At 55.1% G+C, this 56409-nt stretch carries 59 protein-coding genes and 3 pseudogenes (1 of these 62 only partly in view); 25 read left to right on the top strand and 37 right to left on the bottom strand.

Features of this window, described 5'->3' with window-relative positions:
- The 19 genes and pseudogenes from ABJF76_RS11485 to ABJF76_RS11395 form a co-directional block, all read right to left on the bottom strand.
- On the bottom strand, positions 1–199 hold the start of the coding sequence (locus ABJF76_RS11485; protein ID WP_413820169.1) for a carbohydrate ABC transporter permease. 632 nt of this gene lie to the left of the window's left edge; 199 of the gene's 831 nt are visible here — the first part of the coding sequence; its start codon is at positions 197–199; its stop codon lies beyond the left edge, outside the window.
- Positions 196–1092 carry a carbohydrate ABC transporter permease gene (locus tag ABJF76_RS11480; RefSeq protein WP_413820168.1) on the bottom strand — a complete coding sequence of 299 codons (897 nt, stop codon included), beginning with the start codon at positions 1090–1092 and terminating at the stop codon, positions 196–198. Before ABJF76_RS11480 ends, ABJF76_RS11485 begins: the two co-directional genes overlap by 4 nt.
- Positions 1093–1150: 58 nt before the next feature.
- The gene (locus tag ABJF76_RS11475; RefSeq protein WP_413820167.1) at positions 1151–2422 is read right to left on the bottom strand and encodes an ABC transporter substrate-binding protein; all 1272 of its coding nucleotides are present in this window, start codon (positions 2420–2422) and stop codon (positions 1151–1153) included.
- Between the two features lie 33 nt (positions 2423–2455).
- The gene (locus ABJF76_RS11470) at positions 2456–3265 is read right to left on the bottom strand and encodes a helix-turn-helix domain-containing protein (RefSeq protein ID WP_413820166.1); all 810 of its coding nucleotides are present in this window, start codon (positions 3263–3265) and stop codon (positions 2456–2458) included.
- Between the two features lie 166 nt (positions 3266–3431).
- Positions 3432–5090: a Y-family DNA polymerase gene (locus ABJF76_RS11465; protein WP_413820165.1), complete on the bottom strand. Its 1659-nt coding sequence runs from the start codon at positions 5088–5090 to the stop codon at positions 3432–3434.
- A gap of 98 nt (positions 5091–5188) precedes the next feature.
- The gene (locus ABJF76_RS11460; protein WP_413820164.1) at positions 5189–5806 is read right to left on the bottom strand and encodes a TetR/AcrR family transcriptional regulator; all 618 of its coding nucleotides are present in this window, start codon (positions 5804–5806) and stop codon (positions 5189–5191) included.
- Positions 5807–5928: 122 nt separating this feature from the next.
- Positions 5929–6460: pseudogene (locus tag ABJF76_RS11455) on the bottom strand (IS6 family transposase).
- On the bottom strand, positions 6426–6728 hold the full coding sequence (locus tag ABJF76_RS11450; RefSeq protein WP_413820163.1) for an aldehyde dehydrogenase family protein: 303 nt from the start codon (positions 6726–6728) through the stop codon (positions 6426–6428). The pseudogene ABJF76_RS11455 and the gene ABJF76_RS11450 overlap by 35 nt, the downstream one beginning before the upstream one ends.
- A 76-nt stretch (positions 6729–6804) precedes the next feature.
- On the bottom strand, positions 6805–6942 hold the full coding sequence (locus ABJF76_RS11445) for a hypothetical protein (RefSeq protein ID WP_413820162.1): 138 nt from the start codon (positions 6940–6942) through the stop codon (positions 6805–6807).
- A gap of 26 nt (positions 6943–6968) precedes the next feature.
- Positions 6969–8342, bottom strand: a complete 1374-nt coding sequence (locus ABJF76_RS11440; RefSeq protein ID WP_413820481.1) for an aspartate aminotransferase family protein — start codon at positions 8340–8342, stop codon at positions 6969–6971.
- 26 nt (positions 8343–8368) lie between these two features.
- Positions 8369–8770, bottom strand: a complete 402-nt coding sequence (locus ABJF76_RS11435) for an SDR family oxidoreductase (RefSeq protein WP_413820161.1) — start codon at positions 8768–8770, stop codon at positions 8369–8371.
- The gene (locus ABJF76_RS11430; RefSeq protein WP_413820480.1) at positions 8722–9084 is read right to left on the bottom strand and encodes an SDR family NAD(P)-dependent oxidoreductase; all 363 of its coding nucleotides are present in this window, start codon (positions 9082–9084) and stop codon (positions 8722–8724) included. The genes ABJF76_RS11435 and ABJF76_RS11430 overlap by 49 nt, the downstream gene beginning before the upstream one ends.
- Positions 9085–9110: 26 nt before the next feature.
- Positions 9111–9647 (bottom strand): TOBE domain-containing protein, encoded by a 537-nt coding sequence (locus tag ABJF76_RS11425; RefSeq protein WP_413820160.1) that lies wholly within the window; start codon positions 9645–9647, stop codon positions 9111–9113.
- Positions 9635–9892 (bottom strand): ATP-binding cassette domain-containing protein, encoded by a 258-nt coding sequence (locus tag ABJF76_RS11420; RefSeq protein WP_413820159.1) that lies wholly within the window; start codon positions 9890–9892, stop codon positions 9635–9637. The genes ABJF76_RS11425 and ABJF76_RS11420 overlap by 13 nt, the downstream gene beginning before the upstream one ends.
- Positions 9795–10208, bottom strand: a complete 414-nt coding sequence (locus ABJF76_RS11415) for an ATP-binding cassette domain-containing protein (protein WP_413820158.1) — start codon at positions 10206–10208, stop codon at positions 9795–9797. Before ABJF76_RS11415 ends, ABJF76_RS11420 begins: the two co-directional genes overlap by 98 nt.
- A 4-nt stretch (positions 10209–10212) precedes the next feature.
- Complete coding sequence (locus ABJF76_RS11410) at positions 10213–10512, bottom strand: ABC transporter permease (protein WP_413820157.1); 300 nt, start codon at positions 10510–10512, stop codon at positions 10213–10215.
- A 430-nt stretch (positions 10513–10942) separates the two neighbouring features.
- Positions 10943–12280 carry a TRAP transporter large permease gene (locus tag ABJF76_RS11405; RefSeq protein WP_413820156.1) on the bottom strand — a complete coding sequence of 446 codons (1338 nt, stop codon included), beginning with the start codon at positions 12278–12280 and terminating at the stop codon, positions 10943–10945.
- A complete protein-coding gene (locus ABJF76_RS11400) occupies positions 12281–12916 on the bottom strand; it encodes a TRAP transporter small permease subunit (protein WP_413820155.1) in 636 nt (211 codons plus the stop codon).
- Positions 12917–12974: 58 nt separating this feature from the next.
- The gene (locus ABJF76_RS11395; RefSeq protein WP_413820154.1) at positions 12975–13994 is read right to left on the bottom strand and encodes a TRAP transporter substrate-binding protein; all 1020 of its coding nucleotides are present in this window, start codon (positions 13992–13994) and stop codon (positions 12975–12977) included.
- A gap of 189 nt (positions 13995–14183) precedes the next feature.
- On the opposite strand from ABJF76_RS11395, the gene ABJF76_RS11390 reads away from it, so the two are divergent.
- Positions 14184–14903 (top strand): FadR/GntR family transcriptional regulator, encoded by a 720-nt coding sequence (locus ABJF76_RS11390; protein WP_413820153.1) that lies wholly within the window; start codon positions 14184–14186, stop codon positions 14901–14903.
- Between the two features lie 123 nt (positions 14904–15026).
- Here ABJF76_RS11390 and ABJF76_RS11385 read toward each other — a convergent pair.
- Positions 15027–15779: pseudogene (locus ABJF76_RS11385) on the bottom strand (IS6 family transposase).
- 49 nt (positions 15780–15828) lie between these two features.
- Here ABJF76_RS11385 and ABJF76_RS11380 point away from each other — a divergent pair.
- The 7 genes and pseudogenes from ABJF76_RS11380 to ABJF76_RS11350 all read left to right on the top strand — a co-directional run.
- Positions 15829–16017, top strand: a pseudogene (locus ABJF76_RS11380) (rubrerythrin family protein); the annotation flags it as partial.
- Between the two features lie 28 nt (positions 16018–16045).
- Positions 16046–16969 (top strand): AEC family transporter, encoded by a 924-nt coding sequence (locus ABJF76_RS11375; protein WP_413820152.1) that lies wholly within the window; start codon positions 16046–16048, stop codon positions 16967–16969.
- 102 nt (positions 16970–17071) lie between these two features.
- Positions 17072–17902: an S-formylglutathione hydrolase gene (gene fghA / locus ABJF76_RS11370; RefSeq protein WP_413820151.1), complete on the top strand. Its 831-nt coding sequence runs from the start codon at positions 17072–17074 to the stop codon at positions 17900–17902.
- A 54-nt stretch (positions 17903–17956) separates the two neighbouring features.
- Entirely contained in the window at positions 17957–18406 is a 450-nt protein-coding gene (locus ABJF76_RS11365) for a YaiI/YqxD family protein (RefSeq protein WP_413820150.1), read from the top strand.
- The gene (locus ABJF76_RS11360) at positions 18403–19023 is read left to right on the top strand and encodes an HAD family hydrolase (protein WP_413820149.1); all 621 of its coding nucleotides are present in this window, start codon (positions 18403–18405) and stop codon (positions 19021–19023) included. The genes ABJF76_RS11365 and ABJF76_RS11360 overlap by 4 nt, the downstream gene beginning before the upstream one ends.
- Positions 19020–19931 carry an ornithine cyclodeaminase family protein gene (locus ABJF76_RS11355; RefSeq protein ID WP_413820148.1) on the top strand — a complete coding sequence of 304 codons (912 nt, stop codon included), beginning with the start codon at positions 19020–19022 and terminating at the stop codon, positions 19929–19931. Before ABJF76_RS11360 ends, ABJF76_RS11355 begins: the two co-directional genes overlap by 4 nt.
- Positions 19928–20842 (top strand): alpha/beta fold hydrolase, encoded by a 915-nt coding sequence (locus ABJF76_RS11350; protein WP_413820147.1) that lies wholly within the window; start codon positions 19928–19930, stop codon positions 20840–20842. Before ABJF76_RS11355 ends, ABJF76_RS11350 begins: the two co-directional genes overlap by 4 nt.
- Here the strand turns inward: ABJF76_RS11350 and ABJF76_RS11345 are convergent.
- Positions 20839–22080 (bottom strand): MFS transporter, encoded by a 1242-nt coding sequence (locus ABJF76_RS11345; protein WP_413820146.1) that lies wholly within the window; start codon positions 22078–22080, stop codon positions 20839–20841. The two genes, ABJF76_RS11350 and ABJF76_RS11345, sit on opposite strands and share 4 nt — an antisense overlap.
- A 138-nt stretch (positions 22081–22218) precedes the next feature.
- Between ABJF76_RS11345 and zapE the strand changes: the two genes are divergently transcribed.
- Positions 22219–23280, top strand: a complete 1062-nt coding sequence (zapE, locus tag ABJF76_RS11340; protein ID WP_413820145.1) for a cell division protein ZapE — start codon at positions 22219–22221, stop codon at positions 23278–23280.
- 12 nt (positions 23281–23292) lie between these two features.
- Here zapE and ABJF76_RS11335 read toward each other — a convergent pair whose 3' ends face one another.
- The 5 genes from ABJF76_RS11335 to ABJF76_RS11315 form a co-directional block, all read right to left on the bottom strand.
- Positions 23293–23859: a hypothetical protein gene (locus tag ABJF76_RS11335; protein ID WP_413820144.1), complete on the bottom strand. Its 567-nt coding sequence runs from the start codon at positions 23857–23859 to the stop codon at positions 23293–23295.
- 136 nt (positions 23860–23995) lie between these two features.
- Positions 23996–25276: a bifunctional folylpolyglutamate synthase/dihydrofolate synthase gene (locus ABJF76_RS11330; RefSeq protein ID WP_413820143.1), complete on the bottom strand. Its 1281-nt coding sequence runs from the start codon at positions 25274–25276 to the stop codon at positions 23996–23998.
- Positions 25273–26208, bottom strand: a complete 936-nt coding sequence (gene accD / locus ABJF76_RS11325; protein WP_413820142.1) for an acetyl-CoA carboxylase, carboxyltransferase subunit beta — start codon at positions 26206–26208, stop codon at positions 25273–25275. The genes ABJF76_RS11330 and accD overlap by 4 nt, the downstream gene beginning before the upstream one ends.
- 57 nt (positions 26209–26265) lie before the next feature.
- On the bottom strand, positions 26266–27171 hold the full coding sequence (locus ABJF76_RS11320; RefSeq protein ID WP_413820141.1) for a lysostaphin resistance A-like protein: 906 nt from the start codon (positions 27169–27171) through the stop codon (positions 26266–26268).
- Positions 27168–30251 (bottom strand): ABC transporter transmembrane domain-containing protein, encoded by a 3084-nt coding sequence (locus tag ABJF76_RS11315; RefSeq protein ID WP_413820140.1) that lies wholly within the window; start codon positions 30249–30251, stop codon positions 27168–27170. Before ABJF76_RS11315 ends, ABJF76_RS11320 begins: the two co-directional genes overlap by 4 nt.
- A 167-nt stretch (positions 30252–30418) precedes the next feature.
- Between ABJF76_RS11315 and ilvD the strand changes: the two genes are divergently transcribed.
- The 4 genes from ilvD to ABJF76_RS11295 all read left to right on the top strand — a co-directional run bounded on the left by ilvD (position 30419) and on the right by ABJF76_RS11295 (position 34022).
- On the top strand, positions 30419–32182 hold the full coding sequence (gene ilvD / locus ABJF76_RS11310) for a dihydroxy-acid dehydratase (RefSeq protein WP_413820139.1): 1764 nt from the start codon (positions 30419–30421) through the stop codon (positions 32180–32182).
- Complete coding sequence (locus ABJF76_RS11305) at positions 32163–32735, top strand: hypothetical protein (RefSeq protein ID WP_413820138.1); 573 nt, start codon at positions 32163–32165, stop codon at positions 32733–32735. Before ilvD ends, ABJF76_RS11305 begins: the two co-directional genes overlap by 20 nt.
- A gap of 128 nt (positions 32736–32863) precedes the next feature.
- Entirely contained in the window at positions 32864–33637 is a 774-nt protein-coding gene (locus ABJF76_RS11300; protein WP_413820137.1) for a DUF6478 family protein, read from the top strand.
- A 13-nt stretch (positions 33638–33650) separates the two neighbouring features.
- Positions 33651–34022, top strand: coding sequence for a hypothetical protein (locus ABJF76_RS11295; protein WP_413820136.1), 372 nt, complete (start codon positions 33651–33653; stop codon positions 34020–34022).
- On the opposite strand, the gene ABJF76_RS11290 is transcribed toward ABJF76_RS11295, so the two are convergent.
- From ABJF76_RS11290 to ABJF76_RS11275, 4 genes are read right to left on the bottom strand one after another with little or no spacing between them, the layout of a single operon-like run.
- Complete coding sequence (locus tag ABJF76_RS11290; RefSeq protein ID WP_413820135.1) at positions 34019–34861, bottom strand: amidohydrolase family protein; 843 nt, start codon at positions 34859–34861, stop codon at positions 34019–34021. The genes ABJF76_RS11295 and ABJF76_RS11290 overlap by 4 nt on opposite strands.
- Positions 34858–35289, bottom strand: coding sequence for an RbsD/FucU family protein (locus tag ABJF76_RS11285; protein WP_413820134.1), 432 nt, complete (start codon positions 35287–35289; stop codon positions 34858–34860). The genes ABJF76_RS11290 and ABJF76_RS11285 overlap by 4 nt, the downstream gene beginning before the upstream one ends.
- A 2-nt stretch (positions 35290–35291) precedes the next feature.
- Positions 35292–36323, bottom strand: a complete 1032-nt coding sequence (locus ABJF76_RS11280) for an aldo/keto reductase (RefSeq protein WP_413820133.1) — start codon at positions 36321–36323, stop codon at positions 35292–35294.
- Positions 36324–36337: 14 nt separating this feature from the next.
- Positions 36338–37036 carry a GntR family transcriptional regulator gene (locus ABJF76_RS11275; protein ID WP_413820132.1) on the bottom strand — a complete coding sequence of 233 codons (699 nt, stop codon included), beginning with the start codon at positions 37034–37036 and terminating at the stop codon, positions 36338–36340.
- Between the two features lie 96 nt (positions 37037–37132).
- On the opposite strand from ABJF76_RS11275, the gene ABJF76_RS11270 reads away from it, so the two are divergent.
- The 4 genes from ABJF76_RS11270 (at position 37133) to ABJF76_RS11255 (ending at position 42249) form a co-directional block, all read left to right on the top strand.
- Positions 37133–38650, top strand: a complete 1518-nt coding sequence (locus ABJF76_RS11270) for a UxaA family hydrolase (RefSeq protein WP_413820131.1) — start codon at positions 37133–37135, stop codon at positions 38648–38650.
- Positions 38651–38716: 66 nt separating this feature from the next.
- Complete coding sequence (locus ABJF76_RS11265) at positions 38717–40234, top strand: sugar ABC transporter ATP-binding protein (protein WP_413820130.1); 1518 nt, start codon at positions 38717–38719, stop codon at positions 40232–40234.
- Positions 40231–41238 carry an ABC transporter permease gene (locus ABJF76_RS11260; RefSeq protein WP_413820129.1) on the top strand — a complete coding sequence of 336 codons (1008 nt, stop codon included), beginning with the start codon at positions 40231–40233 and terminating at the stop codon, positions 41236–41238. The genes ABJF76_RS11265 and ABJF76_RS11260 overlap by 4 nt, the downstream gene beginning before the upstream one ends.
- A 66-nt stretch (positions 41239–41304) precedes the next feature.
- The gene (locus ABJF76_RS11255; RefSeq protein WP_413820128.1) at positions 41305–42249 is read left to right on the top strand and encodes an ABC transporter substrate-binding protein; all 945 of its coding nucleotides are present in this window, start codon (positions 41305–41307) and stop codon (positions 42247–42249) included.
- Positions 42250–42399: 150 nt separating this feature from the next.
- On the opposite strand, the gene ABJF76_RS11250 is transcribed toward ABJF76_RS11255, so the two are convergent.
- Both ABJF76_RS11250 and ABJF76_RS11245 read right to left on the bottom strand, forming a co-directional pair.
- Positions 42400–43368 carry a hypothetical protein gene (locus ABJF76_RS11250; RefSeq protein ID WP_413820127.1) on the bottom strand — a complete coding sequence of 323 codons (969 nt, stop codon included), beginning with the start codon at positions 43366–43368 and terminating at the stop codon, positions 42400–42402.
- A gap of 210 nt (positions 43369–43578) precedes the next feature.
- The gene (locus ABJF76_RS11245) at positions 43579–44367 is read right to left on the bottom strand and encodes a 3-keto-5-aminohexanoate cleavage protein (RefSeq protein ID WP_413820126.1); all 789 of its coding nucleotides are present in this window, start codon (positions 44365–44367) and stop codon (positions 43579–43581) included.
- Positions 44368–44520: 153 nt separating this feature from the next.
- Here ABJF76_RS11245 and ABJF76_RS11240 point away from each other — a divergent pair, with 153 nt between their 5' ends.
- Both ABJF76_RS11240 and ABJF76_RS11235 read left to right on the top strand, forming a co-directional pair.
- Entirely contained in the window at positions 44521–45450 is a 930-nt protein-coding gene (locus ABJF76_RS11240; RefSeq protein ID WP_413820125.1) for a LysR family transcriptional regulator, read from the top strand.
- A 164-nt stretch (positions 45451–45614) separates the two neighbouring features.
- A complete protein-coding gene (locus tag ABJF76_RS11235; RefSeq protein WP_413820124.1) occupies positions 45615–46382 on the top strand; it encodes a hypothetical protein in 768 nt (255 codons plus the stop codon).
- Positions 46383–46386: 4 nt separating this feature from the next.
- Here the strand turns inward: ABJF76_RS11235 and ABJF76_RS11230 are convergent, their stop codons facing one another.
- On the bottom strand, positions 46387–47025 hold the full coding sequence (locus ABJF76_RS11230) for a glutathione S-transferase family protein (RefSeq protein ID WP_413820123.1): 639 nt from the start codon (positions 47023–47025) through the stop codon (positions 46387–46389).
- Positions 47026–47092: 67 nt separating this feature from the next.
- Here ABJF76_RS11230 and ABJF76_RS11225 point away from each other — a divergent pair, with 67 nt between their 5' ends.
- Entirely contained in the window at positions 47093–47809 is a 717-nt protein-coding gene (locus ABJF76_RS11225) for a TetR/AcrR family transcriptional regulator (RefSeq protein WP_413820122.1), read from the top strand.
- Positions 47810–47860: 51 nt separating this feature from the next.
- On the opposite strand, the gene ABJF76_RS11220 is transcribed toward ABJF76_RS11225, so the two are convergent.
- From ABJF76_RS11220 to ABJF76_RS11205, 4 genes are all read right to left on the bottom strand, one after another.
- Positions 47861–48802: a p-hydroxyphenylacetate 3-hydroxylase reductase component gene (locus ABJF76_RS11220; RefSeq protein WP_413820121.1), complete on the bottom strand. Its 942-nt coding sequence runs from the start codon at positions 48800–48802 to the stop codon at positions 47861–47863.
- A gap of 71 nt (positions 48803–48873) precedes the next feature.
- Positions 48874–49983 carry an LLM class flavin-dependent oxidoreductase gene (locus ABJF76_RS11215; RefSeq protein WP_413820120.1) on the bottom strand — a complete coding sequence of 370 codons (1110 nt, stop codon included), beginning with the start codon at positions 49981–49983 and terminating at the stop codon, positions 48874–48876.
- Between the two features lie 99 nt (positions 49984–50082).
- The gene (locus ABJF76_RS11210; RefSeq protein WP_413820119.1) at positions 50083–51399 is read right to left on the bottom strand and encodes a TRAP transporter large permease; all 1317 of its coding nucleotides are present in this window, start codon (positions 51397–51399) and stop codon (positions 50083–50085) included.
- 20 nt (positions 51400–51419) lie between these two features.
- Entirely contained in the window at positions 51420–51905 is a 486-nt protein-coding gene (locus ABJF76_RS11205; RefSeq protein ID WP_413820118.1) for a TRAP transporter small permease, read from the bottom strand.
- Between the two features lie 201 nt (positions 51906–52106).
- On the opposite strand from ABJF76_RS11205, the gene ABJF76_RS11200 reads away from it, so the two are divergent.
- From ABJF76_RS11200 to ABJF76_RS11180, 5 genes are all read left to right on the top strand, one after another.
- On the top strand, positions 52107–53177 hold the full coding sequence (locus tag ABJF76_RS11200) for a C4-dicarboxylate TRAP transporter substrate-binding protein (RefSeq protein ID WP_413820117.1): 1071 nt from the start codon (positions 52107–52109) through the stop codon (positions 53175–53177).
- Between the two features lie 104 nt (positions 53178–53281).
- Positions 53282–54064, top strand: coding sequence for an alpha/beta fold hydrolase (locus ABJF76_RS11195; protein WP_413820116.1), 783 nt, complete (start codon positions 53282–53284; stop codon positions 54062–54064).
- 176 nt (positions 54065–54240) lie between these two features.
- Entirely contained in the window at positions 54241–54765 is a 525-nt protein-coding gene (locus tag ABJF76_RS11190) for a redoxin domain-containing protein (protein WP_413820115.1), read from the top strand.
- Between the two features lie 368 nt (positions 54766–55133).
- The gene (locus tag ABJF76_RS11185; protein WP_413820114.1) at positions 55134–55964 is read left to right on the top strand and encodes an FAD binding domain-containing protein; all 831 of its coding nucleotides are present in this window, start codon (positions 55134–55136) and stop codon (positions 55962–55964) included.
- Positions 55961–56409 (top strand): (2Fe-2S)-binding protein (locus ABJF76_RS11180; protein WP_413822569.1); only part of this gene is annotated, 449 nt, incomplete at its 3' end. The genes ABJF76_RS11185 and ABJF76_RS11180, both read left to right, overlap by 4 nt.

Here is a 56409-nt window from a genome sequence, read left to right as displayed (position 1 = left end):
CAGAGCGCGTGATTTTGAAAAAGTTGTCCAGTGTCAGCGCCAGCGGGCTTTCCCAAATCGGCTGAAAGATGGCGATGGGCGAACGAAACGACAGGATCAGCACCCACACGGTTGGAATTGCCGCAAAGGTCAAAAGCACCAGCATCATGGTGATGCCGATACCGCGTTTGACGCGGAATTCTGGGCTATTGTCGATCATGTGGTCACCCGTTGGTTCAGTTTGGCCACGTAGTAGCTGATCAATGCCGCCATCAAGAACAGCATCACCGCAACGGCAGCACCGTAAGCCACGTTAGAGTTTTGAAACGTCTGCACGTAGGCGTAAAAATTCGTGGCTTGGGTCGAACGCCCCGGCCCGCCCTTAGTCATCACAAAGATCATCGGAAAATGTTTCAGCGAGTCGATAAAGCGGAACAGCGTGACCATCAGCAACGCAGGGGCGAGCAGCGGCAGCGTGATAAAGATAAAGGTCTTGATCCGTGTCGCCCCATCGATGGCTGCGGCCTCTTCCAGATCGGGGGAAATGCCTTGCAAGGCGGCCATGATGATCAACATCGCAAAGGGAAAGTTTGTCCAAGTATCGGCAATCACAATGGCAGCGATTGCGCCCCATCGGCTGGTCAAAAAGGCAGGCACCGTGATCCCGAACAGATCAAAGAATGCGTTGATCGGCGACAAGGTCGGCGTAAATAGCGATAACCATATCAACGCCACAGCAACATGCGGCACAGCGTAGGGCAGCAGGAACAAAACCCGGCCCACCCGCCAACGCCCGGTGATCTTTTGCAAGCCCACAGCGACAGCGCTGCCAATGATGACTTGCAGCGCGACCCCAAAGAACGACAATGCCGCCATGACATAGATCGAGTTCATCAACCGTTTGTCAGACAGCATTTTGGCGAAGTTCTTGAACCCGAAATCCCAGTTGGTCCCGCGGATCAAGTGATAGTCGCTAAAGGCCAACCCAAACATGCCAGCAAGCGGCACAATGGCAAAGATGCCAACCGCAAGAATGGCAGGCACCATCATCATGCGATAGCCGCGTTGCAGCTCGTATGTGGCACCCCGACGGGGTGTTGCGTGGGATGTCATGATGCCCTCAATCAAAAAGCCCGGCGGGTCGGCCCCGCCGGGTGTGGTCAGCTGCGGTTTACAACCCGAGAAGGTCGCGCATGTCCGCTTCGGCTTGTTCCAGCGCCTCTTCGGGGCTCATCAAACCGTTGATGGCCGCATTCACGCTTTCACCGATGGCTTGACCCAAAGCAGGCCATTCAGGGATCAAAGGACGATAGTGACCAATGGCCAAGTCCAACGCGGCAACCCGTGTCGACAAAAAGTCGGGGTGGATCGCTGCGTATTTCGCGACCACGTCAGGGTTGTCTGCCACGGATGCGGTGGTGAAATCCGGGAAGGATTCAGACATCGCAATCTTGGCCACCGTTTCGGCGCTGACGGCCCATTCGATGAACTTTGCAGAGGCCTCTGCATTCGGAGCACTTGCAGGGATGCCCATGCCGTGTACACCAATGGCAGGTGAGCGGCCCGCAGGACCACCCGGTGGCAAAGCAATTCCGGTTACATCGGCGAACTGGCTTTGCGCCGGGTCAACGATTTGGCTAATGATCCCTGTGCCTTCAACGGCAAAGGCGATTTGCCCGTTCTTTGCAGCGGCGTTCACTTCGGCAAAGTTGAAGTTACCAGCACCGGCTGGACCGTAATCGTTGATCAGCTTGATATAGACGTTCAACGCCTCGACGTTCTCAGGCGAGTTGATGGCAGGTGTCAAATCACCGCCTTCGTAGTCGGCAAAGAACGTACCACCATAGGCGCGCATGACCATCGGAAAGATGAACATGTTAAAGCCCTGACCGGGCACGGCACGCAAAGCAATCGCCGCCTGGTCGTCAGTTTTGATTTTGCCTGCGACCTCGATCATTTCTTCCCATGTTTGTGGCACTTCAGCACCTGCCGCTTCCAGCAGATCCTCGCGGTAGCTCATCAGGCCAACCCCGGCAAAGAATGGCAAAGCCCATTGGTCGCCATTGACGTTATAAGCGCCAAGCGGACCCGCAAGAATGTCGGATGTTGTTGCTTCGGACACTTTGTCGGTCATTGGCTGCAACCATCCGGCTTGAATCCAGCGCTGGACCTGAATGACTGGTGTGTGAACCACGTCGATGTCGCCGGTGCCGCCTGTAAAGGACAGCGTGATCCGGTTTTCGAACACGTCTTGCCCGATCACATCGATATTGGCTTTGATACCGGTTTCGGCCTCAAAGTCGTCGGCAAGTTTCGCCAGACCATTGGTGTAGGGCATGCCGAACATGACCACGTTGATTTCTTCTGCCTGCGCCGCACTGGGCGCAAAAGGCGCGGCCAGCGCAAAGCTGGACACAAGGGCCGCTGATAATAGATGTTTCATAGTTTCCTCCCGGTTTGATTATGCCTGCCGTGCTTATCCTCCGCGCATCGGCATGACGTGGTATTTCGGCTGCAAACGCGCAGCCGCACTTTCTTGATAGACAAGCTCTGAAAGCTCGGTGCGCGCCTTGAGTAGCGCATCTTGGTATTCTTCGATCGGCGCACAGGTCTTTTCGGCGGGTTCCGCCAGCGCCAAAAGGTGCAAAAACTTGCCATCCGGATCTTGGATGACAGTCGCAAAACGGCGGATGCCAACGTGGTTGCCTTGCAGGTCCGCGGCAAAGACATCGCGACGCCGTTCTGACAGCAGCGCCTTTACGCGCGTCGCGGTAAACGAAGTGCTGGTTTGCCCCCGTTTGCGCGGCGTTTCAAAAAACCCATCAGTGAAAAACCGCGCCTCAACCTCGTCCCACTCAAATCGGCTCAGATAAAGTTGCGACAGCACGTCAAGTTCATAAAGCGAACGGCGAAAGCCGACACTTGCACGGATCACAACGTTAGGGTCGGGATATTCTGTCTTGGAATGCCAAAGCAGTTCGTGCCCTGCCACCACAACCACCTCGGCAGAGACATTCAAACGCTTGGATAGGGCGCGCATCGTTTCGTCCAGCTTGGCCAGATAGACGTCAGACATGGGCACGTTGCGATCCAGTCGGAAGTTTCGAACGACGTATTTTTCACTGGTGCGAAAAAGGTAACCCCAGTCCGACAACGTCCGGATAATACGGTTAAGCGTTGCAGGCGGCAGACCACAATCGCGCGCGATATCTACCTGCTTCAACGGTCCGGGACCGGCAGCCATGATATACTCTAAAACTTGCAGCGTGCGCTCCGTCGGGTTCATCTTAATATTTCACATTGTGAATCATTAATTCCATATATGGAATTATCGGAAGACTGCTGTGTTTATGCTGATCTGTCAATTTTTAAATTTAGTTTAATGTTTGGCACATCTTGTAGGGCGCCATTTTAGGCCAAACACACCTTCGCACCCTCATTGCCGCCGGACCTCAGACAAAGCTACCCTGACAGAACCATCCTGGCGACATTGCTCCGCCATGCCCAAAGAACAGCCACAGCCGCTGCCCACAGCTTGTATCCGTCACCCAATAATCCCGCGTGCCGCTGCGCCAGTTCGGGTCGTCTAACCACCATTCCGGAGCCAACCTTTCTGGCCCAAGGGCGCGCAATCGGGTCAGTTCTTGCCCACGCCAGCGGAATGCCTCGGGCAGACGCGGCACCGCAGGGGCATGCACGGGTTCAGGGGGCCACAATAACATCGGACGCGGATTATTGGGCGCAGGCCAAGGCCCTTCATGCGGTTCAGACCACGCAGCGGCCATAATTGTATGTGACTTTTCAGGGATATGGCTGTCCGCCGGATGCAAGCGCCGGATCGCATCCAGCCCCACCCGCGCACCCAACCGACCCACCAGATCATCCAGAGTATTGGTTTTGTTCAAACGAGCTTGTACCGCCTCTCCGGCTTGCAAATGCCCGACCACGACAGCCTCGTGCAACGGTTCGACCTGCACGGCCACAAGGCGCAACATATCGATGCCAAAGCCCGCGTCGATCCCGTCGACCTTCAACTGCAACAGCGGGCGGATGCGTTCCGGGTCAAAGCTTGGGCGGGCCAGCCCCACTTCGATCACCTCAATATCCTGATCACTGCGATGGGCCTGCAAAGCCACCCGCCGCGCACCTTTCCCCTTGGCTTTCAACACCTCGCACAGACGCGGCAGTAGCCGATCAATTCCTGCCATCACATCCCCGGCCAACCCAATGGGGTCGGGCAAAGTCATACGTACGGCAAAGTGGTCCGGTGGTTTGGCCGGCGATACAGGTTCGGGCGCGCTGCCCATGGCCTGATCCATGCGCATCACCAACCCCCGCCCAAAGCGGCGCGCCAGCCCTGCACGCGGTTGCCCCAACAGATCACCCACACGGCGCAACCCCAAACGACCCAGCTGCGCCGTCACCTCTGGTTCCAGACGCAATGCGGCAATGGGCAAAGGACTGAGCGCGCCATAGGTCTGCCCCGGCAACGCGATGCGGTCAGTATTGCCTGCTTTGGTACGCACCACAGGAGCTGCGCCGCCCTTTGTCCAATGCCGCCGTTTACCTGCGCGCGACCGTGTGGCACGCGCTTCTTGGTCGATGGCATCGCCCGTCCGATCCGACCCGGCCGCCCGCCCCGCATAGCGCGCCAAGGCCCACGCCGCCCCACGCGTATCCGCCAATCCCATCAAAACGGTTAAGCCCAGATCAATGCAGTCATCCTCAACCACTTGCATGAGCGCCACTTCGCCTCCGAACAGATGCGCACAGCCAGTTAGGTCCACGACCAAAGCATCGTCCCCTTCAGGTGCAACCCAAGGGCTAAATTTACCCGCCCAGCGTTGCAATGTTTCCAGAAACCGCGCCTCGCCCACCAAACTGCGCGGATAGGTTAGCAAACCGGGGCACATCGCATGCGCATCACGCACAGGCTGAGACACCTGCAAACCCTGCCCCTGCGCAACAGCGTTCAAGGCTGTGATAATCTGCGCATTGCTTTGTTCGTGCACCACGGCAAGCGGCTGGTCACCCAGCACCGGTTGACGGCGGATCAGACGTTCGGCCCCCAATCGAGGAAACCATAAAGACAGAATGCGGCGGTCGGACATGGCAAAATGTTCACACTTTGTTCCAAACCTAATTACCCCGAGTCGCAACCTCGAGTCGACCCACCTTCATTGTTCTAAAAATACTCAATGCCCAAAGTTCAGACCCCGTAGCGCGCCAAGAATGTGTCAACTGCACCATCCACAACGCGGTCAATGTCCGCCTCGCTCACAATATCGATGACACCAAACATCAGCCGCGGCCAGATATCGGCCTTGCACAGTTCACCAAACTGATCAGCGGCCAATGCCACATCATCGATGCGCAATTCGTCCCGCGCCATCGCCTCTGTAAAATAGCCCGCCATCTCGGCCCGCATCCGCGCCGGGCCGGATTGGTAGAACGCACGGCCAATCTCGGGAAACCGATCCGATTCTGCGACGCAAATGCGAAACACCTGCTGTCCGAATTGCGAAGTAATAAAACGCAGAAAATGCCGCCCCGCTTGCCCCAATACGTCACGCGGTCGGGCTGCCATGTCGATGGTATCAATCGCCGCCTGGCTTTGACGCGCGCATTCCTGGTTGGCCACTTCCATGAATAGCAACCGCTTATCGGGGAAATAGCTGTACAAGGTTGCTTTGCTGACTTCGGCCTGCTTGGCGATGTCGTCCACGCTCGCGCCTTCAAATCCGTCAGCCATGAACACAACCCGCGCGCCCTCAAGCACTTGATCGAATTTACGGCCCTTGCGGACGATGGGTGAGGCGTCGTTCATGCGTGTTCCGGGATTCCAAAGGACAGGCCAATATAAACCGATCTGTTCAATTCGGATAGAAAAAAACGCGAGGCATTGCCAAGTTGTTGGCTATAGGCAGTGGAGCACTGTCGAATGATAGATCATGCCGTCATTTCGGCAATGTAATCGGCCCAACGGCTAAATGCATCGAAGCGGGCGGGCGGTATGAGGGGCCTGTGAGTTGGTAGCGACGCGGGCGGAAGGTCGGGTGGATTTGGTCGTGCGCAAGCAGAAACCTCTCAGCCTGCCGATGGGATTTGAATCCACATATAATTTTCTCTCGTTTGCGGGTTGACCAATGCGGCACTTCGATCGCGTTTGCACAGGGTTATCAAGAACGTCTCCCCCGTCGCGGCGATCACGCTCCAGCGAGTGTTTCTTGCCACGGATCGCGATCACGACTTCGTCCATGTGCCACTTATCACTCGGGACAGGCCTGTCGCGCCAAATGCAGCTTGCGAAGTGACGCCCAAATCGATTGACCCACAACCGGGCCATTTCTCGGCCGACAGGCACACCCCGCGCAGCCAACACGTCCTCAATATCAGCCGTGCTCTGGGTTAGCCGGTGGTACGCCCACACTGCATAGGCAATGACCTCACGAGGACAACAAAAGCCCTTCAGACATGACATAAGCCAGCGCTGGCGCGATTTTCCATGCGGGTATGGCAATGGGATAATTCCAAGGTGTGATAAGGCCAACGACACCGACGGGCCAATGGCGCGCCTCCACGCGTACGTTCGGGCGGATGGAGGCGATAGAAAGCCCTTCAACCCGCAGCGCTTCTTGCGCGAAAAACTTGAATACATGCGCGGCGCGGGTGACCCCATCGATACCTTCCGACAGGATTTTACCTTCTTCGCGCGAAAGCAATTCACCGAGCTCGTCTTTGCGAGCCAAAAGCTCGCCCTCCTACCGCCTCAAGCGCTTCAGCACGAGCCTGCGGTGTTGCAACCGCCCAACCCGGTGCAGCGGCCTAGGCCGCAGCAATTGCGTCTTTGGTCTGCGCGGCATCTGCGCGGGCATATTGACCAATCACATCATCTGTATCTGAGGGATTGATGTTTGCAGCCCATTCGGTACCGGCACACCACGTGCCCGCAATAAAGTTCATCTTTTCCGTGGTGCTTACGCCTTTCTTTAGCTTGCGTTTACCGCTTGGGTCACATCGTTAAGTGCGAGTTTGATGATAGCGAAGAGATCATCAGCCTGCTGAGGTGTGGTGATCATGGGTGGGCAAAAAGCTATCGCATCGCCCAAATTGCGTGAAATCACACCGTGCTTTTGCAACGCCGCATTCATTATGCCACCCAAATGGCCAATCGGGCCTGTAACGGATTTCGATGCCTTATCGTTGACCAGTTCCACAGCGGCGATCATACCCACGCCGCGGACTTCGCCGACAAGTGGATGATCCAGCAAAGTGGCCAGATGCCCGCGAAAATAGCTGCCGGTGTCACTGGCGTTTTGAACCAATCCACGCTCTTCAATGATGGAGAGGTTTTCCAATGCGATAACCGAACCCAATGGATGGCTGCCGCCCGTAAATCCGTGCCCTAATACGCCGATCTGGCCACTTTCTTGCGCCACAGGCGCATAGAAACGTTCGTTCACCAAAAAGGCTGAAAACGGCACATAGCCCGAGGTCAGCTGTTTCGACATCACCATCACATCGGGGCGCATTCCATAGGTCTCAGATCCGAACATATGACCAGTGCGACCAAATCCGCAGATGACCTCATCGGCGACCAAAAGGATGTCGTGTTTATTCAGAACCTCTTGGATCTTTTTCCAATAGGTTTTGGGCGGCACGACGACACCGCCAGCCCCCATGACGGGTTCAGCAAAGAAGGCCGCAATGGTGTCGGGGCCTTCTGCTTGGATTAGGGTTTCCAGATCGTTGGCACAGCGGCTTGCGAACTCTTCTTCTGTTTCACCGTCATGCCCGTCTTTCCAGTAATGCGGACAAGTCGTGTGCAGCACCCGGTCAATGGGAAGATCAAACGATCGGTGGTTGTTGGGCAAACCAGTCAAGCTACCGCTGGCGATCGTCACTCCGTGATAACCGCGTTGCCGTGCAATGACCTTTTTCTTGTTCGGCTGACCCAAGGCATTTGACCGATACCAGATCATTTTCAGCACAGTGTCGTTGGCCTCTGAACCGGAGTTTGTATAAAAAACCTTACTCATCTCGACGGGTGCCATTGAGATGAGCTTTTCCGCTAGATCGATGGCTGGTTCGTGGGATTTGTGGCCGAAATTGTGATAAAATGGCAGCTTAGCCATTTGGGCAGCTGCAACCTTAGCGAGGCGTGGCTCGTTAAAACCGACAGCACAGCACCATAGGCCTGACAGGGCCTCAATGTATCGCTTACCTGAAGTGTCATAGACATAGATGCCCTCGCCACGATCAATAATCATGGGTCCCTTGTCTTCGTGGGCGGCGGCATTGGTATAGCCGTGGAAATGGTAGGCAACATCACGCGCTTCGGGCGAATTGGGCAAGACGTTCATTTTGGTCATGTGCGGGATCTTTCGTGTTAGGCGTCAATATGTTGACCGCCATTAATGTGAATTTCTGTGCCGTAGACGTAAGATGACTGGCTACTGGAAAGCAAATGTACGACTTCCGCCACTTCTTCGGGGCGACCTAAACGCTTCATTGGCACCTCATTTCCAACGACTTTTTCGGTGCCAGGTGACAGGATTGCCGCCTTGAGCTCGCCCGGAGCAACAACATTGACGCGCACGTCAACTTTGCCGAGTTCGCGGGTAAAGCTCGATGACCCTGCCTTGGAAACCGCGCAAACTGACCCTGCAAAGGAGTGCACCTGATGCGCGGCGATAAAAGAGAGGTCGACGACCGCGCCGCGTGCTTGTTTCAAGGGCGCGATCAATTCTTTGCACAGCAGCAATGGGGCGACGAGGTTAACATATTGCACATCAAGGAACGTTTGATCGAAGTTTGCATGGCGCCCATGCGCTGCCCTTCTGGCCCTTTAGGTGAAATGCCCGCGTTGTTGACCAGCGCGTTCAAACCCCGCCCACTCAGAATTTCCCGCAGCTCAGCGGCTGCTGTGATGACAGACGCACTTTGTGACAGGTCGACTTTTATGTGCTGCACGATGCCATCTGCCCTAGGGCAGATTTCTGGAAATGGGGTTCGGGCCAGCGTAACAACATCCCATCCATTGTTATGAAAATGTCGGACAATAACGTGGCCGATATCGCGGCTGGCCCCGGTAACGGCGACCACTGGTTTGTTGGTGTTCTCTTCTTGCACTAGCCCGTCTCCTGCGTATTGCTTTCTACTCCAAAGACCAACGCACCTTTGGCATTGAATGCGATTTGTGCATTTGTACCTGCGGTCATTGCGACCATTGGATTGCCAGCGCCCAATTGCGCCGTAAGACGATGGCCTTTTTCCAGCTCGAAAATCATTTTTGCGCTGGCACCATGATAGATCGTTTCGACCAATTTGGCGTTCATCGAGTTTGAGTGGCTTTCCGTGGCATTAATCGTCAGGCGCTCGGGTCGTACCGATAGCACTGCATGGCTGCCTTGGATGAGGGGGCCTGTCACAGTGGCTTGAACGACCGCGCCAGTGTCCATCTCCAATTGTGCTGAATCGCCTTCTCGTCCGATGACACGTGCAGGAAGCATGTTGGTTTCCCCGATGAAATTTGCCACAAATTGGTTCGCGGGCCGTTCATAAAGGGTTGCTGGTTTGTCGATCTGTTGGATACGCCCGTCATCAAACACAGCAACACGATCTGACATTGTCAGGGCTTCGTCCTGATCGTGGGTTACAAAGACCATAGTGATGCCGAGGTTTTCGTGGATATGCTTAATTTCACCTGCATTTCTTCGCCTAGTTTTTTATCAAGCGCGCCAAGCGGTTCGTCCATCAACACCAACACTGGATCAAAGACCAACGCGCGCGTGACGGCTACGCGTTGTTGTTGTTCACCTGATAGCTGGCGGGGATAACGATTGCCAAAACCACCGAGCTGCACCAAATCCAACGTCCGCCGTGTTTGAACTTCGATGCCAGAACGGGACATTTTGCGCACTTTCAGCGGATAAGCGACATTCTCTGCCACCGCCATAGGGGAACAACGCATAGTTCTGAAAGACCATGCCGATGTTGCGATCAAAGGGCGCGACCGAGTTTAACATTTCGCCATTCAATTCGATCGTGCCTCGTGTCGGTGGTTCAAATCCGGCCAACAACATCAACGCGGTGCTTTTCCCTGATCCAAATGGACCGAGAAGGGTTACAAAGTCGCCACGGGCAATGCTTAGATTTAGGTCTTTGACGACAAGCGTTTCGCCATCGTACGATTTCTGAACGCCCTTAAATTCGACAAAATTATCCATAGGTTTATCCATTTTTCTGGCCCCGTGCGGCGGCGAATTGAGCCAATGTAAGTATCGCGAGCGATACGACGATCATCACGGTTGCCACGGCTGCGATGGTCGGATCCAAATTTTCGCGGATCCCTGAAAACACTTGATGCGGCAACGTGTATTGTTCCGTTCCGGCGATGAATAACGCTACGATCACTTCATCAAACGATGTGATAAAAGCAAACAAATCGCCCAAAATGATACCCGTTGCGATCTGCGGCATCCGGCCATACGCAACAAGCCACAGGCCCTGAAAGACGACGGTCCGTTTCATCTGGAGAAATTGGATCTGAAAAGTAGGCAGCAAGCTGGAGCATCTGTTCTTTGGTCAAACCATATCCAAGATCGGATCTTCAGCCGAATTCTACAACGCCTTGCTCCGCCTCGCTCACTGTGTCGGCAGACACAACAACAATGCCAAATCCAGCGACGTCCCATTCGACCGTTCGGGTTTGCAACCCGTTCAAGAATTTCTTACTGCGCGGCCAATGTTTGCCCCGATCTACGATGACAAGCGTGTATCGGCCCTTGGTGCCGCCGACCAGAAGTTCGCCGCCGTCGAGTTTATTGAAGGATAATGGGGATAGAAACCTGCCTGCCTAAAGTTATGTGTTGGTCACCGTTTGACTTTCGTCAGGTAGACTGACTGGGAATTCGATAAGGGCCAGGCCAAGTCAGGCCCGGCCCCCATCTGGGAGAACAAGTTAAAGCAACAAGGTTGTAATCTCTGGGAAGGCCATCATGACCGCCAGCACCAGCAACTGAATGCCGATAAATGGCAGAAAGCCGCGGAAAATATCGGCCAGAGAGATCTCTGGTGGTGCCACCGACTTAAGGTAAAACGCGGCGGGTCCAAAAGGTGGGCTGAGAAAGCTGACCTGCATGTTGATACAAAACAGGATGCCGAACCAAACAGATACATGAGACGGTGACAGGCTCCCCAACAGACCGATGTCAGCCGGATCCATACCAGCCACAATCGGCAAGAAAACCGGCATCACCAACAACACAATACCGATCCAATCAAGCAAAGCCCCAAGGAACAAGAAGATCACCATCATGACTAGAATGATGCCCATAGGAGGCACATCAAGTCCATTGATCAGGCTTGCGATAAAGGTTGGACCACCGGCAAGCGAATAGGCACCGGCAAGTGCCGTTGCACCAAACGTAACCCACATGATTGTCCCGGTTGAGCGCATCGTGCGTTGCAGCGCTTCTATGAACAGCGACATAGACATTTCGCCACGCAGCGTGATCAAAAGCAACGTCCCGATACACCCAATCGCCGCAGCTTCGGTGATGCCCGTAATACCACCATAGATCGATCCAAGGATCGCACCCACCAAAAGCATAGGTGGCAGCAGCCCCTTGAGAGCGATGATCTTATCGCGGAAGGTTACCTCGTAATCCAGTTCGGGGAGAGGCGCGTCTTGGGGACGCAAACGGGCACGGATCGCGATGTAAACGATATAGCTGAAGCCAAGAAGCAAACCGGGAATGATCGCAGCTTTGAATAGCGAGTGAATCGAGGTTTCGGTGACGACGCCGTAAATGATCAAAACGATAGAAGGAGGGATCATCGTGCCCAGTGAACCCGCGGCACAGATTGTTCCGCATGCAAGGTGTTTGTCATAGTTCAGGCGTAACATTTGCGGCAAAGCCACAAGGCCAAGCAGTACAATCTCGCCGCCAATAATACCTGACATTGCAGCCATGATTATAGCCATGACAGATGTCACAATCGCGATGCCACCCTTGGTGCGCGACATCCACACACTCATCGAGTCGTACATATCTTTGGCTATGTTACTTCGTTCCAACAGCATGGCCATGAATATGAATAACGGCACCGCCAAAAGCGCGTGTTCGATAGTCAGGTCGTACATCCGTTGGCCAAGGATGAAAAATCCTCGGTCGCCCAATTTCCAATAGGCGACAAGAACACCCAAAAAACCTGAGGCAAACCCAAGCGGCACACCGATGGCCAAAAGCACGACAATGGCCAGTACGAGCAGGAGAGAAAGTTCCGCGATACCCAATTACACATCCTCCGGCGGGGCCAAAGGCGCATCGCGGCGCCAATCGACGATAAGGTTATTAATCGCCTGAATGCTCATCCAAGCGCAGACAATGCAAATTAGTGGCTTCATGATGGCTGGGATTGGTGGGTTCCAAGCAGAGCCGTACAGCTCCCAAGTGCTGAATTTACGCATCGCGTTTTCCCAGTATCCCCAGGTCACAGCCCAGCAGAAGATGCAAACACAGGCTGTACCAAACGCGTCCATGGCACGCTGCGCATTGCGATTGATGATGTCATAAACGATGGTCACGCGGATATGAGTGCGTTGTTGCATCGCGTATAGTCCCGCGACCAAAAATATCACGCCGCCCAGCCACCGCGAAAGCTCTTCAACCCAAATCGTCGGGCGCGCGAAAACGTATCGCATGATGACCTCAAACAGCATGATGCCCATGATCATGGCCACAACAAACATCAAAAGTGACGAAATGCGCAACGTTATATGGTCAACAATTGTGAGGGGCGGGCTTTCGGCCCCATGTAATCCACGCGAGAGCATGGGCACGAATTTGGGCGCAACGAACAGCATCCAAAGAAGCGTTAGGCCACTCAGGGATGCCACCCAAAGATAGCCGGATGTGTCGAGAATTGGCATGGAATTGGCTTTCTGATGCGAAATGGAGCGGCGGCGATCGCCGCCGCTCCAAGTTCGATTATTGTGTGATCAGGCCGATTGTCTTCATGAAAGAAATGTGGCTGTTCACCAATTCACCAGCTTCAGGTGTCTTTTCGCCCCATTCTTCCCACTTGCCGCGAGAGAATGTACGGAATGCTTCGCGCTGCTCAGCGTTCCAGTTATAAAGCGTCACACCGTTGGCTTTTGCTTTTTCGGCAGCGATACCCATTTCAACCTGGTGGCTGAGAGTTTCGCGGAACGCCATTTTTTCCATAGCAACTTCAAAAATTGCTTGGATGTCTGCTGGCAGACCGTCCCAAACGTCTTTGTTGATCGCAAGGTGGTCAGCTGGCATCGAGTGGAAGCCGGGATATGTCGCATGCTTAGCAATGTCATAGAGACCAATTTCAGTGTTGGTGGCGATGTTTGACGCATCCGCACCATCAATGATTTTAGTTTCAAGAGCTGTAAACACTTCGCCGAAATCCATAACGATCGGGCTTGCACCCAATTCCGCGAAGATTTCAGTTTGGATGCCTGGAGGAGAGCGGAACTTCCAGTCTTTGAAGTCTTCTACGCCAGCCAATGGGCTTGTGGATGACAGTGATTCCTGACCAGAAATCCACCAACCAACAACGTGCATACCGTGCTTGTGGTAAAGAGGCTGAGCCGCTTCAAGGCCGCCACCGTAGTAGAACCACGAGTACATTTCCCAAGGCGTGTCGTAGCCACCAAGGATATCACCGACGAATTGGAACGCTGGGTCTTTGCCCGTCTGATAGGCAGCGCCCGTCATGTCGCCATCGATAACACCGTTTACTGCGGCATCAAATGTTTCGGTCGCTTTTACCAAAGACGCTGAATAGAACATCTCGACGTCAACACGCCCACCGGACATGCGCTCGACGTCATCCATCATGCTTTGAACGTTCTTACCTTTGAGCGATTCGGCGCTGAAATGGGTCTGAATGGATAGCTCATAGTCTGCAGCGAATGCACCCGTGGCCCCAAGTATGGTCGCCATGAATGGCCCGACTAGATTGCGTTTTAGTGTCATATCTTCCTCCCAAAAATTTGTAATGACGCCGAATTTCGTTTCCTCCCAACGTCATGTGTTGTATGTTGTATGTTGTATGTTGTATGATGAATTGCAGGAAAGCAACCAACAAGAACGATTTCTCTGGCCGCTGTCTACAATGTGAAGGTAATCATTTTGGGGTGAGGCAAATATTGAAGGGTCGAGGTCATGCCGGATTTTGAGAATCTCGCTTTGGGTAGACGTCCCAAGCTCAGCGAACGCGTAGCTGATCAATTACGAGAAGGGATTCAAAAGGGCGATTTCGCGCCGGGTGCGCAGCTTCCAACAGAGAATGCTCTGGTGGAATTGTTCGGTGTGAGCCGTACAGTCATTCGAGAAGCGATCTCTACCTTGCGTGTAGATGGGCTTGTGAAGGCACACCAAGGCCGCGGTGTTTTTGTTTGCGAAGACATCAGTCAGCAACCTTTCCGGCTTTGCAGCAAAGATCTCAGCGAGAAAGACCACATGGAGCAAGCGATGGAGCTGCGCCTGTGTATGGAGGTGTCCAATGCTGAGTTGGCAGCGGTACGTCGTACGGAGGCGGATATTCAAAGCATGACAGCGGCGCTGCAGAAACAGCACGCAGCTCATCAGAGCGGAGAACTTGGCCAAACCGAAGACTTTTCGTTCCATTTGGCGATCGCGAACGCAACACAGAATTCCTACATGGTAGATTTCTTACGCTTTCTCGGGCCGTTCATCATTCCTGCAAATGCGATGTATCTGATGGATCAAAAGGAGTTGCCAACCTATCAAGACAGCCTGCGTCAGGAGCATTCAGCCATTGCAGAAGCTATCAAATCTGGCGATGCTGACGCTGCTGGGGCGGCCATGCGCATCCATCTACGTCGCGGGCTTCAGGTCAACTCTAGTGCGAGCAACGCTTGAGTTTCTGGGATTTACGATCCCAGACTATGTGCAACCTATTCGACAGATACTATGCGTGACACAAGGCGACGAGGCCTTGCCAAGTTGTTGATCATAAATAGTGGAGCACTGTCGAATGTTAGATCATGCCGTCATTTCTGCTGTGTAATCGACCCAAAAGCTAAATGCATCGGGGCGGGCGTGGCGGTATGAGGGTCCTGTGAGTTGGTAGCGACGCGGGCGGAAGGTCGGGTGGATTTGGTCGTGCGCAAGCAGAAACCTCTGAACCTGCCGGTGGGATTTGAACTCATATATAATCTTCTCTCGTTTGCGGGTTGGCCGATGCAACACTTCGATCGCGTTGTTCATGCTTTCGTGGGCGCGGCGGTCTGCGTCCAAGGCCAGCCTCTTGATCAGTTTGATAGAGCGACGCAACTTGTCCGTTGCAAGGCAGTGCAGTGCAATATGCAATATGCAATATCACGAGAGGGGTGACGACGACCCTCGGCTCGCCAACCGGGCGACCTACCTTTGGAAGAAGCGCCTTGCTGCTTTGACATTCCAGCGTTTGTACAGGGATATCAAGAACGTCCTCCCTCGCGGCGATCACGCTCCAGCCAGCGCTTCTTGCCACGGATCGTGATCATAACTTCGTTCATGTGCCACTTGTCACTCGGGATAGGCCTGTCGCGCCGAATGCAGCTTGCGAAGTGACGCCCAACTCGATTAGCCCACAACCGAGCCGTTTCGCGGCTGAAAAGCACGCCCCATGCAACCAATGTGCCATCAACATCAGCCGTGCTCAGGACTAGCCGATGGTACGCCCAAACAGCAAAGGCAAGACTTCTTCAGGACAACAAAGCCCTTCAGACGTGACATATTGCCTGGGATATTCATTAACCTGGCTTACCCAGATCAAACCCAGTCAAAAAATCGGCAATAATTCCTACCCTACCTCATCACCAATGCCTGAACAGCGACCACCATCGCTTTTGTCGTGGTGTTTATCGAATTGTGGGCCATCACGTGGACACCGAATAAATGCATGGACACACCGTTCCGGCGGGCAACGTTGCAAGTCATTGTCGGCGAGGCGTTGGTTTTTGCAACTGGCATCCTAATCCGCAGTGGCTAGCACCCGCGCGGCGCGGTAAGACGTATCCATGCTAGCGATCTTGTTCAAAACTCTGCCCTTCTTCGCACTGATTGCCTTGGGGTATTGGGCCGGGCGCACGCGGTTTTTTACGCAAGAGGCCACGGCATACCTGACCAAGTTTGTGTTCTACTTCGCGCTCTCCGCGATGATCTTCCGCTTTGCCGCCAATCTTGAATTGGCCGAGGTTTGGGATTTGAACCTTGTCCTTGCGTATCTGTCGGGCACGGTGCTGGTCTATTTGATCGCCACAGGCGTTGGTATGATCCGGCGCCTCGACATGCCGACCACCGCCGTCGAGGCCCAATGCGCCGTGATCGGCAATGCAGGCTTTCTAGGCCTGCCCATGCTGGCCCTGTTGTTCGGACCACAAGCCATTGGGCCGGTGATGTTGGTGCTGGCCACAGACTTGATCGTGTTTTCCAGCCTGATCGTGATCTTGATCTCTGTCGGGCAAGATGGGCGCATGTCTTGGGCTGTGTTGCGCACGATCCCCATGGGACTTGTCAAAAACCCGATGATTGTCGCCATGAGCCTCGGACTGATCTGGTCTGGTTTCAAAATCCCAATTCCCGAACCCATGAACGACTTCCTTACCATCCTCGGTGGTGCGGCCACCCCCGGCGCACTGTTTGCCATCGGCTCATCGCTTGCTTCCAAATCGGCCGAACGTCTGCCGATCGCAGGTTGGCTTAGTTTTTGTAAGCTGGTGCTGCACCCAGCCGCTGTGGCGGTTTCTGCCCTCTTGATCTTTAATGTCGACCCATTCGGGGCGGCCATGATCATTGCCTGCGCAGCTATGCCCGTGGCAGGCAATATCTATATGCTGGCGCAACACTACGGCGTTGCCCCGCAGCGGGTGTCGGCGGCGATCCTTGTCTCTACAGCCCTCAGCATCGCCAGCCTCACTGCCGTGATCGCATGGATAAGTTGATCCCTCCTTCATCTTGCCAAATAAACTCCCGCCGGAGGCATCCAAAACTTGCCGTACGCGCCGCCGCCCACTAGCGATGAACAAACCAAAAGGACCGCGCCGATGAAAACCCAATCTGAGAATGCCTGCTTTGGCGGCACCCAAGGGGTCTATACCCACGCCTCAACCACCTGTGCATGCGATATGACCTTTGGCTTGTTCCTGCCCGCCGAGGCGCGCGATGGCCCGGTGCCGCTTTTGTGGTTTTTGTCTGGCCTGACCTGCACTCATGAAAACGCCATGACCAAGGCGGGCGCACAGACTTGGGCGGCAGAACATGGAATTGCCATCGTCTTTCCCGACACCTCGCCGCGCGGCGATAATGTGGCGGATGATGACGCTTATGATCTTGGCAAGGGTGCCGGTTTCTATGTGAACGCCACGCAAGATCCATGGGCCAAGCACTTCCGCATGTGGGACTACGTGATGGAGGAATTGCCGGCAGTTTTGGGTGAAACTTTTGCTTTAGACATGGAACGCCAATCGATCACCGGCCATTCCATGGGCGGGCACGGCGCACTGACAATGGCGATGGCGACACCTGGTCGTTTCCGGTCGATGTCTGCTTTTGCCCCCATCGCACACCCGACGGCCAGTGATTGGGGGCGCAAGCAGCTAAGTGCATATTTGGGGAACAATGAAGAGACGTGGGCCGCTCACGATGCCACGTTGCTTATGCGCGCGAACGGGTTTGACGGGCCTGTTTTGATCGACACGGGCACATCGGATCAGTTCCTAGATTTACTAAAACCCGAAGCCTTGGCCGAGGCCGCCACCGCACGTCGTCAGCAGATGACGTTTCGCATGCAACCCGGTTACGACCATTCTTATTTCTTCATCTCATCCTTCATGGAAGATCACGTCGCCTTTCATGCAGAGGCGTTGTGGGTATAAGCCTGCACAATAAAGAGGTGTGGGAATGAGCCCGCGCAATAAAGAGGTTTGGCTGTGACCACACTTTACATTGATGCCGATGCCTGTCCGGTTAAATCCGAGGCAGAACGCGTCGCCACTCGCCACAAAATACCAATGAAAGTCGTCAGCAATGGCGGTTTGCGCCCTTCGCAAAATCCCTTTGTGGAAAATGTGATCGTCGATTCCGGTCCAGATGTCGCGGATATGTGGATCGCCGACCGTGCCGGCCCCAAAGACGTGGTCATCACCGGCGACATCCCACTTGCCGCCAAATGCGTTGAAGCCGGTGCGCGTGTTCTGAAACACAATGGCGAGGCGCTGACGGCCGCCAACATCGGCAACGTTCTTGCCACCCGCGATTTGATGGCGGACTTGCGCGCAGCCGATCCTTTTCGGCAGGGCGGCGGTAAAGGCTTTACCAAAGCGGATAGATCGCGTTTTCTGGACGCATTGGAACGTGAATTAAGGGCGGCACAACGATGACTATCAAGGCAGTGGTTTTTGACATCGGCAATGTGCTGATCCAATGGCAACCTGAACGGTTTTACGACAGCGTCATCGGCGAAACGCGCCGCCGCGAAATGTTTGCCGCCGTGGATTTGCACGCCATGAACGACAAAGTCGATATGGGCGCGCATTTCACGGACACCGTCTATGCCTGCGCTGAGGACTATCCCGAATGGCGCGACGAAATTCGCATGTGGCACGACCGTTGGATTGAGATGGCGACTCCAGTGATCGACCATTCCGTTCGTTTGATGACCGCTCTTCAAGCCAAGGGGATGCCCGTGTTTTCCCTCACCAATTTCGGCATCCAAAGCTATGATTTTGCGGCAACCCACTATCCGTTTTTACGTGCCTTCGATCGGGATTTCATCTCGGGGCACATGCAAGTGATCAAACCAGACGCGCAGATTTATCAGATGCTAGAGGACGCCAGCGGGCTGTCTGGCGCCGACTTGATCTTTGCCGATGATCGCGCCGACAATATAGAAGCTGCTGCCGCCCGTGGCTGGCAGACGCATCTTTTTGAAGATCCACAAGGATGGGCGGACCGGCTGGTGAGTGAAGGGTTGCTTACATCGGCCGAAGCCGCATGAATATTCCGTTCATCCCCTTTGCCGAAGGCGAGGCACTGCTTGACTGGATTGGCCTGACCGATGCTTTGGCCGCAGGGCACCATTTGCCCAAGGCCGAGATCGGCGACACATTTCTGTACCGCGATTCCGACACGCTGCTTAGTCGCGCAGCGTGGATCAACGGGCTGGGCATGGCCGTTAAAACGGCCACCATTTTCCCCGGCAATCCAAGGCACGACAAGCCGATGGTTAACGGAGGGGTGAACCTTTATGCGGACGGCGATGGCACGCTTGAGGCCATCGTGGATTTTCACCTTGTGACCAAGTGGAAGACAGCCGGAGACAGCCTGTTGGCGGCCCGCCGTCTGGCCCGTCCGGACAGTCGTAACATTTTGATTGTTGGCGCTGGAACTGTGGGGCGTTCGCTGTTTGATGCTTATAGCGCGGCCTTCCCGCAGGCACAGTTTACCGTTTGGAACCGAACCCGCGCCAATGCCGAAGCGATGGCCAAGGCGCGCCCCGGCCTTGAAATAGCCGACACTCTGGCTGACGCCGTGCAGGCGGCAGACATCGTCACATCGGCCACAATGTCGACAGACCCCTTGATCAAAGGCGAATGGCTGCGCCCCGGCCAGCACATCGACCTGATCGGTGCTTATCGCCCGGACATGCGCGAGGTCGACGACGCCGCCTTGCTGAAATCGCGGATCTTTGTTGACAATTTCGACACCACTTTGGGCCATATAGGCGAGGTAAAGATACCGCTAGAGGCCGGAACCATCAAACGCGACGCCATAAAAGCTGACTATTACGACTTGCCGGCCTTTACCCGCACAGCAAACGATATCACTTTGTTCAAAAACGGGGGCGGGGCACATCTGGATTTGATGACCAGCCGCTATATTCTTGATCGCTGGCGTACATCTTGATCTGGGTTGTCGTTCTGGCTCTTGGCGTTATCGCCATTCCACAAACCATCGAGTGGATGCGCCATGGCGTCAGCGCAAAACGCCGTGCCGATAGCCCTGGTAAAGTTAAATTACTGTCACAGGGTGAAACCTACTATGAATGGCTGGGGCCAGAACGTGGGCCTGTCGCGGTTTGCGTGCATGGCCTTAGCACATCTTCTTATGTGTGGCGCGGCATGGCCAAAGGGTTGGCATTGCTGGGGTTTCGCGTGCTTGTCTATGATCATTACGGCCGTGGCCTGTCTGAAGCTGTGAACGGTAAACAGGACGCAGATTTCTTTGTGACGCAGTTGGTTGACCTGCTTGTCCTCGAAAAGATCGACGAACCGCTAACAATGTTGGGGTATTCGATGGGTGGCGCCGTCGTGGCGCATTTCGCGGCGCGCTATCCCGACAAGGTCAAGCAGCTGATCCTGTTGGCTCCAGCCGGTATGCATGACATCGCGGGCGGTAAAATCAAAATGACGCGCGATTGGCCGGTGATCGGCGATTGGCTGTTCCTTCTGATCTACCCATTCATCCTACGCAAAGGGATCCGTGCCGAGGCGGGACTGCCCAGCAGTGTCGAAGATATCAACGCCCTTCAGCATGCTGAAACGGATCGGCGTGGCTACTTCCCGGCAATCTTATCTTCTTTGCGCGGCCTACTGCGCCACAAAACCAATGAACAACACCTAGCCATCGCAGCTATGGGCTTGCCCGTTCTCGCCATTTGGGGAGAGGACGACGACGTTATCCCTCTTTCCAGCAAAGACGCGTTGTCTGAATGGCACCCACAAGCCCAGCAAGCCGTCATTCCCGGCGCAGGTCACGGGCTAACCCACACGCACACCGATCAAGTGCTGGACGCAATCAAAGCTTCGCGGGGTTAGGCGGACGCGGGCGCATCTAGACGACGCTCGCGGATCGGCAGATGCACAATCGCGCTAAACGCGCCGATGGCGACGCCGACCCACCAAACCTGTTCATACGATCCATAAAGATCGTACATCCGCCCCCCCAGCCAGACCCCCAGAAAAGACCCCAACTGGTGGCTGAAAAACACGATTCCATAAAGCGTGCCCATATAGCGCAGCCCATAGATATGCGCGACCAACCCCGACGTCAGCGGCACAGTCGCCAGCCACAATGACCCCATCGCGATGGAAAAAATGATCACCGTGCTTGGCGTCATCGGCATGAGGATGAACAAAGACGCCACAACCGTGCGCGCTGTATAAATGCCCGCCAATAGGTACTTCTTAGAATACCTTTTGCCCGCCCATCCGGCCAGCAAAGTGCCCGCGATATTTGCCAAACCGATCAACGAAATCGACAGTGCCCCAAGGGCAGACGTCGTTGTGATGCCCAAATTATGCAACGCGCCCCCCGGCAGGATCGGCCCGCAGACCTCTGTAATGAAGGCCGGGAAATGCGCGGTAATAAACGCCAGTTGGTAGCCGCAGGAAAAGAAGCCCAGAAAAATAAGCGTATAGGATGGATCACGGAACGCCCTCATCAGGATCGTGCCCATGCTTTCTTCTAGCTCGGCCTTTGACGCCATCGCAGGCGCGCGCATCAGCGGTAAGGTTAGGATCAACGACAAAATCACAGCGGCAAAAATCAGGAACACGTTTTGCCATGTCATCATCGTCAGCATCCATTCCGCCACGGGCGCGCCAAACACCTGCCCCGCCGACCCTGCCGCCGTGGCGATGGCAAGGCTCATCGATCGGTTTTCGTCGCTGCTGGCCCGCCCAACCACAGCCAAAATCACGCCAAACCCGGTGCCTGCGATGCCAAAGCCCACCAGCCACGCATAGGCTTGGTGTTCCAGCGGCGTGGTCGAAGAGGCTGACAGCACCATGCCGGCAGCATAAATTAACGCACCCATTACGATGGCTTTACGGTCGCCTATCTTTTCTGCGATGGCCCCGAAGATCGGTTGGCCGATCCCCCACGCAAGGTTTTGAATCGCAATAGCGAGCGAAAATTCAGATCTCAGCCATGCGAATTCGTCCGCAATCGGGATTTGGAATACGCCAAAAGATGCGCGCACCGCAAAGCTGACCATGATGATGACACATCCCACGACCAGAACGGGCGTAAAAATAGACGGGCGGCTGTGCATGAACGTTTCCTTCATTGAATTTCAGCACAGTGCCGAGAGAACCAAAGCCCGTCAAATCAGCATTTTTTGCGCTGGTATCACAACAGGTGATATGCGCCGCCTTTTCTTGTCGCCAAGAGCGGGGTACGAGGGACCACAATGACCAATCTGATCACAGAATACGCGCGGCTTGTGGACGCGGGCACCCTGAAACGCGATGACGCGCAGGAAGCAGTGCTTCCCGAATTCGAACGCATTCGCGCCGCATTGGCCGAGCCTGTGAAACGCGGGTTTTTTCGCCGTGCCCCTGAGCCTCCGAAGGGGTTGTATCTGTGGGGCGGTGTCGGACGCGGGAAATCTATGTTGATGGATTTCTTTGTCAGCCACGTCGAGGTCCCGGCACGCCGCGTGCACTTTCATGCCTTCATGCAAGAGGTCCACGCCCAAATGCATGAGGCGCGCAAACGCGAGGTCGATGACGCGATTGCACCCGTCGCCGCAGATGTAGCGGCATCCGTTCGGTTACTCGCTTTTGACGAAATGCAGATTAACGACATTACGGATGCAATGATCGTTGGGCGCTTGTTTGAGGCCCTGTTCGCCGCGGGCGTTGTCGTTGTCACCACGTCTAATCGCATCCCCGATGACCTATACAAAGACGGGTTAAACCGCCCTTTGTTCGTGCCGTTCATCGAACACCTCAAAGACCACATGCAGGTTTGGGAGCTCGCCTCGCCCACCGATTATCGGCAAGATCGCCTAAGCGGCAGCAACACCTATTTTAGCCCGCTTGGTGCCTTTGCCCGCAAACAGATGGATGCGATCTGGTCCGATTTGTCGGGTGGGGATGCCCAACCGCTAGACATCGCGATCAAAGGGCGCACCGTGACGATCCCGCAATTTCGCAACGGTGTCGGGCGCGCCAGTTTCTTCGACCTGTGTGCCAAGCCGCTTGGGCCAGGGGATTTTCTGGCCGTCGCAGACGCTTGCAAGGTGCTGATGATCGACGACATCCCAAGCCTATCCCGTAGCAACTTTAACGAAGCCAAGCGTTTTGTGACCTTGATCGACGCACTTTACGAGGCACATGTCAGACTGATTTGTTCCGCCGCAGCCATGCCGGAAATGCTGTATCTTGAGGGCGAAGGCACGTTTGAATTCGAACGCACCGCGTCACGTCTGCGCGAAATGCAAAGCGATGATTGGGCGGCTGGCGCTTAAGTTGTTTCCGCTTTAGCCTTGATTTTGGACCAATCGAACAAGCGCTTGAAGCAAAGCCTGCGTGTTCATTCGCCCAGACCTAAGCAGCAATTGTCGCGGGGGCGTAAATTCACCCCGTGCAGCGGCTGTATTCAGAAGCGCATCGATATAGGCATTCGATTGCCCTTCACTCAGCGCTTGAACAAGCAGGTTTTGAAGCCGGTCGCCTTGGGGGGGTACATACCCGAAATCCACCAGCACAGCCGCGGTCATCTTGTTCAGATCGTTGCGATTGTCGTTAGAGTCGGTCAAGCGGATCGGCTGGCGCAATTGGCGGCTGACCGCCTCGGCCGCAGGTATGTCGAGTTCAAGCAACGATGCGTCCGCGCGACTGACTTCGGCCTCGATCACCACAGGTGAGGTTTCTGCCACTTGGATCGGTGTTGATGACGGTTCATCCGGAATGATCAAAAGCAATCCGATCGTCACAAAAAGAAACGCGACGGCGATCAACAACATCTTGATATTGGTCGATGAGCGGGCATCGCCCTCGCTTACGGATCGTACAAAATCCGGCACCGGTTCATCACGCGACAACATACTGCTTTCCTCAAAGCTGCTCGGGTAACACATTTGGTCCACGAGCCTTTTATGACGCAAAATGTAGCAGGATTTAGATTCAACCGTCAATATTTTGTATGTTCGCCTAAGGCGGGCAGACCGTGAAACTGTGCAATCAGGCGCTTTCGCGCAACACTGCACCTGCCAGATACAACGACCCACAAATCAAAATGCGCGCTGTCGGGTCCGTTTCAAGGATCGCCTGCATGGCCGTACGCACGTCAGATGCATCCTGTGCAACCATGCCGACGTCACGCGCAGCTTGTGCCGTTTCTGCGCCTGACAGCGTGTTTGCCTCGCCGGGAATGGATAAAGCAGTAAGGCTGTCAGCCACCTGTGCGAGCGGGGCAAGGTAGCCGCGCACGTCCTTGGTGTTCAGCATACCGCAGATCAAATGGGTCGGTCGCTTGGGCAAGCTGCGCAGCACGGACGCCAGTGCGTTCCCGGCGGCCGGATTATGGCCTCCATCCAACCAAAGTTCGGCGCCAGAGGTTTTTGCAGTTTCGGCCAGTGGCCCATTATGCAAACGCTGCATCCGCGCAGGCCAGTCGGTTTGTGTTACCGCTGCGGCACATGCGTTTTCGTCACAACCCAAATGGCGGAGCGCCGACAGCGCCATCCCGGCATTTTGAATCTGATGATCCCCAGGCAGGACCGGCCGTGGCAAATCCAACAACCCCGTTTCATCCTGATAGATCATTCCATCCCGTTCGGGGCCAGAATGCCAATGCTGACCATAGGCCAGAACCGGCGCACCCAATTGGGCGGCGCGGGTTTCGATGACGTCTAGACCTTCGTCATCTTGTGGACCCACGATGCAAGGCACACCGCGTTTGATGATGCCGGCCTTTTCGCCAGCGATCGCCGTCAGAGTGTCGCCCAAAAAGGCCTCGTGATCCATCGATACGGGCGTGATGAGCGTCAGCGCCGGGTTGTCGACAACATTGGTTGCATCAAGCCGCCCACCAAGACCGACCTCTAGCAAGGTGTAATCCGCAGGCGTACGCGCAAAGGCCAGCAATGCAGCGCAGGTCGTGATTTCGAAATAGGTGATGTTTTCGCCACCGTTGGCGGCGTAACATTCATCCAACAGCGCAGTCAGATCAGGTTCAGAAATCAACGTGCCGGCAAGCCGGATGCGCTCGTGAAAGCGTGCAAGATGCGGCGAGGTATAGGCGTGGACACGGTGACCGGCGCTTTCAAGGCCAGCGCGGATCATGGCTTGGGTCGACCCTTTGCCATTGGTCCCAGCGATGTGGATGACCGCAGGCAGGTCGTTTTGTGGATTGCCAAGTGCAGCAAGCAAACGCCACATGCGATCCAGTGTCAGATCGATGATCTTGGGATGCAGCGCCATCATCCGCGCAAGGACGGCGTCAGATGTGTCTGCCGTCATGGTTTGGGCGCGTCGTCGTCTTCCGTGGTGTCTGCTTCCACATCACTTTCCGTCGGAGCAGGCAGATCCCCTGAAACGACTGGTGGCAAATCAAGCAGCATCCGCGTGATCGTGATCAATTCCTCGCGCATTTTTAAGCGCGAAGTTACCCGATCCAGCATGCCGTGATCCAAAAGATACTCGGCGCGTTGGAAGCCTTCGGGCAGTTTTTCACGGATGGTTTGTTCGATCACGCGCGGACCAGCAAAGCAGATCAATGCGTTCGGTTCGGCGATGTGGACATCCCCCAACATCGCATAGCTTGCCGTGACGCCGCCCGTGGTGGGGTGCGTCAGCACAACGATATAAGGCAAGCCGGCTTCTTTCAGCATCTGCACTGCAACCGTCGTGCGCGGCATTTGCATCAGACTTAGAATGCCTTCTTGCATGCGTGCGCCACCGGCGGCGGAAAACAGAACCAGCGGGCGTTTGAATTTCACCGCTTCTTCGGCAGCAGCGATGATTGCGTTGCCAACGTACATGCCCATGGACCCGGCCATAAAGCTAAAGTCCTGCGCGGCAGCGATTATCGGCGTGCGCCCAATTTCACCAGCCGCAACCAACATTGCCTCAGTTTCTTGGGTGGTCTTTTGCGCGGCCCGCATGCGGTCGGGGTATTTCTTTTGATCGCGGAAAAGCAGCGGGTCAGCGACGGGTGCGGGCACGTCCACTTCGGTGAAAATCCCGCCATCAAAAAGCGCTGTAAAGCGATCCCGAGGCGTGATGTTCATGTGGTGATTGCAATTGCTGCACACGTTCAAGTTGTCGCTAAGTTCGCGGTGGAACAGCATTGTGCCGCACTCATCACACTTGGTCCACAGATTGTCGGGCGTTTCGCGACGCGAAAAGATCGAGTTAATGTGGGGCCGGACGTAATTGGTGATCCAGTTCATAGGGACTTCCTGCTGCGATGTTCCGTCTCAGATAATCGCCCTGACCTGCAAATGCAATCAGGCCCTTATCGCAAGACGCGCCACCAGCCAGCTTACAAGTATCATAACAAAGTCGACAGGCAGCCACGCCGCCATCTGTGCTTCGTCCCCCAAACCAAACGGAAGGACAAATAATGCAAGGCCCGACATTTCATCCGGAACGCTGACCAGTACCAAAGCAGAAACGTTGTTGACAAAGTGAACCGCCATCGCAGGACCAAGTGTACCGGAACGCGCGGTAAGGTCAGCCATCAACACCCCAAACACAGTCGCCCAAAGCGCAATCGTCCACGCATTGCTGCCTGCACTGCTTGGCATGTAGTGCCCAAGTCCAAAAAGAACCGCAGGCAACACCATCCAGATCAAAGGTGACTTAAACTTTGCCGCCAATTGCTGCTGGATATAGCCCCGAAAAAGTACTTCCTCGGCACTGGTTTGGATCAAAACAGCAATCAGCGCGACGGGCAGCAACAGCAGCCATCGCCCGGTCGCCATATTGCGTTGGATCGGATCGCCAAAATCCCAAGGCGGCAAAATCCAAAGAACCGCTGTCAGCAAGACCATTGCCAACGTGACGACCACAAATTGGCGCCGTGCTTGAGTAAGGTCACCGATCAACGTGATAGGGCTGCGTTTGTGCACCATGAAGGCCACCAACCCCGCAGACACCGTCAACAACCCCAGCTGCAGCAAAACGATCAACATGCCCGCCGTCGTTTGTCCGGTTTGCCCGTCTGCCAGAATGGCCTCGACGGTTGCGGGCGTCATGACGCGAAACAAAGACCCAAAAATCAATTGGCTCAGGACGAGGAAAAGCCCCGCACCCAGTACCAGACCAAAACACAACCGCCAGATTTGCGGTTTTGCCTCTGCCGGGGACACAAAGCGGCGATGAGGACGGTAGTCAAATGACCAAACGCTCATTCCTCTGACGGCGTCGATGGCTGCCCCTCGTCCTGCGATATAGAAGAATTGACGTATCGCAGCTGTTCGACCGCGCCCGTCAAGTTTTTGCCAACTGTTTGCAACAAACCGCGCAAGACGGTGGTGTCGTTTTCAAGAACGGCGCGGAATTCTGTCGCCCCCATACGAAGGAATGTCGACTTGGCCGTCGCCGTCAAATTCAACTGGCGTGGGTCGTCCAGAATGATGGACAGATCACCGATCAAGCGGCCCGGTTCAACGATGGACACATCGCGCTGTGCTTCACTTTCGCCGTCATACGACAAAACGGCCGCACCCGAGATACACAGATAGGCCGCGTCTGGTTTTTCATGCATGGAAAAGATGCGCTGCCCCTCTTCGGCATGATACCACTGCGCCGCAAAGGCCAGCAGGCGCTGGTTGCGCGCTTCCATATTCGCAAACAAATCAGTGCCGGCGATGACCCGCAATTTGCGGTTAAGATCGTCGCCTTCTTCTTCGTTTTGATTTTGGACACCGTCCACACGTCCGGATTTGATTTCCACAAACAAATCATAGGCGTCCGGATTTTCGAACTTTTCTTCCAGGAAGATAAGCGTCGCATCAGGCAAAAGGCCACGCAGCGCTTCACGCGTGATGGCGCGTTGTTTTGCATCGTGGCTGGCAAGGGCACGATCAAACACCAAAATATCTGGCCGTTTGATGCCCGCGCGTGAAAAAGAAGCACGTTCCTGAAACAGCGTTGGCAGGCTCGTACCGCCCAGCCCTGTTGGGATATCAAGCGCAGTTTCCGCGACCTGCCTGCGCAACCCCTCATCCTTGAGCAGCTCGGACACAAGGTCTTCGACCAAATCGCCCTTTAAGCCGGCAACCATCGAAATCCGCCCATACAGCGCGTTTTCCAGTAAGGTTAGACGCGGCAAATAGTTGTCTGGCGCGATCTCGACAAAGTAATCTTTGGTTTGCGCGCGCAGCGCGGCGCCGTTACGTTGACGAATTTCGACGATCTCTTTTTTGAAACTCTCGGGGAATGCCGTGCCAATTTGTTCCGCTGTGAAGGCAAAGGGGACCGTCAACAACAAGGCGAATTCATCGTCCGTCAAGGCACCATCGCCCCGCTCGCGGCGGCGCTGCGCAATGTCCACAAGCCGTTCATACATCGCGTCAGTGATGTTAAGCGCCGTGAACAGCGGGTGGCTGGTACCATCCATTCCAAATGTTTGGTGCAACGTTTCGATCAACGTTTGCGAAATGCCGATGCCATGTTCAGCCAAGCCATGGTCAAGGATCAGGCTGATGAAAATGTCGTTAGACGCCAGGCCTTCTTGGCTCAGTTCAACTTTGGGCGACGCGAAAAGCAAGTTGCCCCCCAAAGGCACAGTGGGGTTGAACTCGTTTGGGTAAAAACGGTGCACGACATCAATCAAGTCTTTGTCGTGCAAACATTGTTCGACCGTCGGGCGCAGTTTGACGATAGCACGCGCCAGTTCTGGGTGCTCGTGCGGATCTATCCGGCTGGCAAGCATGCGGCGGAAAATAAATTCATCAACGCCCATCGCTTCGGTCAATTCGAACCACCACTGGCGGATCTCGTCCGAGTTTTTTAACCCAGCGATTTCGGGATCAATCCAATCGGCATCTACGCGGTCGCCGCTGTTGCCGGCGCGCAGCGCCTCGTTCATCGCTGCTTTTTCGCGTCGGTTATCGGGCGATGGTGCTGTTTGCGGGCTGGTCATCAACGGCATCAGCAGGTTGGTGCCCAATGTGCCATCAAACAGATAAGGACGCGAATGGGCATAACCGATACGCGCCGCGATAACCGCTTGGTGCAGTTCTGACAGATCATGGCCCGCCATTTCGATATTACCGCGCGTGGGAAGCACTTCGCGCGTCAGCAATTCGGCCAGTGCTGTACGTTCGACCTGACTGCGGACCTGAATAGCGACACGCGCCCCCGAAGGAATCGTCAGATCGATGTCTTCTAACACCGGGTTGTTGTCGGAATTGCGCACCGTGACATCCTTCATGACGATGTCGCCTTTCAGGTGCGGAATGTCGTCAGGTTCGCCGGTGAACAGGTTTTCGTCAATCATGCCTTTAGGCGCAAACCGTTCGGTCACGATTTCCCAGCGAATGGCCATGTCTTGCGTCTGGTTGTAATATGTCAGCAGCTCTTTCCACGGCGAAGACAGGTCTTTGTAAGCGCCCAAGGCGGCCACAAGCGCGCCCACAGTGATGTCCCCGATGATGGCCAAATAACCACCAACCAGATAGAAAAAGAACGGTGTCAGCTGGGTGATGAAGTTGTTGAGAAACTTCATAAAGAACTTTTGCTGATAGATTCTGAAGCGGATGTAAAAGATTTTGCCCAAACGATCCGTGAACTGCGCCAAACGATAGCGCAGGCCGCCATTTGTGCGCAGATCAGAAATGCCCGCAGCGCTTTCCCCAATCTCTGACGAAAAGGCCCGCATTTCCTTGATCCGGTCCTTGTTCAGCAAGTTGATCCGGCGTTGCAATATCGGGATCAACCACGCCTGTAATGGGATCAGCGCGATTCCGGCCAACCCAAACCAAAAGGATTGGACAAACAAAAAGACCAGGATGATCAGCATCTGACCGGCTTGGAACACCGGTTGCGCGACCATGTCCCCCATCAAGCCGCCCATTGGTTCGGCCTCTGAGGTGACCATGCTGACCAATTCGCCCTGCGAGGTCGACCGGAAATAACTGCGCGGAAACCGCAACATGCGCGAAATCAAAGAATAGCGAAACCGACGCAACAAACGTTCGGCTGTGACACCTTTCATGGTGTTCAGGCGCATCTTCATCAAGCCATGCAGCACAACCGAGGCCAGATAAAGCAAACACAAGGCCAGCAGGAACTGGATTTGGTTCAGTTCAATCAGGCCAAGGACTGAAATGGAATCGTCCGTCGCCCCGATGGCGTCATTGATGATCCGTTTGGGCAATTCCAACGTCACATACAAGAAAGGGAACGTGACCACCGTCAGCCCAAGCAGGATCAGTTGGTCTCTTTTGGAGTGCTTCCAGATGAAAGCGAAAAGGCTGGAATCCATGGGCATGTCCTGATCAGCAGCGCCGGGCGGCACGGGTGATCTTACACCTCAGACCGCACTGTCCGAACTAACTAGCCGCCACACCACTACAATACAACCGCGTCAGGCGCTTGCAGGTAAGCAGGTCAATGGCTATTCCAGTGCAAATCGCTTTAGGGAGACGCCAGATGTCAAAAGGTAAATTCGACAAATCCAAGCTGCCCAGCCGCCACGTAACCGAAGGGCCCGCGCGCGCGCCGCACCGGTCGTATTACTACGCCATGGGCATGACCGAAGAAGAAATCCACCAGCCGTTGGTTGGCGTGGCCACCTGCTGGAACGAAGCTGCCCCTTGTAACATTGCCCTGAACCGTCAGGCGCAATCGGTTAAGGTTGGCGTCAAAGGCGCCGAAGGCACGCCCCGTGAGTTCACCACCATCACCGTCACCGATGGCATCGCCATGGGCCACGAAGGCATGCGGTCGTCCCTCGCCAGCCGCGAAGCGATTGCCGACACCGTTGAATTGACCATGCGTGGCCACTGCTATGACGCGCTTGTTGGCCTTGCGGGCTGCGACAAATCCCTGCCCGGCATGATGATGGCAATGATCCGTTTGAACGTGCCATCTGTTTTCCTTTATGGCGGGTCGATCCTGCCGGGCCGCGTGGCAAAGGATGCCCAAGTGCCTGCGGATTATCTGAACCGCGATTTGACTGTGCAGGACATGTTCGAAGCCGTCGGCCACCAGCAAAACGGCACCATGACCGAGGCTGAATTGGAAATCCTTGAACGCGTTGCCTGCCCATCGGCAGGGGCCTGTGGCGGCCAATTCACCGCCAACACCATGGCTTGTGTGTCCGAAGCAATTGGCCTTGCGTTGCCGAATTCGTCTGGTGCGCCTGCCCCATACGAATCTCGCGATGAATATGCCAAGGCATCGGGCGCCGCGGTTATGAACCTGATCGAAAAGAACATCCGCGCGCGCGATATTTGCACCCGTGAAGCCTTCGAAAACGCCGCACGAATTGTCGCGTGTACGGGCGGTTCGACCAATGCGGGCCTGCACCTGCCGGCCATGGCGCATGAAGCCGGGATCGACTTTTTCCTTGAGGACGTCTGCGAAATCTTCCGCGACACGCCTTACTTTGTCGATTTGAAACCGGGCGGGCAGTATGTAGCCAAAGATCTGTACGAAGTCGGCGGCGTGCCTGTCGTGATGAAAGAACTGCGCAAAGCGGGCCTGATTCACGAAGATTGCATGACGGCAACGGGCTATTCCATCGGCGAAGAGCTGGACAAAAACACGCTCGAAGCGGACGGCAAGGTAATTTATCCGGTCGAAACGCCGATCACCAAGACCGGTGGCGTGGTTGGCCTAAAGGGCAACGTTGCCCCCGAAGGTGCGATTGTGAAGGTCGCGGGCATGGAACCTCAACACCAGCTTTTCACAGGCCCTGCGCGCATCTTTGAATGCGAACAGGACGCTTTTGAAGCCGTGCAAAACCGATCCTACAAAGAAGGCGACGTGTTCGTCATTCGCAACGAAGGCCCCGCAGGCGGGCCCGGCATGCGCGAAATGCTGGCGACCACGGCCGCACTGTCTGGTCAAGGCATGGGCAAGAAAGTGGCGCTGATCACGGATGGCCGTTTCTCTGGCGCGACACGCGGTTTTTGCGTGGGGCACGTCGGCCCAGAAGCCGCCCATGGTGGCCCTATCGCGTTACTGAAAGACGGCGATGTCATCACCCTTAACGCTATCGAAGGGTCGCTTAATGTCGCCCTAACGGACGAGGAATTGGCCGAGCGCAAAGCCGCTTGGGCGGGTCCGCGTGAAACGCTTTATGGCGAAGGTGCATTGTGGAAGTATGCGCAGCTTGTCGGCGGCGCTTATAAAGGTGCGGTCACTCATCCCGGTGCCAAGGCAGCGCGTCATGACTACATGGAGCTTTAAAAGCATCACTGTGGGGGCCATGTGTTTGGCCCTTGCAGGATGCGCCACCGTTCCGACCGAAGAACCCCCTGCGACAGACGGTGCATTATCGTCTGCCGTTCTGGCGCGCGGCACCGTGGCGTTAGCGCCGCCAGAGGGATACTGCATTGATCAAGAAAGCCTAAGCGATACCTTTGCGCTGATGGCGCGGTGCGGCAGCCTGGGTGGGACAACGCAATTTGGTGCTCCGGTTGCGGTCATAACCGCCGCCGTTGCCAGCCAAACTGTAGCGGCCTCGATCTTTGGACGCGCATTTGCGACTGATAGCGAAACTATTCTTTCGCGGCGACAGGCCGAAAGTATCACGCTGACCCATGTCAAAGGGACGCCACCTAGTCCCGGCATGCGTGATGTCTATTGGCGCGGCATTTCGCAAATTGACGGTCAGTTGCTTGGATTGACCATCTACGAGGCGAAAGGCGGTGCGTCGCTTGGCGAACAAGCGCCCGACCTGCTGAGGCAAACTTTGCGCCGAACAAAAGAGAAAACAGCGACCCGGACAGCCGCCAATTAAGACAATTCTGCAACGTCAGTCGCAAAACCCGCTGCAAACTTGGAATTGCCCAGTTTATTCAAGCGAAACCTTTGGCATAGATAAAGCAACCAGCGTTCGATCGCGACAGCCACAGCGGCACAGGATACATGACAGGTAGAAAACCCTCCTTCATCGAAAAACTGGCGCACAAGCGGGCGATGCGCCGTTGGGCACGTGCGGCCCGCAATGCGGCTGAAGCAAAGCTTTCTGAATTACGTGCGCAGCGCACTGACGCGCGGCTGTTGCGCACCCACCTTGATCGCCTGATACATCGCGCGGACGAACGGTTGGCCCTGCCTGCTTTGGGTTCAACCAGTTTTCCGCGTCCGCACAATGCCGACTGGGCATGGCGCCCTGAAATGTGGCGCGGACCTTTGCCCACGCCCGGAAAATCGACCGTTCAGACCAAAACGCGGCTAGGCCGCGAAATTACGTTGTTTCATGATTGCGCCCTCAGCGAGCTGACCGTGCGGCAACTGCGCAACCAACGCGAAGCGGACCTTGCCCCCTATGGGTTGCGCATGGATGTCTTCAAATTTGATGGGTCTTTTTTATCTTTGGTCATCGATCTGCCGGCAGACGCCGTTCAGGGTCTGCGCAAAACCCATCTTTTGGCCCTGAACGCGATTGTTGAGATGGAAAAGCCGCTAGAAATCTTTGGGCGCCTTAACATTCGCCATGGCCCCAACACCGAACAGATCGTTCGCGAGTTGCCTTTGAACCAGGATGAGGTGACTCTTGAATTTGACCTAGCCTATTCAAAACTGAACGAAAAACGTGTTGAGCATGCGTGGATTGATTTGATTTTTGAAGGCCCAGAAATGAACCAAGTCACATTGCGCGACCTCACATTCTCGCGCCGTCCGCGCGCCGCATTGTGACAATGGAGGCCCCATGAGCACCCTGACACTGACCCCGACAAAAATGCGTTACGGCATATGGCAAGGCCTCGTGCAACAGGACGGCACAGGTGTTCCGCAAATCAAAGTCACCCATCTGGACAAGACGGTTCCTGAGGTGAAAATCGAAGAAACCGGAAAAGACGGCGAGTGGCTGATCCAAGTTCCCATTCCAACCGAAGCCATTGCAGACGGTGTGCAAGTGTTTGTGCTGACCGATACGACCGATGACGAAAAGCTGGGGCAGTTCACGTTAATCGCGGGCGAAGCTTTGGGCGATGATATCCGCGGCGAAGTCGAATTGCTACGCGCTGAATTGGACATGCTGAAACGTGCGTTCCGCCGTCATTGCGTGGAAACCTCTTAGGGTCTGCTTGTCGCGGCGCCTTTGGGCAACCGATATGCCTCTATTGCGCTTGCTCCGAAAACTGCGGCTTCCGTTTGTGCATCTGGCATAAAGGACCGCGCCATTTCGCACCAAACATCATAATCCGCCGCAAGGGTCAGCACGGGCCAGTCACTGCCCCAAACCAGTCGGTCCGGGCCAAATTGCGTCAACAGGTGTTCGATATAAGGGGCCACCTGCGCGCGTGACCAATCGCCTGCCTCTGTCAGCAGCCCCGAAAGCTTGCAATACGCGCCACAGTCGTTTGCGATCATTGTAATGTCTTTCGCCCAAGCATCAAACGCACCCAGCGCGATTTCTGGTTTCGCCCCGTGATCGATGACCGCACGCAACTTTGGGTGACGGGTCAGCAAGGTATGCAACCGCGGCAGATGCCGGGGCAACACCAGCGCATCAAACGTGAGGTCATGTGCTATCATCGCCTCGAACGCTGGTGCCAAAGCTGGACCAAGCATCCAATCATCATCCACAATGTCCTGAATCATCGGGCGCAAGCCAACCAATTTCGGGTGGGCTGCCAGTCGTGCAATATCTTCCGCAGCATCCGGTCCGTTAAAATCCACCCAGCCAACAACCCCAAGCACAAAGGGAGTTTCATCTGCGATACTCAGCAGGAAATCTGTCTCGGCGACGGTGGGTGCTGCTTGAACCAGAATCGATGCACCCACCCCATTCTGAGACAGAAGTGGTTTCAGATCTGCAGGCATAAAATCGCGATAAAGCGGCGTCAGCTCAGGCGTCAACCAGCCATAATCCCCACGCGCCACTTGCCAAAAGTGTTGGTGTGCGTCGATGATCATGGGGCAATCACGCCCTTTTTCAGAATGATATTCCCATAAAGTCGCGTTTCCCCGGTTTGAACGATCGCAAAGGCCGATTTGGCACGTTCATAAAAAGCAAACCGTTCCAGACGGCCCAACCGTGCAGGCGTATCCGCAGTATCGGTAATGACATCCTGAAACTCGACGACGATGGGGGGCACAGCAGTCGGGTCATCGACCACCTCCATCACAAGGGCCGGATCGGGCACAAAACTGTCCAGCGGCATCACGCGCAACACAGCCTCAAGCACGTCAGTCGCTTTGATTCCATCCAAGCGATGACAGCGTTGTGCCAGTGCCGTGGCAGGAAAGTTCGCATCCGCAATAACGATAATATCGCCATGCCCCATGGCCCGCAGGCTATGTAGCAGGTCAGGTGACAGTATTCCCGGTATATCTCGCAGCATGCTTATCGCCCCTCAGGCGTGGGGGCGTCTGATTGGATCAGACCTTCGGTCTTTAGATCGGACCACAAGGCCGAAGGGATCCGTGTTTCAAAAATCTCGACGTTTTGGCGCACCTCGTCTGGGTTAGAGGCCCCCGGAATCACAGTTTTGACCGCAGGATGCCCAAGTGGAAATTGCAACGCGGCCGCAATAAGCGGCACATTATGAGCGGCGCAGACTTTGCTTAGTTGGCGCACCCGGTGCTTGATGTTTTCAGGCGCAGGTTCATAATTGTAACGCGCGCTTTCGATGGCGCCCGTCGCGAGAATGCCCGAATTGTAGGGTCCGCCAAGAATGACCCCAACATCCCGTTCGATGCAAAGCGGCAGAAAGCTGTCCAGTGGTTCTTGTTCAAGCAGCGTATAGCGCCCGGCCAACAGGAAGCCGTCAAAATCCGCTTCGCCCAAAAGACGCGAACAAATCTGCCACGTATTAACCCCGGCCCCGATCCCCGCGATCCGCCCCCCTTCGCGCAGTTCTGTCAGCGCGCGATAGCCACCCTCGCTGAACAATTGACGCAAATTGTGGTCTTCGCCGTCCTGCCCATGGGTGCCCGCATCAAGGTCATGCAAAAGCAACAGATCAATCTGATCCGTCTCAAGGCGCGCAATGCTGTCGTCAAAACTGCGCATGATCGCGTCATAGGTATAGTCGAACACGATCCGTTTTTGCGGCACATCCACAAAAGCTTCGGGCGTCACATCTTCGGGGGCGCAGTCTTCCAAAAGGCGACCCGCTTTGGTTGATAGTGTCAACGCATCCCCATCAAAACGGCGCAACGCATGGGCAAAACGGGTCTCTGATCGGCCAAGACCATATTGCGGGGCGGTATCGAAATACCGGATGCCGGCATCCCATGCTGCGTCCAAGGTGGCTTGTGCCACGCTTTCCTCGATTGGGCGATAAAGGTTACCCAAAGGTGCGCCGCCAAAACCAAGTTGCGTCAGATGGACCGGTCGAGGTGTGCGTTGGTTCAAAGTATGTGTCGAGATCATGGTCATTACACTTTTCAAATAGAGCGAAAAAATTCCGGATGTTCGCGTTCGAGAGGCTCGATCCGTTTGAGCAATTGTTGCAAGTGGCGCGACATCGCAGACTGCGCAGCAACCACGTCGTTGGCATTAATCGCATCCAAAATTGCAACGTGTTCGGTGACGGCGTCAGCAGGGCGGCCGGGTTCGGGCAACATCAACTTACGCGCGCGACGCAGCTGTAGTGTCATTTCTTCCGCCACCTGATTCACCTTGGGGAATCCCGTGAAGCTTAGGATCATTTCATGAAACGCCAGGTCCGCCTCAAAGAAGCCCTGAAAATCCTGATCTTCGACCAGCAGGTGTTGAAGGCGCAGATTGCGCGAAAGCTGTTTAAATTGTTCGGCGCTGTGATCCTTGGCGACACGGGCAACAGCCGCGGTTTCAACCGCTTCTCGCAGGAAATTTTCCTCAAGCAGTTTCGCCATAGAGAACCTGGACACACGGGTCGCTGACTGTGGGATGATGTCGACCAACCCCTCCAAGGACAAGCGTCCCAGCGCCTCTGCAATCGGAGACCGGGAAACGCCCAATTGCTCGCACAGCGCACTTTTCCGCAGAATCGCACCCGGTTCCAACGACATATCCAGAATGCGCCCACGCAACACGGCATAGACGCGCTGCCCTAAGGGGCCTTCCAAACTTTCGATATCAAACGCGTGCTCTAGATTTTTCATCTCGCCCCCAACTGACATGTTAGTTGACACATATTTCCTGTCAAGCTACGCATTGATTATTGAACACGCCTTCTGCCAACCACTGGGAAATACCGAATGAGCTCAGCACCCCGCACTTTAACACTGCATCCGCAGGACAATATCGCCATTGCATTGGCCGATATTGCGGCGGGCGACGTGCACGGTGAGGTGAAAGTGCGGCAGCCCGTGGCACGCGGCCACAAGTTCGCGACAATCCCCATCGCAAACGGTCAAAACGTTCTGCGCTATGGGCAGATTATCGGCCAAGCAACGACAGATATTGCTGCGGGCGATCATGTTCATGGACACAACCTTGGCATGGGCGCGCATGGGCAAGACTATGCACATGCCAGCGAAGCCACACCGCTAAACAGCACCGCGCAAACGCGCACGTTTGATGGTTATCACCGCGCCGACGGTCGGGTCGGCACACGCAACTACCTTGGCATCCTCACATCGGTGAACTGTTCGGGATCGGTCGCGAAGTTCATCGCAGAGGCGGCGGAAAAATCCGGCTTTCTAGATAACTTTCCAAATATTGACGGTATTGTTCCCATCACGCATGGCACCGGTTGCGGCATGTCAGGTGAAAACGAAGGGTATGAGACACTGTTCCGCACCCTTGCAGGGTACGCGCAGCATCCCAACTTTGGTGGCATCCTGTTGATCGGCTTGGGCTGCGAAGTCATGCAGGTCGCGGACCTTGTCGGCGGGCGCCCGATTCGGGCGGACGGCGCGTTGCGGTACATGACGATCCAAGCCGAAGGCGGCACCCGCAAGACCATTGCAAAAGGTCTGACAGAACTGCACGGCATTGCCGAACTTGCCAACACAGCAACACGCAAGCCTGCGCCGATTTCACACCTAATGGTCGGCATGCAATGCGGTGGGTCTGACGGATATTCCGGCATAACAGCGAACCCAGCGCTTGGCGTCGCTTCGGACATGCTGGTGGGCCATGGCGGGACCACGATCCTATCTGAAACCTCTGAAATCTATGGGGCCGAACACCTGCTAACGCGACGTGCGACCAGCATTGAAGTCGGTGAAAAACTGATCGATCGCGTGCGCTGGTGGGAAGATTATACCGCCCGCAACAAAGGCGAAATGGACAACAACCCAAGCCCCGGTAACAAGCGTGGCGGGTTGACGACGATCCTCGAAAAATCACTTGGGGCCGTCGCAAAAAGCGGCAATGCACCACTCACGGACGTTTACCTTTTCGGGGAAAAAATCGACAAATCGGGCTTTGTGTTCATGGACAGCCCCGGCTTTGATCCATGTTCGGTCACGGGCCAAATCGCGTCCGGAGCCAACCTGATCGTGTTCACCACAGGGCGCGGGTCGGTGTCTGGATATATGCCGACGCCCTCGATCAAGGTTGCCACAAATTCCGAAATGTATGCGCGGATGGCCGACGATATGGACGTGAACTGCGGCGACATCATCACCGATGGTGTCAGTCTGGCCGACAAAGGTGCCGAGATGTTCGAGATGTTCATAGCCGTCGCATCCGGGGCGCAGACCAAAAGCGAAGAGCTTGGGTTTGGCGGTGTGGAGTTTGTGCCCTGGCAAATTGGGGCAGTGATGTGATGGTCAATTTGGTCTGTCAGGACAACGGGATTTAACGACGGTTTAAGGTTTGGGAGGGCCTGCGGCATGACGTATCTGGTGGAGTTAAAAGGGATCGAAAAACGGTTTCCCGGCGTACACGCGCTGCGGAACGTGCGTTTCGATTTGCGCCCCGGCGAAGTGCATGCCTTGATGGGCGAAAACGGCGCGGGCAAATCCACATTGATGAAAATCATGTCCGGAATTTACACCCGCGACGGCGGCGAAATGCTGGTCGATGGCGCGCCCGTGAACCCCGAGGGCCCGCGCGCCGCTCAAGAGCTTGGCATTGGCATCATCCACCAAGAACTTAGCCTGATGAACGATCTGACCGCCGCACAAAACGTGCTAATCGGGCGCGAACCGCGGCGCCGGTTTGGCCGCCTGGACGAGGGCGCTTTAAACGCCCGCACCGCCGAGATTTTTGCATCGCTCAATCTGGCGATGGACCCGCGCACTAAGGTCAGCACGCAGACAATCGCGCGCCAGCAGTTGATCGAAATCGCCAAGGCGTTGTCGTATAATCCGCGCGTTTTGATCATGGACGAACCCACTGCCGCTCTGAATGACGCTGAAATCAACGAACTGTTCAAGGTGATCGAAAAGCTAAGAGGCGACGGTGTCGGCATCGTCTACATCAGTCACCGCATGGACGAAATCAAACGTATCGCTGACCGCGTGACGATCCTGCGCGATGGTGCCTACATCGATACGGTGCAGGCCGCCGATACGCCTTTGTCGACGATCATTCAGTTGATGGTTGGCCGCGAAGTCACCCAAGACACGCCCGATATTCCTGACACGTCTAACAGCGACGTTGCTCTTGAAGTGCGCAACCTTTCCCGTGGCAAGGACGTGCGCGATGTCAGCTTTGATGTGCGCAAAGGAGAGATTTTAGGTTTTGCTGGGTTGATGGGCGCAGGCCGTACCGAAGTCGCGCGCATCATATTTGGGGCGGACCCCCGCGACAGCGGCGAGATTATGATCGCTGGCCAAAACGTGGATATCCGTTCACCTGACATGGCCGTTCAAGCGGGCATTGGCTATCTGTCTGAGGACCGCAAGCACTTTGGCTTAGCCATCGACATGACAGTGCGCGCCAACATCGCGATGGCCAATCTGGGCCAGTTCACCAGCCGCGCCGGCGTGTTGGACGAGGCCGCGATGCAGCGCACGGCCGACAAATATATTCAGCAACTCGACATCCGCACGCCGTCTGATTTGCAAGAGGTGCGGTTTCTATCTGGCGGCAATCAGCAAAAGGTTGTCATCGCCAAATGGCTGCTACGAGACTGCGATGTATTGATTTTTGATGAACCCACCCGCGGCATTGATGTCGGCGCCAAATCCGAAATCTATGCCTTGCTGGAAGAACTAGCTGCGCAAGGTCGCGCGATCATCGTGATTTCATCCGAGCTGCCAGAGGTCATGCGCTTGTCTCACCGCATCGCCGTGATGTGCGAAGGACGATTGACCGGGATTTTACCCGGCGGCGCAGAAACCACACAAGAACAGATTATGAAACTTGCCACTCAGACCGACAAAATCAAGGAAACTGCATCATGACCGCGACACCCGATACGTCTCAGCAGGGACTCTTTGAAAAATTCGCGGCAAGTGGCGCGTTTCAGAAAATCCTAGCTTTCACTAGCCTTATCATCCTGTTGATCGGCTTTTCAATTGCGTCACCGAACTTCATGCAAACCTCTAATATGATTGCTATTTTGCAAGCGACTTCGGTGAACGGTGTGTTGGCGATTGCCGCAACACTTGTGATCATCACAGGCGGCATTGATCTGTCTGTCGGCACCTTAATGACGTTCACGGCCGTGATGACCGGGGTTGTGCTGACCAACATTGGCATGCCGCTGCCACTGGGCATTGTCGCGGGCATCGCATCCGGGGCGTTCTGCGGGTTTCTGTCGGGCACGCTTGTGGCCAAAATGAAAATCCCACCTTTCATTGCGACGCTTGGCATGATGCTGATCCTGAAGGGCCTAAGCCTTGTTATTTCCGGCACGCGACCGATCTATTTCAACGACACACCCGGCTTCGATCTGATCTCGCGCGGGTCGTTGATTGGCGAGGTGTTCCCCGCCCTGCCCATCCCCAATGGTGTTTTGATCCTGTTTTTAGTGGCCGGGGGCGTGTCCTATATCCTTAGCCGTACCGTGCTTGGGCGCTATTGCTTTGCCCTTGGCAGCAACGAAGAGGCCGTGCGCCTGTCTGGCGTCAACACGGATCGGTGGAAAATCGCGATCTATACATTGGCGGGCGCGATCGTCGGTATCGGTGGTTTGATCATCGCCTCGCGTCTGAATTCAGCGCAACCCGCCCTTGGGTTGGGCTACGAACTTGAAGCCATCGCCGCTGTCGTCATTGGCGGCACCTCGCTTGCGGGCGGGCGCGGCACGATTGTGGGCACGTTGATTGGCGCGCTGATCATGGCCGTCCTGCTGAATGGCCTGCGAATTTTGTCCGTGGCGCAGGAATGGCAAACCGTCGTGACCGGAGCCATCATTATTCTGGCCGTCTATGCCGATACAGTTCGGCGTCGGAAAGGGAATTAAATCAAGAGGGTCAACAAGGCCCCGCATGCAAAAATACGACCAAATATCAACTCGGAGGAACTAGATATGATGAACAGAAGAACAGTGATCGCGGGCCTAGGCGCGACAGCAGTCATGGGTAGCGTGACAGTGGCCATCGGCCAGACAAAGGCCTATATCCCGCTGATTTCGAAAGGGTTTTCACACCAATTTTGGCAGGCGGTCAAACTTGGGTCGGAAAAGGCTGCTGCGGAATTTGATGTCGAAGTAACCTTTGAAGGTCCCGACAATGAAGGCCAAGTTGACCGTCAGATCGATATGTTGTCTGCGGCATTGTCGAAAAACCCCGCTGCTATCGGGTTCGCAGCCGTCGATAGCCAAGCCGCTATTCCTGTGTTGCGCCAAATCGATGCAGCAGGCGTGCCGGTCATTGCGTTTGACAGCGGTGTTGCCAGCGATATCCCAGTGACCACCTGCACAACGAACAACCTAGCCTCGGCCGCTTTGGCCGCCGATGAAATGGCCAAAGCCATTGGTGGGGCCGGCAAAGTTGCGATCATTTCCCACGACCAAACCAGCGTCACCGGAATCGAACGCGTTGACGGGTTCGTAAATCAGGTCGAAGCAAAGTACCCAGACATTGAGATCGTAACGATCCAATATGGCGGCGGCGATCACTTGATCTCGACCGAAATCACCAAGTCGATCCTGACAGCCAACCCAGATATCAAAGGCATCTTTGGCGCAAACGAAGGGTCAGCTATCGGTGTTCTGAACGGCGTAACCGAAAGCGGATCAGACATCGTGATCATCGGGTACGACAGTGGTGCAGCGCAAAAAGCAGCGGTGCGTTCGGGTGCAATGGCTGGTGCGATCACGCAAAACCCAGTGGGCATCGGTTATGAAACTGTGAAAGCGGCTGTGGCGACGATCAAAGGCGAAACTGTGCCCAAGGTTATCGACACCGGCTTTTTCTATTATAACGCAGCCAACATGGACGAAGATCAGATCGCGTCCGTTCTGTACGATTGATACAAACAAACGCCGCAGCCCTGCACGGGGCTGCGGCATTTGTTTTTTACATTCCGATCTGTGGGTGAGTGGCTGTGTGCCATTTACCAACTAGGTCAAGCACAGAAAACGGCGCGCACATTGCATTGGCGCGCCGTTTTTTTGTTTAGGTTATTCAGGCAATGCCGTCGCAAACCCAACGCCGCCAAAGACAAGCAAGTTAGGAATGATAGCGCAGTCCGCGCAAAGTTCGGGCAAGGCAAACCGCATTGATGCCATGCGCACGTTGGTCCCTAGCACAAAATGCGCCTTATCCTGATCTTGCGCAAATTCCAGAACCTTTGACCCCGGAGTGCGATCGATGTGGGTGAAGGTCTCTCCGTATTCTTTGGTGAAATTGGACAGAATGGAATCTTCGCCCGTATCTGGCAGACCCGCCAACACGATATCAACGTTTGGATCCTTCATCGCGGCGCGGATTGCTTCGGCATCATCCAACGGGCCAACACCATCTGGCAACGGCACATTGGTGCGCACGACGGACATGTTCAGTGGATAATACGCGGGCGTGATATCAGAAATCCCCTTGCGACGCGCGTTGATCGCATAAGCGCCACCGATCACGTCGTAACAGCCATTTGCTTCGCGACCGTCTGCATCGCAGTTCAGGTCATCTGCTGCGGACAACCAACGATACATGTCATTGTTGCCGGCCGAATCCGTATATTCGACCCAGTCGAGCGCGATGTTGGTGTCATAATGCGCATTCAGATATTCCTGCATCATGTTCCACAAATCGACAGACAAACCGACCGGAATAGATGCGTCTTCTTTGCTTGGAATCGCCCACGGCGCGCCAACGCCAATCCAGCCCAACCGGACAGACCCGGTGTCGATCACATGAGACAGCAACGAACCGTCTTTGACCTCTGGATACGGATTATCCTTTGAATTCGCCAACGTCGGGTCAGACAGATCTGGTGCCGGTAGGCCATATTTTTCCAAAACTCCGGGGTATCGCGCATCTTCGACGGCCTCCCCCATCGCGGCGACAATCGCGGCTTTTAAATCTTGTTGTGCAATCGCCGGGGCGGCAAGTGCTGTCAGCGCGGCAATAGCCGCAAGTGACGTCTTAAACATTCTCGTCTCCTCCTTTTTTAGCCAACACCGCTTTGCTTTTTAAGCGCGTCGGCTCTCCTTTCATCCTGCGGACACATGTGCCTAACGCTCTGGCTCCTCCAGGTTGGGCACGCGCCGTTGAATATGCGCGGAGTATGCACGCAGTCCTTGGCCTTTCGTCATCACAAGAAATTGGATCAAGCATCAAGAATCGTAACGTTCGGATTCGGGTCAACCTGCCTCGGGCACAGCCACGCGCAAGGCGGCATCAATTTCGCGGATGCGTGATGCGTTGTCGACAGCAAGCGAGCCGTCGCTGTGATGCAATGCGTTTTCAAAACCAGCGCGGGCCTTGCCACCCAATCGGGCAGCGTGAACAAGGCTTGTGGTTTCTGATTTGCCAAACGCGCACAGCATCCAGTCAAAAACACGGTCTTCGACGCGATCAAATTCTGCAAGATACAAATCCAAATCCAACGCCCCTTCGCTACCTTCGGCGTAGCTACCTTGGACCAATTGGACCAAAATGCGATCCCCCGGCACCTGCCCTCTTAGGACAGCATCGACAAAGGCCGCGACCTCTTTGGGGGAATACAGGATGTGCTGAACATCAACTGCGTTTTCCAACGCCCAATCATAAAAAGCGTGCGCTTTTGCCCAGTCTTCAGGCCCACGCACCATCTCGCGCATCGCCACTGACACATGTGCCGGGCGCAATGCGCGCATCATACCGCGTTGTTCCTGCGCCGTGTATTGCCCCGCCGATTCCGAAGTGACTTGCAAATACATGCCCGGCACAGTGTCCTTTAGGCGATCAAGCAAAGCCTGATAACGCGGCGCATCCAGAAGATGCGCACCTGCTGCGTCACGGATATGCAGATGGACACCGTCGGCCCCGGCCGCATGACACGCGATGGCCGTTTGCACGACCTCATCATCGGTGACGGGCAATTGCGGGTGGTCAGATTTGCCACGGCGCGCGCCATTCGGAGCCACCATTAATCTAGGTAAAGGAGTCACGGTAGCGTCCTCATTTGGCCTGCCGAATATTTATGACCAACGCGCAAAACTGGTTCCTTCCGATCTCTCGATTGGCTCTTGGTATTAAGAATTGACCCGTCAGAACAACTAATAGTATCGTATATCTTCTAGAACAAAAACGGATGGCTGTTTATGAAGCTTCAGCAATTGCGATATTTTGCAGCGGTGTTTGAACAGGGCTCGTTCTCTGCCGCTGCCGAAAAGGTCAACGCCACGCAATCGGGCCTGTCCATGCATGTCAGCCAAATCGAAAAACGGTATGATGTCGTGTTGTTTGAACGTAGCTCATCCGGTGTCACGCCCACAGCGGCCGGCAAGGCGTTTTACCTAGAGGCCGTTAAAGTGTTGGCCGCAGCCAGTCATGCCGAAGATCGCATTCGCGCACTTTCCAAAACGGTGGTGGGACACGTTCGCGTTGGGCTTATGCCCACCTTCACCCGCGCCATTCTGACGTCCGCCTTGTTGCGCTTTGCCAGCGAATACCCCGAAGTGCAGCTGTCGATTTCCGAAGCTTATTCAGGCGCATTGGCCGACGATGTGGCCGAAGGCCTGTTGGACTTTGCGGTTGTTCCAGCCGCTTTTGATTTGCGAGATCAATTTGTTACCCATGCCATGGGCAAAGACCACGAATGCTTAGTTTGTTCGTTAGAACAAGAATTTCCAACACGAGACGGCCAAGTTGTTTTAAAGGATTTACCGCCTCTGCAGCTCGTGCTGCCCGGTAAAAGCAATGCAAGACGCCACAATATCGAAGCTTATTTGGCGGTGAATGGTATCCAAGTCAGAGAACTCATGGAGCTCGACACAATGCATGGCACGTTGGACCTTGTGTCCCGGTCGAACTGGGTTTCGATCCTGCCGCGGGTTCTATGTCTTCCAGATTTGGACGGCAATCGGCGCCGCGTTTTGCCACTTATCGACCCGCCCCTAAGCGTCGATTATATGCGGATCGAAACCAGTTCGCGCCCGCTTAATCAAGCGGCACGGGCCTTTGCCGATATCTTGGAACAAGAGTTGAACACCAGATTGGACGCGCCTTTATCAAGTTCGAACAGCGACTAAGGTCAAAACCAATCATCACTTGAAACACACCCCAAGCGCACCGCTGGTCCATCAGGTTTTCTGATAGCACCCTCGGAAATTAATGGTTTCTACCCTTTGCGCATTTCCCCTTAGCTTTGCCTGACACGATGGCACATTTGCCCGCGTGAATTGGGGGCAGTTTGATGAAACTTGGCTATTTGATGGTTCCGCGCGCAGAGGCCAATGGCGTTCCCACCCGCGACACGGGGCGCGCTCAGTTCGCGCGCGCTTTGGGAATTTCTGAATTCTACACCATTGAGCCACAGGATCATGCCATGGCGGGGCAAACGCTTGTCAGCAGCCCCGAACAGGCCGAGGCATTGCGCACATGCCCTGAACTGTCTGAGCACCGAACCCCTCGGGTGGTTGCGATCGATGGAAGGCGGCAGGCTACCTTTAAACCAGACATTGCAGCAAACCTAACGCGGCCCGCAATAACGCCCGAGCACGTTAAAGCCAATGCGCGTCTGCAGCAGGCGACACTCTCTGTCAGCTGGTTGAACACATCTGATTTGGCCCAGCATTGGTCCGCACATGTGTCAGGCAGCACCCATGCCGGTGTCCGCGCACGCCCGGAAGATTGGCGCATCGCGCGCACGATTCTGGTGTGCAGCGACACGGCCCGGGCCGAAGCAGCGATCAAATCCAAAGACAGCCCTTGCCGCGCATACTATCGCAAGATGGCAGCACCCGGCACGGACATTGATGCCTTAATGGATGAGTGCGTTTTGTATGGATCTCTGGACACTGTTTTGTCTGATCTCGACGGCATCGTGAACGCAACCAGCCACTTTGGGACGCTCACTTTGGTGGATCACGCGTGGCCAGACGAGACCTTGGCACAGCAGTCATTGGCCGCAATTTCTTCGGCTCTTGCGCCAGTCAAACTGCGCAGCCGCACGGCAACTTGATCCGTTAACCGCTTTTAGGTCTTAGGCTGTCGAAAGACGTCATGATGGTTTGACGATACGCTGCGCGTTTGCACAGCCGATCATAATAGGCGCTGAGGTTTGGCAAATCCGCCCGCGTGAAATCCATTGAAAAGTATCGGTACAGCGACGCGCCCACAATAAAATCACCCATCGAAACAGATCGCCCAGCAACAAAGGCGTGACCCTCAAGGTGCTTGTCTAAAAGCGCAAAACTTTTGCTAAGAGCCGCTGCCGCATTGTCACGCGCGTCCGCGCTGCGTTCGGATTTGGGCAAGCGGACTGTCTGGTAAAACAGCGCAATGAAATGCGGATAACAATTGTTCTGAAACCACTCCATCCACATATCTGCCCGCGCCACCTGCGCCGGAGTCGACCCGGAAAAGGCCCCCTGCCCATAGCGGCTGACAAGATAGCGTACGATCGCGTTTGATTCCCAAAGCGTCAGATCACTATCAACCAGCGTCGGTACTCGCTGATTTGGATTCATCGCCACATAGTCCGGCGCCCCCAACCCACCAAATGCGCCACCCAAATCGGTACGCTCATAGGCAAGTTTCAACTCTTCCAGCGTCCATAACACCTTTTGGACATTGACAGAGGTCGTTCTCCCAAAGAGATGCATGTCTCGTCTCCTATAGCAGTCACCTTATTTATCGTATGATAAATTACTAGACGGCAAGCGGGAATTCATGTTTCCTAACCGGGATACAATATTTAACCCCAGCGGAGTCGATGTGGCCAACACACCGCAGCCAGATACCCATGAAGAAACCGCTCCGCGCAGGCGGCGGCTGTCGCGTGACGCGCGCAAGGACGAGATCGTCCAAGCTGCGGTTGCCCAGTTTTCAGAGGCCGGGTTTGACGGCAGCACACGCGACATCGCCCTGCGCGCAGGCATCACGCAGCCCTTGCTGTATCGCTACTTTCCCAGCAAAGAAAACCTGATCGAAGCCGTTTACGAAAAGGTCTATTTGGATCGTTGGAATCCGGCTTGGGATGCGGCGTTAATCGATCGTTCCCGCCCTGTGAAAGACCGTTTTCAAGATTTTTACGAAGAATACGCCCAAACGATTTTTGACCCTGAATGGCTGCGGATTTCTAGCTTTGCAGCCCTACGCAACGCGCAAATCCACGACTGGTACAATCACGTGGTCCAAGAGATGATCCTCAAGCCTTTGGTGCGCGAACGGCGGGTTGAGCTGGGCATGGGAGACACTGTTCTTGTCTCAAAAGACGCGTTGGAAGCGCCGTGGTTGATGCACGGTAGTCTTTTGCATTATGCCAAGCGCCGTTTTATTCTTGAAATAGACGGAATGGGCGAGACCTCTGACGTTATCTCGCAGGCTCTAGATATGTATTTGTTGCTAACGCAAGCAGACGCAGGACAGCCTTGCGCCGACAGTTAGGCTGGGCGCGCGGGGCTTTCGCCCACACTTGCCAACATTCCGGCTACCAAATTACGTCCCAATGATTTTGCGCAAAACGTCGGTAAACGTCTTCATCTGCGCTGCATCAAAGCTTTCGAACACTTCTTTTTCGTGCGTTTTGGCCAGATTCCAGACTTCCTTGGTTTTCGTCGAACCAGCCTCTGTCAACGAAAAGGCATCGCCATCCGCAGCAATCATACCGCGCTCGGTCAAATTAAGGATCGCTTCGCGCACTTCGGACACCGGCGCATTAATATGCCCGACCAATGCCTCGGCGTCGCTGCCGGGCATATCGTTCAACACAATCAAAGTACGCGATTCAATCAGGCTAAGATCTAGCGATTTCAGCTTTGGGCTATAGCTGCCCTGATAGGCACGCACGGCCTGTAACATCATGAAGAACAGGTGGTCATCCATCTGCCCGTCAGATTTGATTTTCGATGCGATATCTTCTGCTTTGGACCCACCGCCGGGATGGCTAAACACCATCGAATAAGACCCTTGGTGAAAGCACAAAGGTGGACGCCCGAAATCGTCAAAGGCAATGACCTTACCGACAAAGATCCAATGATCCCCACCATCCAACTTGTCATAGGTTTCGCATTGAAACCGCCCTGCGCAATTCGGGAAAATCGGCGCGCCGCCCAGACCCGGTTCCCAATCCACACCTGCGAATTTGTCCTCGTTTTGACGGGCAAAATGGTTGGACATGTCCATCTGATCCGAGGCCAGAACATTGACGGCGAAGTGGGACGCAGATTCAAAGATGGCGCAGCTTAAGGAATCCTTGATGCTGCTCCACAAAATCAACGGAGGATCCATCGACAACGAATTGAAGCTACTCGCCGTGACTCCGACTTTTTCGCCATCGGATCCAACGGCTGTGATGATCGTGACACCTGTCGCAAAGTTGCCAAGCGCGCGGCGAAACTCGTGCGGAGTAAATGTGGGTTCGGCGGCGGACTGGGTCATCGTTCTCTCCCGTTCAAATGGACAAGTTTTGCGCGCCTCCCCCCTAAGGAAAGGCACGCAGCGCATAAGGATCAGGCTGCGACGGCAGGTGGTTCTGATTTCGTGGCCTCATCAAGAATCGGCATCACTTTTTCTGCCATCAAGATCATACCTTCGCGGCCCAAATCATAGTCGGTCCAATCGTGCCCAGCATAGACAAGGTGCTGGAATGGTCCGGTTTCTTCGCGCAGTTTCAGAACCTGATCAGCGACGGAACTTGGGTCGCCATGGATGACCAGACGATCCAGCACATAATCCAGCGTCACATCTTCATCCGGCATGTTCTGATCTTCTTTGAACAGGTTCAGGCGTTTGCCGGCCCGCATCTTGGTCAAAAGTTGCGAGTAATAGTAAACATATGGGCTGCCGGGATCGCGGGCATAGGCCCGCGCGGTGGCTTCGTCTTTGGCGACGCAGATATTTTTGGCCACACGCCAGTCTTCATAAGACGGCGTGATGCCACCTTGCTTGCATCCCTCAACATAGTTCGGCCAGTGGGTCGCGGCCCATTTCGGCAACAGGAAGTTCCCCGAGATCGGTTGCCAGCCGCGCGCAGCCATGGCCGTGACACCTTTGGAAAATGGCGCAACAGCAGTGCCGACAATTGGGGGATGCGGCGCTTGGAAGGGTTTGATGATCTCGCCCTGCCCAATGTCCATGTTGGACGTGCGGCCGGTGGTGATATCCCAGAACTCACCCTTAAGGTTATAGGGGGATTCGCCCGCCCAGATATCCAGAACCATGTTGATCGATTCCAAGAACATCGCATTGCGGTCCTTGTCCATCGAGCCAAAAATCTCGGCATCTGACATCAGGCCACCCGGTGAAATGCCGAAGTTCAAGCGCCCCTCTAGCATGTGATCCAGCATCGCAACTTCGGCGGCGATGCGCGCGGGGTGCGAGTTAGGCATGTTGATCGTACCAGTGCCCAAACGAATATTCTTAGTCTCGTAGGCAAGGCTGGCCAGAAAGGCGACACAAGACGTGATGATTTCCGCCTTGTCGGTGGTGTGCTCGCCGCAATAGGCTTCGGCAAAACCCAACTGATCGGCCAGAATGAAGGCTTCGCGATCTTCCTTCAGGCTTTGTGCCACAGGTTTATCCAGCGGATGGATCGGCATGGTAAAGAACGACAGCTTCATGAATTTCTCCTAAACGTTTTGTCTAAGGTGGGGCATTTGGGGCATCACAAAAAATTGTAATTTCTGATGCTCTCCCACAGGTTTTATTATAGCCACCTTCTAAAGCAGGTTTTGTGGCAACAGCGTCGCCAAAATTGGGAACACCACGACCAGCACAGCAACGATCAGAATCATGATCCAATAAGGAATCGCGCCTCGGAAAATGTCGCCCATTGTAACGGTTTCGTCCGGCACCGAAGCTTTGACGGTAAACACCAGCAACCCAAAGGGCGGCGTTAACAGCCCCGCCTCGATCACCAGAATGCCGAAGATCGCAAACGCCAATTCGTCGATCCCGATGAACTGCGCCATAGGTGCGAAAATCGGAACCGTCAGCAGGATGATCGATGTGGAATCGATGAACATTCCCAAGATCAGCCAGACCAGGAAAATCATGAACATGATGATGATCGGGCTGTCACTGATCGAAAACAAGGTGCCTTGGATCACGCTGACCGCGCCGCCCATGGCCAAAAAGCGTGAATACATCGATGCCGTGATCAACAAGATCATCAAAGGTGCGGTGATCTTGCCCGCCCGAAAAATCGCTTCGGAAAGTTGCGGCAACCGCATGCCTTTGGCGAAACCTACCAGCAACGCGCCAATGGCGCCAAAACCCGCCGCCTCGGTCGGTGTCAGGAAACCGCCCCAGATGCCACCGATCACAACGAAAATCAGCCCAATGATCGAAAGACCGCTGATCAATTCGCTGCGTTGTTGTTTCACATCAATTTTGGATACGTCCGGCGGAGGGCACGCAGGTGCAGTATGCGGGCTATAGATCGCAGTGATCACGCAATAGGCGCAAAAGAACGACGCCAATATTAAGCCCGGCAACAAGCCCGCCACAAACAACGCACCGATTGATATTTCGGTCAGCACCGCCCAGACGATCATCAAAATGCTCGGCGGGATCAACATGCCCAGACACGCACTGCCTGCAACGACGCCCAGCGCGTAGCTTTTCTTGTATCCTAGCGCGACCATCTCTGGATATGCGATCCGCGAGAATGTCGCGGCCGACGCAATCGACACGCCCGTGATCGCCGCAAAGACCGAGTTGCCCGAAACCGTCGCCACAGCCAAACAGCCGGGCAGCTTACGCAATCCACGGTTGGCGATTGTATAGATGTCCTTGGCAGCGCCAGATCGGCTTATGAATTCGCCCATCAAAACGAACAGCGGAATGACGATAAAGATGTCTTTGCGCACCGCCTCATAGGCCGTGCTACTGAGCAAAGACAGCGCAATGTCCGCGTTGCCAAGCAGCAAATAGACGCCGATGAAGCTGGCCGTGCCAAGCGCGATTGCAATCTGCACGCCCAAAAAGACCATGATCAAAAGCAACGCGAGAACGATAAAGATAGTGGTGGCCATCAAGTGGTCTCCTGCGGGTGTTAGTGAGAGGTCAGGGCGTTGTGATCATCAAGCGATCCACGCCAATCGGCGATGGTCATGCCAATATAGGCCACAGCCGAAAAGGTCGCCGTAGCGACCACAAGGAAACGAACGGGCCATGTAACGATCCGCAACGCGCCTTCGCCCTCGTATTCACCGATTTGGAAAGCTTCGAACGCCTCGGGCAGTGCTGCATATGCAATGGCTCCAAACAATAATAAGCCTAAGGTGTTACTGACGGTGCGCAAAAGGCGTTGCACAGGTGCGGGCAACGCGTCGCTAAGCAACGTCGTGCGCAGCATTGACGAGGAAAAAATCGCAAGTGGAATCTGCAAGAATGCGACCGCGACGACCGAGCTTTGCAGAATCTCTTTCGTGCCCGGCAAGGGGCTCAGAAACAAGACGCGCCCAAAGACATCGACAAGAATTGTCAGCCCTAGGATCAAAACCCAAACTGAGGACAGCATGTGAATCAGTCGCGACACCTTCACTAAACCATTGAATTGCATAGATTTACACTTTCCTCCCTGCGAAACCTGTCTGACGAATGTACACATACATTTTCCAGAAAACAAAGTTATTTATCAATCGATAACTTTTGGTTTAGTGTGATGGAGGGAGACGAATCCCGGCGGACGTAAAATTCGCCGGAGCAAACTAGGGCCATGTGCCCAAAGGGAGGATAAATGAAATTTACACTTAAAGCAGCGGCAGGGGCCATGTTGGCAACCTTGCTTACGACCGCGCCAGTCTTGGCAGACAGCTTCACGTTTCGCATCGGTTCGGGCCACCCAAAGGGACCAGCCCCTTATGTGACCACGATGTCCGACTTTTTTGCGGTCGAAGTGAAAAAGCGCGTTGAAGAGCAAACCGATCACACCGTGACTTTTGTCGAGGCCTATGGCGGGTCAATCGCCGGCGTTGCCGAAACACTTGAGTCGGTACAACAAGGTATTTTGGATTTTGGCGGCTATTGCATCTGCTTTGAACCGTCCAAACTGTTCTTGCACAACTTCCCTTACTATCTGGCCTTTGGTCCGCAGAAATCTTCGGACGCGATTGCAGCGGCGCGGATCGTTTATGAAGAAAATCCATGGCTCAAAGAGACCTTTGAAACCGACTATGATCAGGTCTTTCTTGGTCTAGGCGTTTGGGACAACTACCACCTTGGCACGACATTTGAATGGTCCGAGATCTCAGACCTGAAAGGCGTCAAAGTTGGCGGTGCGGGCCCAAACTTGGCTTGGCTGGAATACATTCAGTCGATCCCGGTCCAGTCTACTTTGCCCGAAGGGTATCTGGCCTTGAAAACCGGCGTCTATGATGGCTGGTTGATGGTTCCATCTGCCTACAACGGTTTCAAGTTCTATGAGCCCGCGCCCTATTACACCCTGATCGGGTTTGGTGCGATGCCGGTGATTGCATTGACCGCCAACAAAAAGACGATGGAATCGCTGCCCGAAGACGTGCGCGCAATCGTTCTTGAAGTCGGTGCAGAGTGGGAAGAACGCAACGGCGCCGCCATGGACAAAGTCCAAGACTTTGGCTTGGGCAAACTGGCTGAAAACGATGCGGTTATTAAAACGTTGCCAGAGTCCGTGCGCGTCGAATGGGCACAAAGCCTTGAGGCATTCCCCAAGGCGCAAGTGGCCGATGCAGAAGGTCGCGGGTTCCCCGGTAAGGCCGTGATGCAAAGCTATATCGATGCCGCCAAGACCGTTGGCCACGAATGGCCTGTTGAATATCCGCTGGACTAATATTCGCGGTTTAAAACACCATGTGGGGCGCGTCGGAATGCGCCCCACATCTGCCCCACGCACGGGGCGACACTGTGCGCATCCCAACAAAGGAAAATCTGACGATGAATGATGTTGTTCTGAATTCTATTGCAAGCGGACTGGAAGACGGACCCGGCCTATTGCTCAGCAACGGGATTGGCACAACCACCCGCGCTTGGGAACCGCAACTGCAGCTGCTTGAACAGTTCTTCAAAGTGGTGCGCTATGACACGCGCGGACATGGCGACAGCCCGACCCCCGAAGGGCCTTATTCATTTGATATGTTGGTCGCAGACGCCTTTGGTGTGATGGACCGCCACGGGCTAGAAACAGCCAGCGTAATGGGCTGTTCCCTTGGCAGTATGACGGCCATGGGCATGGGCCTTGCGCACCCCGAACGCGTTACGCGTATCGTGTGCACCGCCGCGCGTGCAGATGGGCCGCCGCCGTTCGTACAAAGCTGGGATGACCGCATTGCCGTGATTGCTGAAAAGGGCATCGCAGGCCTGTGGGGTGGCGCCGTCGGCAACTGGTTGACCCCTGAATTTCGCGAGGCAAACCCCGACGTGATCGCGATGATGCAAAGCGAGTTCATGAAAACCACCCCCGAAGGGTACGGCGGTTGTGCCATCGCGCTTAAGGGTCTCGATTATCTTAAAGACCTACCAAATATGAAAGTGCCGATGCTATTCGTCGCAGGCAGCGACGACAAAGGCGCAACACCAGAAACCATGCAAGCCATGGCCGCAGCCTGCCCCGGCAGCGCATATGCACTTGTCGAAAACGCAGGCCACATCATCAACCGAAACCAGGCCGAAGCGTTCAACCTTGCGATCTGCGAATTTCTCGGGATGTGCGGGACTTAACTGCAAAATTGCATGTACGAAGCCGGGTCATGGCACGGCTTCGTACATTTAAACCGATAATCTCCATCAGGAATTATGTCGCCGCAGGCAGTGGAAACACACCTTAACATCAGCCAAGTAGACGCAAGGCCTTGCAATAGACGCCCAAAGAACTTTGACCTGAAAGGAAGAAAACCATGAGCGAAAAATTGACCCCAGATGCGCAGGTTCCGGCCCTCAAACTGCCGCTGGTCGGCGGTGGCACCTTTGACATCAGCCAAGAGAGCCCCGAAAACTTTACAATGGTCCTTTTCTATCGCGGCCTGCACTGCCCGGTTTGTAAGAACTACCTTGGCGGCTTGGCGGCCCTGCTTGACGATTTCGAAGCCGCCGGTTTTTCGGTCGTTGTTGCATCGATGAACGGCAAGGAACTGGCTGAAAAAGCAGCTGCCGAATGGGAACTGGGTCGCACGCGCGTGGCCTACGATGTCACCCTTGAAGATGCCAAAAACTGGGGTCTTTGGGTTTCCAAAGCCTTCAAAGATGTCGAAGCCGATATCTTTACTGAACCAGGCCTGTTCTGGGTGCGCCCCGATGGCAAGCTGTACCTTGCCGACATTTCCAACATGCCTTGGGCCCGCCCTGACTTGAAAAACCTCTTGTCAAAAGTCGGCTACGCGCTGGAACACAACTATCCTGCACGCGGCACATATACTGGTTAAATCCTATCGAGAACCTGACCCTACGAGGGTTAGGTTCTCGTTTCCACTTACGTGCCTTTACTGCCCACAGGCACACGTGAATTTTCGAACGCCTCCCTCAAGCCCCTTCCGGGCTTCGGCGCGACGAACACAAGCCTTTTGACGGTTTCGCCAATCGCGTTGCCCGCGCCATCCATAGCCCCCCCAATCACTGACATGAAACGCCGATACGCACCTTAGTAAGTCCGCTAGGGCTCCTAAAATAGTGAATTCCGAAAAAGCAAAACGAAAACGCCGCAGCACGCAGCACAGCACCCAAAAAATATAATCTAGTTGACAGAAGAATTGCGCCCACTTTATCGTTAGCATGCAAGCGATAGGAGCGCGTCTTGAGCTTTGAACAACCACAATCGTTGCAAACAGCGTTGAGTGCTTTGGATACGCATTCTTTTAAGGTTCTCGCTGGCGGAACAGATGTGTTTCCGTCGGCGCCACCCGGGCCAATGACGCAAATGATCTTGGATGTAACGCGCATCGACGGATTAAGCGGTGTGACCCACAAGGACGGGATGACACGCATTGGGGCCGCAACAACTTGGACCGACATCGTTCAGGCCCAGCTTCCTGACGCATTTCTAGGTCTGCAAGCAGCCGCACGCGAGGTCGGCAGCATACAAATTCAGAATGCAGGCACGATCGCAGGCAACATTTGCAATGCGTCCCCGGCGGCTGATGGTGTGCCCGCCCTGCTGGCATTGAATGCGCGCGTCGAAATCGCGAGCGCTTCGCGTGAACTGCGCATTGTGGCCTTGTCCGACTTCATTTTGGGCGTTCGTAAAACGGCGTTGGCTGCGGACGAATTGGTCACTGCTGTGTTGATCCCTGATCAGCCGCCCGGCACTGGGTCGGCCTTTGAAAAACTGGGCGGACGCCGCTATTTGGTGATTTCAATTTGCATGACGGCAGCGAACATCTTGCTCGACCATCAAGGCCGCATCGCAAGGGCGTGGGTTGCCGTCGGGTCTTGTTCTGTAATCGCGCAACGCCTGCACGCCCTTGAGACAGATATGATCGGGCAACATCCCGAAAATGTGCAGGTGACTCAGGCACATTTGTCGCCACTGTCCCCAATTGACGACGTACGCGGCAGCGGTGCCTATCGGCTTGATGTCGTGAAAGAGCAATGCAAACGCGCGATCATAAAGGCCGCGCAGCGATGAACCAACGCGTATCACCCCCTCAGGTCACTTTCGAATTAAACGGCAGCCCCGTGTCTGCGGCGGCAACGCCAAATCAGCGGCTGTCAGAAATTCTTCGCGAATCTTGTGGTGCGCGCGACGTTAAGATCGGTTGCGATGCCGGCGATTGCGGGGCCTGTACCGTTTTGATCGACGACAAACCCGTATGTGCCTGTTTGACGGCAGCGCATCAGGTCAATGGGCGGCGGGTCGATACGGTGGCTGGGCTGCATGCCACTGATCCGACAGCCAAAGCACTGGCCCAAAGGTTTCAGGATCACGGCGCGGCGCAATGCGGGATTTGCACGCCGGGAATGGTTGTGTCGGCCGTTGCATTGCTGCGCAACACGCCGTCGCCGTCGCCGGAACAGGTCCAAGACGCTTTGGGCGGTGTGCTGTGTCGCTGCACCGGTTATCGCAAAATTAT

This window comes from Tateyamaria sp. (genome assembly GCF_039940735.1).
Lineage (GTDB): Bacteria > Pseudomonadota > Alphaproteobacteria > Rhodobacterales > Rhodobacteraceae > Tateyamaria.
The sequence above is the reverse complement of the archived record's forward strand: the minus strand, read 5'-3'. Positions and strand labels throughout refer to the sequence as shown.

What these genes read in the sequence shown, in the direction of transcription:
- ABJF76_RS11480 (WP_413820168.1), bottom strand. Translation starts at nt 1,092, where the DNA reads ATGACATCCCACGCAACACCCCGTCGGGGTGCCACATACGAGCTGCAA.
- ABJF76_RS11475 (WP_413820167.1), bottom strand. Translation starts at nt 2,422, where the DNA reads ATGAAACATCTATTATCAGCGGCCCTTGTGTCCAGCTTTGCGCTGGCC.
- ABJF76_RS11470 (WP_413820166.1), bottom strand. Translation starts at nt 3,265, where the DNA reads ATGAACCCGACGGAGCGCACGCTGCAAGTTTTAGAGTATATCATGGCT.
- ABJF76_RS11465 (WP_413820165.1), bottom strand. Translation starts at nt 5,090, where the DNA reads ATGTCCGACCGCCGCATTCTGTCTTTATGGTTTCCTCGATTGGGGGCC.
- ABJF76_RS11460 (WP_413820164.1), bottom strand. Translation starts at nt 5,806, where the DNA reads ATGAACGACGCCTCACCCATCGTCCGCAAGGGCCGTAAATTCGATCAA.
- ABJF76_RS11445 (WP_413820162.1), bottom strand. Translation starts at nt 6,942, where the DNA reads ATGAACTTTATTGCGGGCACGTGGTGTGCCGGTACCGAATGGGCTGCA.
- ABJF76_RS11440 (WP_413820481.1), bottom strand. Translation starts at nt 8,342, where the DNA reads ATGAACGTCTTGCCCAATTCGCCCGAAGCGCGTGATGTTGCCTACCAT.
- ABJF76_RS11425 (WP_413820160.1), bottom strand. Translation starts at nt 9,647, where the DNA reads ATGGTCTTTGTAACCCACGATCAGGACGAAGCCCTGACAATGTCAGAT.
- ABJF76_RS11420 (WP_413820159.1), bottom strand. Translation starts at nt 9,892, where the DNA reads ATGTCCCGTTCTGGCATCGAAGTTCAAACACGGCGGACGTTGGATTTG.
- ABJF76_RS11415 (WP_413820158.1), bottom strand. Translation starts at nt 10,208, where the DNA reads ATGGATAATTTTGTCGAATTTAAGGGCGTTCAGAAATCGTACGATGGC.
- ABJF76_RS11410 (WP_413820157.1), bottom strand. Translation starts at nt 10,512, where the DNA reads ATGAAACGGACCGTCGTCTTTCAGGGCCTGTGGCTTGTTGCGTATGGC.
- ABJF76_RS11400 (WP_413820155.1), bottom strand. Translation starts at nt 12,916, where the DNA reads ATGCCAATTCTCGACACATCCGGCTATCTTTGGGTGGCATCCCTGAGT.
- ABJF76_RS11395 (WP_413820154.1), bottom strand. Translation starts at nt 13,994, where the DNA reads ATGACACTAAAACGCAATCTAGTCGGGCCATTCATGGCGACCATACTT.
- ABJF76_RS11390 (WP_413820153.1), top strand. Translation starts at nt 14,184, where the DNA reads ATGCCGGATTTTGAGAATCTCGCTTTGGGTAGACGTCCCAAGCTCAGC.
- ABJF76_RS11375 (WP_413820152.1), top strand. Translation starts at nt 16,046, where the DNA reads ATGCTAGCGATCTTGTTCAAAACTCTGCCCTTCTTCGCACTGATTGCC.
- fghA (WP_413820151.1), top strand. Translation starts at nt 17,072, where the DNA reads ATGAAAACCCAATCTGAGAATGCCTGCTTTGGCGGCACCCAAGGGGTC.
- ABJF76_RS11360 (WP_413820149.1), top strand. Translation starts at nt 18,403, where the DNA reads ATGACTATCAAGGCAGTGGTTTTTGACATCGGCAATGTGCTGATCCAA.
- ABJF76_RS11355 (WP_413820148.1), top strand. Translation starts at nt 19,020, where the DNA reads ATGAATATTCCGTTCATCCCCTTTGCCGAAGGCGAGGCACTGCTTGAC.
- ABJF76_RS11345 (WP_413820146.1), bottom strand. Translation starts at nt 22,080, where the DNA reads ATGCACAGCCGCCCGTCTATTTTTACGCCCGTTCTGGTCGTGGGATGT.
- zapE (WP_413820145.1), top strand. Translation starts at nt 22,219, where the DNA reads ATGACCAATCTGATCACAGAATACGCGCGGCTTGTGGACGCGGGCACC.
- ABJF76_RS11335 (WP_413820144.1), bottom strand. Translation starts at nt 23,859, where the DNA reads ATGTTGTCGCGTGATGAACCGGTGCCGGATTTTGTACGATCCGTAAGC.
- ABJF76_RS11330 (WP_413820143.1), bottom strand. Translation starts at nt 25,276, where the DNA reads ATGACGGCAGACACATCTGACGCCGTCCTTGCGCGGATGATGGCGCTG.
- accD (WP_413820142.1), bottom strand. Translation starts at nt 26,208, where the DNA reads ATGAACTGGATCACCAATTACGTCCGGCCCCACATTAACTCGATCTTT.
- ABJF76_RS11320 (WP_413820141.1), bottom strand. Translation starts at nt 27,171, where the DNA reads ATGAGCGTTTGGTCATTTGACTACCGTCCTCATCGCCGCTTTGTGTCC.
- ABJF76_RS11315 (WP_413820140.1), bottom strand. Translation starts at nt 30,251, where the DNA reads ATGGATTCCAGCCTTTTCGCTTTCATCTGGAAGCACTCCAAAAGAGAC.
- ilvD (WP_413820139.1), top strand. Translation starts at nt 30,419, where the DNA reads ATGTCAAAAGGTAAATTCGACAAATCCAAGCTGCCCAGCCGCCACGTA.
- ABJF76_RS11305 (WP_413820138.1), top strand. Translation starts at nt 32,163, where the DNA reads ATGACTACATGGAGCTTTAAAAGCATCACTGTGGGGGCCATGTGTTTG.
- ABJF76_RS11300 (WP_413820137.1), top strand. Translation starts at nt 32,864, where the DNA reads ATGACAGGTAGAAAACCCTCCTTCATCGAAAAACTGGCGCACAAGCGG.
- ABJF76_RS11295 (WP_413820136.1), top strand. Translation starts at nt 33,651, where the DNA reads ATGAGCACCCTGACACTGACCCCGACAAAAATGCGTTACGGCATATGG.
- ABJF76_RS11290 (WP_413820135.1), bottom strand. Translation starts at nt 34,861, where the DNA reads ATGATCATCGACGCACACCAACACTTTTGGCAAGTGGCGCGTGGGGAT.
- ABJF76_RS11285 (WP_413820134.1), bottom strand. Translation starts at nt 35,289, where the DNA reads ATGCTGCGAGATATACCGGGAATACTGTCACCTGACCTGCTACATAGC.
- ABJF76_RS11280 (WP_413820133.1), bottom strand. Translation starts at nt 36,323, where the DNA reads ATGATCTCGACACATACTTTGAACCAACGCACACCTCGACCGGTCCAT.
- ABJF76_RS11275 (WP_413820132.1), bottom strand. Translation starts at nt 37,036, where the DNA reads ATGAAAAATCTAGAGCACGCGTTTGATATCGAAAGTTTGGAAGGCCCC.
- ABJF76_RS11270 (WP_413820131.1), top strand. Translation starts at nt 37,133, where the DNA reads ATGAGCTCAGCACCCCGCACTTTAACACTGCATCCGCAGGACAATATC.
- ABJF76_RS11265 (WP_413820130.1), top strand. Translation starts at nt 38,717, where the DNA reads ATGACGTATCTGGTGGAGTTAAAAGGGATCGAAAAACGGTTTCCCGGC.
- ABJF76_RS11260 (WP_413820129.1), top strand. Translation starts at nt 40,231, where the DNA reads ATGACCGCGACACCCGATACGTCTCAGCAGGGACTCTTTGAAAAATTC.
- ABJF76_RS11255 (WP_413820128.1), top strand. Translation starts at nt 41,305, where the DNA reads ATGATGAACAGAAGAACAGTGATCGCGGGCCTAGGCGCGACAGCAGTC.
- ABJF76_RS11250 (WP_413820127.1), bottom strand. Translation starts at nt 43,368, where the DNA reads ATGTTTAAGACGTCACTTGCGGCTATTGCCGCGCTGACAGCACTTGCC.
- ABJF76_RS11240 (WP_413820125.1), top strand. Translation starts at nt 44,521, where the DNA reads ATGAAGCTTCAGCAATTGCGATATTTTGCAGCGGTGTTTGAACAGGGC.
- ABJF76_RS11235 (WP_413820124.1), top strand. Translation starts at nt 45,615, where the DNA reads ATGAAACTTGGCTATTTGATGGTTCCGCGCGCAGAGGCCAATGGCGTT.
- ABJF76_RS11230 (WP_413820123.1), bottom strand. Translation starts at nt 47,025, where the DNA reads ATGCATCTCTTTGGGAGAACGACCTCTGTCAATGTCCAAAAGGTGTTA.
- ABJF76_RS11225 (WP_413820122.1), top strand. Translation starts at nt 47,093, where the DNA reads ATGTTTCCTAACCGGGATACAATATTTAACCCCAGCGGAGTCGATGTG.
- ABJF76_RS11220 (WP_413820121.1), bottom strand. Translation starts at nt 48,802, where the DNA reads ATGACCCAGTCCGCCGCCGAACCCACATTTACTCCGCACGAGTTTCGC.
- ABJF76_RS11215 (WP_413820120.1), bottom strand. Translation starts at nt 49,983, where the DNA reads ATGAAGCTGTCGTTCTTTACCATGCCGATCCATCCGCTGGATAAACCT.
- ABJF76_RS11210 (WP_413820119.1), bottom strand. Translation starts at nt 51,399, where the DNA reads ATGGCCACCACTATCTTTATCGTTCTCGCGTTGCTTTTGATCATGGTC.
- ABJF76_RS11200 (WP_413820117.1), top strand. Translation starts at nt 52,107, where the DNA reads ATGAAATTTACACTTAAAGCAGCGGCAGGGGCCATGTTGGCAACCTTG.
- ABJF76_RS11195 (WP_413820116.1), top strand. Translation starts at nt 53,282, where the DNA reads ATGAATGATGTTGTTCTGAATTCTATTGCAAGCGGACTGGAAGACGGA.
- ABJF76_RS11190 (WP_413820115.1), top strand. Translation starts at nt 54,241, where the DNA reads ATGAGCGAAAAATTGACCCCAGATGCGCAGGTTCCGGCCCTCAAACTG.